Genomic DNA, 53,104 nt, shown 5'->3' on the forward strand with positions numbered 1-53,104 from the left:
ATCGTCGACTGGTATGACTGTCTCAAGGCGCCGAAGAACGCCTTCTGGGTTGAAAGCGGTGACGCCCAGGGGTTCTTCGATCTGTTGACCGAGCGCCTGGCGCGTCTGTAGGAGCAATGCTTGCTCGCGATGGTCGTGAACGATAACGCGCCCTGTCTGAATGATCGCGTCGTTCGTACCTCCATCGCGAGCAAGCATTGCTCCTACGGGAAACGAGTACATCCGCGAAATCAGGCTGCCTTCACGCCTAGAGGCTTCCCCTCGCCATAGAATCTCTCATTGCGAATGCCCGGCACGCGAGTGTTTTTCGAAGATCTGGTCGATGAAAGAGCGTGCCGCTTCGGTGCCCAGATCCTTGACCAGCAGGTCAATGCCGATGATTGCCAGCTCTTCCGGGCTGCCAGGGCTGTAAGAAATATGGCCATCTGGCCACTTGATCTTGATGTCGGCGTCGATGCTCACGGTGGTCATGTCAGGGCTCTGGGTTTTAGGGAAAATTGTGAGTGTCGAGTTAATCACTTTACGGCGCTTTTGGCACTGCGACTTAGGCATGAGCGCAGGGCTATGCGACACTTGGTCTTTGATGGCTATTCAAGGACCGCGCTGTGCAGATCGATTTGAACACTCCTGACGGCTTGACCCTTGAAGCGGTGCGTCAGTTGTTGGCTGCAGCCAGCGACGATGAACACACGCAATTACGGGTGACCAAGGGCGGCATCGCCTATATTTCATCGGGGGTCGTGGGTGGCACCGATATCGACGGCTTGCTGTTTCGCCTGGAAACCTGGGCGAAGGGTTCCGGTTATGTCGGGCGGGTGGCGGCCAGTGACGAAGTCTGGGTCATGCAGATCTACAATGCATTGAAGCAGAACTGGCCAAGACCGGCCTTTGACTACATCGACGTTTACTGAGTACCGTTCATATTCAGTCATGATTGTAGGATGAGGGCAGGGCGCTACTCAGGCAAACTTGCCGTTTGTCCGTTGTGAAGGGCGAGGTGCCAGGGTTCCCCTTGAAACCAAACGCCGGATTGACGGTCGCAAGAATTCAGCTAAATCATCGAAATAAGGAGGCGTCATGCCTTGGAAGCTCGCGTCATTGGGTACTGTGCTGGCTGCTGCCATGCTGGCCGGTTGCAGCACGGCCACCACCGAGCCGACTGACCCAGCCACTACCACTGAGTCAGGTCATAGCCGTTGCGAGGCCAAAGCGGCCGAATTCACCATCGGCAAGCAGGCGTCGCCCCAGCTGCTGGAGCAGGCTCGCACGCGAGCAGGCGCGCAAAACGCACGGTTCCTGCAGCCGAACGACATGGTGACGCTGGAGTACCGCTCGGATCGCCTGAACCTCAACACCGATGCCAATCGGGTCGTCACCCGCGTCAACTGCGGCTGATCGATCAGGCTTTTGTGTCACCCATAAAAAACCCCGTCACATGGACGGGGTTTTTTTAGTGCGCCTGGAAATTACTCTGGGCGAACTTGAGCAGCTTGCATACCCTTTTGGCCTTTCTCAGCCACGAAGGAAACAGTCTGGCCTTCTTTCAGGCTTTTGAAACCGTCGCTTTCGATAGCTTTGAAGTGTACGAACAGGTCGTCACCGCCACCTTGAGGAGTGATGAAGCCGAAGCCTTTTTCATCGTTGAACCATTTAACGGTGCCGGTTTGGCGATTAGACATGGTGTATCTCCAAGAAACATATATTTTCAGTAGTACTGTGCTGCTCAGGCCAACTGGGCACACCCGAGTATCATAGTCGAAATGTTCGCTTTGGGAGCCCCCCACAGCGGTTGTTTGCCCTACAGTCGCACATTCTTTGTCCTCTGTTTGGGCTGTAAGCCCCGTATTTAAAGGCTTTCAGCCCAAAGTAAAGGTGAGAAAAAAACCTGTAAAACCTGGGTAATTTGTAGGAAAAAGCGTTTTTCAGGGGTTTTTCACCCGCCGAAAACGCTTTTACAGCGCGTTCATGGGCTTATTTTTTCGGCGGAGGGGCGGCCTTGCACTTGGCGATCTGGCCCAGGGCCTGTTGTTTCAGGGCATCGCTGGCCTGGTTGTCCATCAAGGACTGAATGTCCTTGGCTGGATACGATTTGATTGCGTCGGCTCCGCAGGCGCAGTGGGATTTTGCCGCGTTGGCGCCGATCTGTGGCGTGGCGGCCTGGGTGCACTGCGCCATGTACTTCTCGCGTTCACCCTTCGGCCATTCGGCGTGGGCGGCCAGCGGAAGCAGCAGGACGATGGGTGCGACTACAGCGAATAACCGATTCAGACGCATGCCGGGATGCTCCTTATGGGGAATGTCTTGTTATCTGAGGGGTAAAACGCGGTTCAAGTTCAGCACTCTGGCACAAAAACGCCAGAATCGCCTCGCCAGAAAGCCTCTACACCGTCACGACCGTTCATCTGTGCTAGCATGCCTGGCTCGGGCGTTCGCGGGCGCCGGTCGACCTTCAGTCCCGGCTGCGGCAGATGCCCGAATAACCCTGATTTGAATCCCAGTCACTCTGGTTCGATTTTCCGGTTGGCCGCAAGGCTCCTGCCGCTGTAAGGCAGGCGTTCGTCATTGAATGGCCTGGATCGGATCTTGTACTGGCTCATCCCAACCCACGTGACCTTTGGTAGGGGTCACCACTAGGAGAGGAGGCGCCATGCCAACTATTACTCTTCCCGACGGCAGTCAACGTTCATTCGATCACCCGGTTTCCGTAGCCGAGGTCGCTGCATCCATTGGTGCCGGCCTGGCCAAGGCCACTGTAGCGGGCAAGGTCGATGGCAAGCTGGTCGACGCCAGCGACACCATCAGCAGCGACGCCACGCTGCAAATCATCACGCCAAAGGATGAAGAGGGGCTGGAGATCATTCGCCACTCTTGCGCCCACCTGGTCGGTCACGCGGTCAAGCAGCTGTACCCGACGGCCAAGATGGTCATCGGTCCGGTCATCGACGAAGGCTTCTATTACGACATCGCCTTCGAGCGTCCTTTCACCCCGGACGACCTGGCCGCCATCGAACAGCGCATGCAGCAGCTGATCGAAAAAGATTACGACGTGATCAAGAAAGTCACTCCGCGCGCCGAAGTGATCGAAGTGTTCAAGGCTCGCGGCGAAGACTACAAGTTGCGCCTGGTCGAGGACATGCCGAACGAGCAGGCCATGGGCCTGTACTATCACGAAGAATACGTCGACATGTGCCGCGGTCCGCACGTGCCGAACACGCGTTTCCTGAAATCCTTCAAGCTGACCAAGTTGTCCGGCGCCTACTGGCGTGGCGATGCCAAAAACGAGCAATTGCAGCGCGTCTACGGCACCGCATGGGCCGACAAGAAACAGCTGGCGGCCTACATCCAGCGCATCGAAGAAGCCGAAAAGCGCGATCACCGCAAGATCGGCAAGCGTCTGGGCCTGTTCCACACCCAGGAAGAGTCGCCGGGCATGGTGTTCTGGCACCCGAACGGCTGGACCCTGTACCAGGTGCTCGAGCAGTACATGCGCAAGGTTCAGCGCGACAACGGTTACCTGGAGATCAAGACGCCTCAGGTCGTTGACCGCAGCCTGTGGGAGAAATCCGGGCATTGGGCCAACTACGCCGACAACATGTTCACCACCCAGTCGGAAAACCGCGACTACGCGATCAAGCCAATGAACTGCCCTTGCCACGTGCAGGTGTTCAACCAGGGCCTGAAAAGCTACCGCGAGCTGCCGATGCGCCTGGCCGAGTTCGGTGCCTGCCACCGTAACGAGCCATCGGGTGCACTGCACGGCATCATGCGCGTGCGCGCGTTCACTCAGGACGACGCCCACATCTTCTGCACCGAAGAGCAGATGCAGGCCGAATCCGCCGCGTTCATCAAGCTGACCATGGGCGTCTACGCAGATTTCGGCTTTAAAGACGTCGAGATGAAGCTGTCCACTCGTCCGGAAAAACGCGTGGGTTCCGACGAGCTGTGGGATCGCGCCGAAGCCGCCTTGGCTGCAGCCCTTGATAGTGCTGGCCTGCCGTACGATCTGCAGCCGGGTGAAGGAGCGTTCTACGGTCCGAAGATCGAATTCTCGCTGAAAGATTGCCTTGGCCGTGTCTGGCAGTGTGGTACCCTGCAGCTCGATTTTAACCTGCCTGTCCGTCTGGGTGCCGAATTCGTCTCCGAAGACAACAGCCGCAAGCATCCGGTGATGTTGCACCGGGCGATCCTGGGCTCCTTCGAACGTTTCGTCGGAATCCTGATCGAGCACTACGAGGGTGCATTCCCTGCGTGGCTGGCTCCGACCCAGGCAGTGATCATGAATATCACTGACAAGCAGGCAGATTTTGCCGCCGAAGTGGAAAAAACTCTCAACGAAAGCGGGTTTCGTGCCAAGTCTGACTTGAGAAATGAAAAGATCGGCTTTAAAATCCGCGAGCATACGTTGCTCAAGGTTCCTTATCTCTTGGTTATCGGAGATCGGGAAGTCGAGATGCAGACTGTCGCTGTGCGTACTCGTGAAGGTGCTGACCTGGGCTCGATGCCCGTCGCCCAGTTCGCTGAGTTTCTCGCGCAAGCGGTTTCCCGGCGTGGTCGCCCAGATTCGGAGTAATTACTATTAAGCGTGAAATGAGACAAGATAAACGAGCTGCACCGAAAGCCCCGATCAACGAGAATATCTCGGCACGCGAGGTTCGGTTAATTGGAGCTGAAGGTGAACAGCTTGGGATTGTGTCAATTGAAGACGCGCTTCTTAAGGCTGAAGAGGCCAAGCTGGATCTGGTGGAGATTTCCGCCGATGCAGTACCCCCTGTTTGCAAACTGATGGACTACGGCAAATCGATCTTCGAGAAGAAGAAGCAGGTTGCCGCGGCCAAGAAAAACCAGAAGCAGATTCAGGTTAAAGAAATCAAGTTTCGTCCAGGGACGGAGGAAGGGGATTACCAGGTAAAACTGCGCAACCTGGTACGTTTCCTGAGTGATGGGGACAGGGCCAAGGTATCCTTGCGATTCCGCGGCCGTGAGATGGCCCACCAGGAGCTGGGGATGGAACTGCTCAAGCGAGTTGAAGGTGACTTGCTGGAGTACGGTTCGGTCGAACAGCATCCTAAGATGGAAGGACGCCAGCTGATCATGGTCATCGCCCCGAAAAAGAAGAAGTAATCAACAGGGCACGGCAGGCCTTCTGATTATGTTTATCAACTGAATGCGGAGTATCCGAACATGCCAAAAATGAAGACCAAAAGTGGTGCTGCTAAGCGGTTTCTGAAAACTGCTAACGGTATCAAGCACAAGCACGCTTTCAAGAGCCACATCCTGACTAAAATGTCGACCAAGCGTAAGCGTCAACTGCGCGGTAGCAGCTTGCTGCATCCGTCTGACGTGGCAAAAGTCGAGCGCATGCTGCGCCTTCGTTAATTTTAGTCAAGAATAGAGGAAGTAACTCATGGCTCGTGTAAAGCGTGGCGTCATTGCCCGTAAACGTCACAAAAAAATTCTGAAACTTGCTAAAGGCTACTACGGCGCTCGCTCGCGCGTATTCCGTGTTGCCAAGCAAGCGGTAATCAAGGCAGGCCAATACGCCTACCGTGACCGTCGTCAGAAAAAACGTCAGTTCCGCGCTCTGTGGATCGCTCGTATCAACGCTGGTGCTCGTATCAACGGTCTGTCCTACAGCCGTTTCATCGCCGGCCTGAAAAAAGCGTCCATCGAGATCGACCGTAAGGTTCTGGCTGATCTGGCAGTGAACGAAAAAGCGGCGTTTGCTGCGATTGTCGAGAAAGCTAAAGCCACCTTGGCTTAAGTACCCCCGACAGTCACCCGGCCTCACCTCTGTGGGGCCAGGTGTTAAACGTCATAAATAGGGGAAGAGCCTTCAAGCTCTTCCCCTATTTTGTATCTGGAGTCTGTACATGGAAAACCTGGATGCGCTCGTCTCTCAAGCACTAGAGGCTGTGCAAAGCGCTGAAGATATCAATGCCCTGGAGCAAATCCGGGTTCACTACCTTGGCAAGAAGGGCGAATTGACTCAGGTGATGAAGACCCTGGGGAATTTGCCGGCAGAAGAGCGTCCGCAAGTCGGCGCCCTGATCAACGTTGCCAAGGAGCGTGTCACAGAGGTTCTCAATGCCCGCAAGGCACTGTTTGAAGAGGCCGACCTGGCCGCCAAACTGTCTGCCGAGTCCATTGACGTGACCCTGCCTGGCCGTGGCCAGACCTCGGGTGGCCTGCATCCGGTTACTCGCACTCTGGAACGTATCGAACAGTTCTTCACCCATATCGGCTACGGCATTGCCGAGGGCCCTGAGGTCGAAGACGACTACCACAACTTCGAAGCGCTCAACATACCAGGCCATCACCCGGCCCGGTCGATGCATGACACCTTCTATTTCAATGCCAACATGTTGCTGCGCACCCATACCTCGCCGGTACAGGTCCGCACCATGGAATCGAAACAACCGCCGATCCGCATCGTCTGCCCAGGCCGTGTGTACCGTAGCGACTCGGATATCACCCACTCGCCGATGTTCCACCAGGTCGAAGGCCTGCTGGTCGATCGCGACATCAATTTCGCCGACCTCAAAGGCACCATCGAAGAATTCCTGCGGGTGTTCTTCGAAAAAGAACTGGCCGTGCGTTTCCGTCCTTCCTACTTCCCGTTCACCGAGCCATCGGCCGAAGTCGACATGGAATGCGTGATGTGCAGCGGTAAAGGCTGCCGCGTCTGCAAGCAGACTGGCTGGCTGGAAGTGATGGGCTGCGGCATGGTTCACCCCAACGTGCTGCGCATGTCCGGGATCGATCCGGAAGAGTTTTCGGGCTTCGCCTTCGGCATGGGCGTCGAGCGTCTGGCCATGCTGCGTTACGGCGTGAACGACTTGCGTCTGTTCTTCGACAACGACTTGCGGTTCCTCGCGCAATTTCGCTAGTCGTAACGAATTCTTAGGAGAGCAGGATGAAATTCAGTGAACAATGGCTGCGTGGCTGGGTAAGCCCGCAGGTAAGTCGCGACGAGCTGGTTGCCCGTCTGTCGATGGCCGGTCTTGAGGTCGATAGCGTTACGCCGGCCGCCGGCGAATTCACCGGCGTGATCGTCGGCGAGGTGCTGAGCACCGAGCAGCACCCGGACGCCGACAAGCTGCGCGTGTGCCAGGTCAGCAATGGCTCGGAGACTTTCCAGGTGGTCTGCGGCGCGCCAAACGTGCGCCCGGGCCTGAAGATCCCGTTCGCCACCCTCGGTGCCGAGCTGCCGGGCGACTTCAAGATCAAGAAAGCCAAGCTGCGTGGCGTCGAGTCCAACGGCATGCTGTGCTCGCAAGCCGAGCTGCAAGTGGGCGAAGGCAACGATGGCCTGATGGAATTGCCGGCTGATGCGCCGGTAGGCCTGGACATTCGTGAATACCTGAGCCTGGACGACGCCAGCATCGAAGTCGACCTGACGCCAAACCGTGGTGACTGCCTGTCCCTGGCGGGCCTGGCCCGTGAAGTCGGTGCGCTGTACGCCACCGAAGTCACCCGCCCGGTCGTTGCTAGCGTGCCAGCCGTGCACGATGAAGTACGCTCGGTGGAAGTGCTGGCGCCAGCCGCCTGCCCGCGTTACCTGGGTCGCGTGATCCGTAACGTCGACCTGTCCAAGGCAACGCCGCTGTGGATGGTCGAGCGTCTGCGTCGTGCCGACGTTCGCAGCATCGACGCCGCTGTCGACATCACCAACTACGTGATGCTGGAACTGGGTCAACCGCTGCACGCCTTCGATCTCGCCGAAATCAATGGCGGCATCCGCGTGCGCATGGCCGAAGAAGGCGAGAAGCTGGTACTGCTCGACGGTCAGGAAGTCAGCCTGCGTAGCGATACGCTGGTGATCGCCGACCACACCCGTGCCCTGGCAATCGCCGGCGTCATGGGCGGCGAGCACAGCGGCGTCAACACCGCGACCACTCGCGATATCTTCCTGGAAAGCGCGTTCTTCGATCAGATCGCTGTCGCTGGCAAGGCCCGTTCCTATGGCCTGCACACCGACGCGTCGCACCGCTACGAGCGTGGCGTGGACTGGCAACTGGCCCGTGAAGCCATGGAGCGCGCCACTGGCCTGCTGCTGGAAATCACCGGTGGCGAAGCCGGCCCGATCATCGAAACCGTCAGCGAACAGCACCTGCCGAAGATTGCCCCGGTCACCCTGCGTGCTCAGCGCATCACCCAGATGCTGGGCATGGAAATGGATTCGGCCGAAGTCGAGCGCCTGCTCAACGCTTTGGGCCTGACCGTTTCTGCCGATGGGGCAGGGCAGTGGCGCGTAGAAGTGCCAAGCCATCGCTTCGATATCAGCCTGGAAGTCGACCTGATCGAAGAGCTGGCTCGCCTGTATGGCTACAACCGCCTGCCGGTTCGTTACCCGCAAGCGCGTCTGGCGCCGCAAGCCAAGGCTGAAGCCCGCAGCGACCTGCCTGAACTGCGTCGTCTGCTGGTCGCCCGTGGTTACCAGGAAGCGATCACCTACAGTTTCATCGATCCGAAACAGTTCGAGCTGTTCAATCCAGGTGTCGAGCCGTTGTTGCTGGCCAACCCGATCTCGAACGACATGGCTGCCATGCGCTCGTCGTTGTGGCCAGGCCTGGTCAAGGCGCTTCAGCACAACCTGAACCGTCAGCAGGATCGCGTTCGTCTGTTCGAAAGCGGCCTGCGCTTCGTCGGCCAGCTGGAAGGCCTGAAGCAAGAGCCGATGCTGGCCGGTCTCGTGTGCGGCAGCCGCCTGCCGGAAGGCTGGGCGCAGGGTCGCGATACGGTCGACTTCTTTGACGTCAAGGCTGACGTGGAAGCGGTGTTGGGCTTTGCCGGTGCGCTGGATGCCTTCAGTTTCGTGCCGGGCAAACACCCCGCGTTGCACCCAGGTCAAACCGCGCGCATCGAGCGTGAAGGTCGTCTGGTCGGTTTTATCGGCGCTATCCACCCTGAGTTGTCGAAAACCCTGGGGCTGGATCGTCCAGTCTTCGTTTTCGAGCTGGTCCTGGCGGAAGTGGCCTCGGGTAAAATGCCTAAATTCCACGAGTTGTCGCGCTTTCCTGAAGTGCGTCGTGACCTTGCACTGATTGCGCACAAAGACGTGGCGGCCGCGGCCGTACTGGACGTAATCCGTGAAAATGCAGGCGAATGGCTGACAGACCTCAGGCTATTTGACGTGTATCAGGGTAAAGGCATTGATCCTGATAGAAAAAGCCTCGCAGTTGGCTTGACCTGGCAGCATCCATCGCGCACTCTTAATGACGATGAGGTGAATTCCACGACGCAAAATATCCTCACCTCGCTCGAACAAAGGTTGGACGCCACGTTAAGGAAGTGACGTATGGGGGCTTTGACGAAAGCTGAGATGGCGGAACGTCTGTATGAAGAGCTGGGCCTGAACAAGCGGGAGGCCAAGGAATTGGTCGAACTGTTTTTCGAGGAAATCAGGCACGCTCTTGAAGACAACGAGCAGGTCAAATTGTCCGGTTTCGGCAATTTCGACCTTCGGGACAAACGCCAGCGGCCTGGCCGCAACCCGAAAACGGGGGAAGAAATCCCGATCACGGCTCGCCGTGTGGTCACCTTTCGTCCAGGGCAGAAGTTGAAGGCCCGAGTTGAGGCTTATGCTGGAACCAAGTCATAACGACGAGCTCCCCGTCATCCCGGGCAAACGCTACTTCACCATTGGTGAAGTCAGTGAGCTGTGTGCGGTAAAACCACACGTGCTGCGTTACTGGGAGCAGGAGTTTCCTCAACTCAACCCCGTCAAACGCCGCGGAAACCGCCGGTATTATCAGCGCCAGGACGTGCTGATGATCCGGCAGATCCGCGCTCTGCTGTACGATCAGGGGTTCACCATCGGCGGCGCACGCTTGCGTCTGTCCGGCGATGAAGCCAAAGATGACACCACCCAGTACAAACAGATGATTCGGCAGATGATTGCCGAGCTCGAAGATGTGCTGGTTGTCCTCAAGAAATAAATTCTCGCTTTTAAATACTTCCAGTTTTCAAAAGCTTGCGCTATATTCTTGAGCGTTCCTCGAGGTGAGGGACGAGTAACACGCCTAGTCGGGGCGTAGCGCAGTCCGGTAGCGCACTAGCATGGGGTGCTAGGGGTCGAGTGTTCGAATCACTCCGTCCCGACCATATTTTTCAATGACTTAGCCCAATCTTTTCAGGTTGGGCTTTTTCATGTGCGTGACTTTTGCGTGACTTCTCGATTTTTCACGCCTGCTTCCTTTTCAAGATTGTCAGGACCGGTCCACGCGAATCGGTTGCTGATACCATGTTCGCAGCTTCAATCAGGTGCCCGAGCTCTGCGCCCGAGTAGTGACTGGTGATGCTGCCGTTCTTGTGGCCCAGAAGCGCCTTCCGGTCTTCCTCGGTGACGCATGCTGCGCGTAGCCGACGGCCAAACGTGTGTTTGAGGTCGTGGATCCTTATGGATGCATAACCTGGGTGAGCGGGGCGAAGGTTTTTCTCCTGCCAGAGTTTCGCCGCTCTCACCCGCGCCTTCTTCCAGGCCGAGTCGTTCATCCGGTGCATCGCGCTGCCGTTATAGGGGAAAACCCATTCCTTGCTCAGGCCGCGTTGTTGCTCGATGATCGACTTGGCCACGCTGTTGAGCACCACCAGCCGCTCATCACCGTTTTTCACCCCAGACCGTTCGTGTCTGCCGCCAAAATCAGCCGGGATCAGAAACACACTAGTCCCGAGCTCCGGTACCGCGATTTCCCAATCCCATCGCAGCTTGCAAACTTCCTGCTCCCGAGTGCCGGTGTTCACCTTGAACAGCGCCATCGTTTGCAGGTGAGCTGGCAATTCCGCAAATAGAATCGACTGCTCCTGCCATGACATCGGATACGGCTTGCGGCTCGACTTCTTCTCTTCCAATTTGGTGAGCATTGGCACGCTGTCCAGCCACGGCCTGCGCTCATCGTCTCGCCACTTCCTGGCACACAACGACAAAACCCGAACCACACGCTCGATCGAGATGTTTACCGTTCTGTTGCTCACACCCTTCTTTACCTTGCCATCCTCAAGTTTCTTGGTCGCCAACCTGTCCTTGATGAAAGGCACCAGGGCTTCGTCATCAATGTGGGTGAGCGGTATATCGCCAATGAACGGGTCCAGTTGAGAAAGGTGGTGTGCCGATAGCTTGATTGAAGGCTGGTCCTTGAACTCCAGCAGGAAGCGAGTTGCCGCCTCACGCCAGATCCTGACCTTCTTTACGCCATACACCTTCTGCTGGCGGATCTGCTCCAGCCTGAAGATCAGGTAGCGTTCCGCTTCTTCCCTGTCACCAGTTCCAGTGCTTTCGTAAAGTCGTTCTCCGTTGATTTTCTTGTCGATATGCCAGATGCCTTTCCTCTCGGAGAGGCCTGTGATGGATTTTCGCGCCATGATTTATCTCCTTTCAGGCGCTCGCTGCGGGGCAATTGTTGCTCCGGGGCGCGTTTTTTATCAATTGCTTTGGCCTCGACATACGCCGTTGCCCAGTCATCAAGCTCCTGCCGGTCGAAGCCGACACCGCGCTCACCGATGGGGAATTCATTGACATAAGGGCGCACGGTTTTGTCGAATTCGGCGCGGCACATGCCCAGGTAGATGGGAGCGGCGCCGGCCCTGATGAAGCGGGGAAGAATGTTTTCGCGCTTGGGCCCGGAGGGCGCCTGCGCTAGTTCTGCAGACATAGATGCTCCGTGCCACGCGTGGCGGCAGAAGGTGGGGAAGATTACCGGCGCCGGGAACCACTCGGTGTGGAAAAAGCTAGGTAGAGGTAGTAACAATCTGCCTCTCCGAAGAAAGGCAAATCGTTCACTTCAGGAAATTAGCCATTGTTACTAACGGGGGTGATTTGTACCCAAAGACCGCCGGAGTACTGAAGTACGACTCGTGAAAGGCTGCCACTCAGTACTTGATCCACCGAATTGCTCAGCCTTAGGTTGCCAACAGCGCGTCTCAGGGTGATAACGTGTGTTGATGATGTGGGTCGTAGTACCAACTCCATGCCCTCAATGCCTCCATTGATCGTGTCGAGCTCATCGGTGGTTCCAGACTCAGGGCTGACTGCATGATATGAGCCTGTGATTGTAATCGCGCCTGATGCGATTGCTAGAGCTGGACGTGGTTCTTTAATTGAAAGGCGCTCGCCTGCAGAAGGTATGCGAATGCCTGATGGCGTGAAAGACAATGCTGGGTTGCTGGCAGACGCGTGTTTAATATCCAGAGTGTCTCCAGAGTTAACGTTCATGCGTACAAGCCAGTCAGCGCTACCGTTGTTAGCGTCTTTGGTGAATTGCACTGAGCAGTTACCAGCGTTTCCGTCAGATCCGAGTACAGTTCCTGAGTATCCTGTTTGTGTTTTACCAAAGACGCCAAAGCGGCCGTTAAGTGGGTCGCCTGATACGATTACGGGAACAGGTATAAGACCTACGAAATTCGGATTAAAAATAGTAGTTACGAAGTTGTTGCGCATTCCATAAAAGCCAACTCCTCGTTTAACGCCTGCAGAGGCAAGGAATGTTGGGGTGTCTGAGTTGGTTATGCCATACGGTGATATCTCACAAACCCCTCCATAAAACTGGACGTTTGAGGCCTTGCCTAGTCTCAGCGGGTGATTAGCTCTCGTGCGCATGACACAGTCATAAAAATAGTGACCGTTGATTTCTGCTGACGATGCTTCAACGTCACCGTCAATATAAAGGCAGGACCATGTATCTGCAGTCGAATAGTAAGAGATTCGCTCAGCCTCGGACATAGAACCTCGACTGTGATGATCAAGGGTGTACATTTTGAAGTTATAACCTGCTGTACCACTTAGGCCATAGCTGGCCGAGGTACTACTCCCTAGAATAGCCAGTCCATGTTTTCCCATTGTTGAACCACCGACGAACTTGTTGTAGTCGGGATCGTCGTTGCCGGCGCTAGAAATAACCGCTGTACCGGCTTTTGAGAAGTAGCCAAATACGACCACACCAGACGACACCTCTTGAGCGCTGTCATCAAATAGGTGACCAACCTCATAATCGGATTTATTTTCAAATCCGGGCTTTGTGGCATTACCATTTGAGTCAAAGCAAACCATGTCTTGAATAATGGCGAGGTCACGTATAGACGCGCCCAGTGAGCCACTTCCGGTATTCACAGAGCGAATACAGTATCTCACTGTTGAAAATTCATCGGATCGTTGCGGAAAACTTGCAGTCAGCGTGCCTTTGTTTTTAAAGGTTAGAACGGTGCCAGGCATTAGATGACGATACCCCTCCCGTAGAAACTGCTTGGCATCCGCGGTGCCGAATCCGAGTTCGGGGGCAACCTCTCCCTTTATCAAGAAGCCCTGCGGCTTATCGAAACCGTTCGAGAATGAGTAAATACCCAGTCCGAATTTCACCCCTTTCGCTCCAGAGGATATTGCCTTTGCTAAAGGAAGAAGGTTGTCTGTTAAATAGTCTCCTTTTCCACCCCAGTTTTCGATTGTTGGTAGGTTTTCAGCCAAGAAGTCTTGAGTTGCCCGAGCGATCGATCCAGGTAGCGATAATTTAGCGCCAACAAGTGTTGCTCCAATGGGACTGGCAAGCTCTTCCTTGTGAGACTCTACTGTTGCATCTGAGTTGGCTTGTAGTGACTGATTCTCGATTTGTTTGTTGTTCATGGTTTTCCTTAAGTAGTGTGATGTCGGAAAAAGACCGGTACATATCTAATTTCGTTTCGAAGGTTCTGGCTGAATTCTACCTGCCATAATCGTTCGAACATTCTGAATGTTTTACCTTCCGTTGGGTTCGCGGTATGTCAGCTGAGTTGCTTTTTATCGTCGGGGTGATACCGCAACACCAGTCGGTAAAAATGTTTCGGGGAAAGTGGGGCGGCGACAGGTGCCATTTTTTTTGGACTAATGAACTGGTGGCAGAGAGGCCCAATAACTTGGAAGGTTTGGTGGGCCGCTCGATCCATCGGATAAGTCAGTGACTTAGTAGCCGGCCATCAGAGTGACCGTAAGTGTCAGGTTAATCCCCATACGGTTCTCCAATACGAGCTGGCCAGAGCCACCAATACCAACAGTGAACTTCCCGTCGGTACCAGAGGTGCCCGTCAGAGTAGTAGTGCTAGTCGCCATGTTGGCTGTGCCGGCGATCATCGTCACATGGTTACCAGAGCTTGCCGCGCGGAAACTGAAGATTCCGTTCACACCCGGGCTGGACGAACCAATGATCAGAACCCCAGAGAAAATAGCAGTTCGGTAGTCGCCGATGACACGAACAAGATCATCACCCAGCGAGAAGTTCTCCACGATAGGATCGCTGAAATGGGTGCCACGCATGGTAGGTGGAATACTCAACAAGGTGACGCTACCTACAGTCTCCAGGCGCGTAGGACGACCAGACACATCGACATCATCTGAAATGCTGATGTTACGGATGGCACCCGTGCCGTTGTTGAGTAGACGAACGCCGTAACCGGTGTTGCCCTGAGCCACAGCGGAGCCCAAAGCAATGTTGCTGATGATCGATGTACCTGACGACTCAGCGTGCAACAAGGATGCGGCAAAACCGTTAGTGACCAAGCCATGAAGAGTGATGTAGGTGCACTGGTACGCACCAGCAGCAACGATCTTAATCAAGGCGTCAAACTGCAGATTGCCGGTCGAGCTGGCCGGGTTGCCGATGATGTTGCCTACGTTGAGGCGTGTGATCGAGCAATTGCGGTTGTCCATGAACACTGCCGTAGACGGCATCGTTGTATGGATGTTGTCGATGTTACCCGCACTGATGTTAGTTTCGTGGCCTACACGAATAACGTGATGTGGGCAGTAGGTCGTACCAATTACGGTCACGTCTATGATGCTGAAACTGCTGGTGCGCGCCCAGATAACACAGGTATCCGCTACGTTCAGTGCTTGGGGGTCTAGACCGTAAGTAGCGCGCAGGTTGCGGATGGTGCACCACGTCTCATCGATGATGATGCCGACGGTAGATGGATACAGCCAAATGCTGTCAATCTCGCAGGTGCCGTGTTTGACGTGGATGTATGGGGCCGTACGTACACCAGTCTGACCAGTTGGAAACTCGAACTGGAAGTTGGTGAATTTGCATGCATTACCTGCAGTTTCAAAGATCGTGTAATCCAGACCCGAAATGTCGAAGATCGTCCGGCGCATACCACGACCGGCAATCTCTACACCACGCGGAACGTAGACTGTCTTGCTCAGGTGATAGGAGCCACATTCCAATTGCAAGATGCCTTCGCGCGTCTGGGCATTCATGGAGTTTAGGGCTCGCTGCATCCTGTCAGTGATGTCGGTGATCTGAGCGTTGGTTGGGAATACTCCAAACCAACCCGCGGTTATCCGCTTGGCGTCTTCCCCCATGGTGCTGACGATGTTGATGATCACGTTGCCGGAACCCTGGAAAATCCACTGGTTCGAACTATGGATTCGGTTGGTGATGGTCAACGTGGACGAGTCGTCCACAGTCAAGCAAGCGCCAGCGTTATAGAACTGCGGTACCGCAATGGTCAGGTTAGCCGTGATACGGAAGTTGCCCGAAGGGATGATGACGTAGCCGAGTGCATTCGCCATATTGGTGATAGCGGGACCGTCGTCTACAAAGCCATTACCAGTATCAGCGCTTCCGAAATCACGAATAGTACGGTGCTCTTCCATGAACGACTGCAGATCGCGTAGGACGGCGCCAGCTGCGTTGGATTGGTAGCCAATATTTGTTGCTAGAAGTTCGTAAGACATGTTCTCTCCAATATTCAAGTCACTGCCAGAAGAATTTCCGGCAGCACCGTTTTCTGCATGAATCGTTAACGGTTCACATCAGGTTGCTGGTGGCTGAATTAGCTTTCTGTGGGCATGAGGATTCCTCGCCCGCCGTTCACCGGCAGGCTGGTAGATGGATTGTGGAAATCAGATGAGGGGTGTTAGGCAGGCTGGGCGGGTGAACTAAGGTTTATTGGTTCACCTCACCAGTTGCGCACACGATTTCTCCCCTGAAGGTAGCTGGCGGGGTGAACCCCCATCACCGCGGCCCCTTGTAGCAGTACACGTAGGCGAACCAAGCGAGGGCGATCATTGCGTCACCGCCTGGCTCAGCGCCAATTCCAGCGCATCAGATACCTGCTCGCTCAAGCTTCCTTGTCCGTCGAACTCGACCTCATTACCGTCGTCGTCGAATGCCGAAACGACACCGCAGCCGCGCTCTACCATGATTTCAATACTCCATGCTCCAGGTAGCTGGCCGGCGGCTCGCTGGAGTTGGTTGTGAAGTTCGGCGTCTTCTCGCAGTTGATCCCGCTCCCTGATCAAGGCCTTGATGGCAGTTGAGATGTTCATGTGCCCTAGTTCGAGCGTGATGGCCTGGGCCTCATCGAAGAGCTTGGCCTTCTGATCTCGATCATCGGCTGCCCGTGCGGCCAGTTCTTTCTCGCGGATCTTGAGGCAGCGCTTGCACGTCACATACCGCCAGTCGTTGGTGAGCTGTTCGTCTTCCATGACGCCATCGGTGCCGCAGTACACGTGCTCGGGAGGATCTTGATCGGCCTCTGTGCCGCCGTTCCATGGGTATAGGTGAACCGCTCGCTTGCTCATGGCGTCACCTCGCGGCGTGCCCACCAGCAAACAGGGCCGTCGTCGGTGTCGTGAATCGCCAGGCAGAACCAATCCTCGCCTTCGGGGCGCTCAGGCTCCCAGTAGCTGTAATCCGGGTCGCCGGATTCGAAGTAGCGATCGGCAACGGCTTCGTCGGCATACTCAAGGCTCACCATCGCCACCTTCAGTCGCTGTTCGGCAATCCACGCTTTGCACTTGTCACTGTCGCCCTCGTCGAAGTCGGGCATATCTGGGTGCTGAAACGAACCCATTTCATCGCGCACGACCGGCGCTGGCTGGATCAATTTGATTTCTTCAGGCATGACTTCGTCCTTGCCGCTATAGCGGCTGACTTTGAAGGGGAGGTTTGATGGCGCGTTTGATAAAACTGGACTAATTGTTTAGCACCCGGCAATCAGAGCCGGACTCTGGAGGTGACTTATGAGTGGTGGAGATAATGGTGGCGGTTCACACCCTTGGCCTTGGGCTTTTCACATGAAAGGTGACGACTACACACCTTGGCCAATGTCTAAATCAGTTGCGCCAACAATCATTGAGGAGTTGATAGGCAGAAAGGTTCGAGTTGTCAGACGCGACGGAAAGGAACCGCAGGGGTACGAGCCCGGTCGGGTTTCATTTCTCGTGAACGATGAAGGAAGAATACTGAATGTTTTTTTTGAGCACGATCTGCCAACAAAGTAGTGATTTGGTCGCAGCTGTATGGTGATCCCTCATCCTTGAGCGGCTCAACGGTTTTGTTTTCTGTGGGCATGGGGATACCTCGCCGAGGTGGCGCGAATGGAGACAGTCAGCTATTGCTTATGATGCCGGTAACTATGCCGGCGCAAGGAGGTGACATATGGGTGGAAGCGGTGGCGGTGATGGAGGAGGAGATTTTCAATGGCCCTGGGGTGATCTCAGGCCTGTTCCCTTTCCTCTTACCAGCGTTCCAGTAATGATCAAGGAGCTGATTGGTAGAAAATGTAGGGTTTTATCGAAAGGCGATATGGTGACTCAGGAAATTGAGCCTGGAAGAGTCAATATTTTCCTGGGTGATAATGGCAGGATTGTGGAGATATACCTTGAGCCAGATTTGGCAGAAAGGTAGCGGTGCCTGAAATTCATCACCCAGCTAAGTTGGGTATTTGAACGTTAGCTGGTTGATGACAGGTTATCCAAAGCAGCTCTTATTCTGGAGCCTATCCACCTTACCACTGGCACTGCTTTACTGTTCCCGATCGCCTTGTAGCGCGGGCCGTCAGCGTCGCGGACGTACCAGGCTTTGCTTTTCTTCGCCTGACGAACATCCATCCCGTCGGCAATGCATTGTTCCGGAGTCTCGTCGGCGTCCAGTTTCCGCCAGCCGTCCCAAGGGATCAGGGTGTAGTCATCGGGCATTCCCTGGAGGCGCTCGCACTCACGGGGAGTGAGGTGCCGAACACCAGCGCTGCTCTGGGTTATCGGTTGGCCGCGTCCAGTGCGGTCCTCGCTGCCGTCGAAGCCGTCGGCCTTCAGCGTGTGGGTAATGTCGCCAGTGATGCACACAGCAACCTGGCCGCCACCGTTAGTGTGGCTACCGGAATGGTTCATTGCACGTAGGGTCGGCGATATTGCTCCAGCATCGGCACCGTGGTCTTTGCAGGTGAAGGCGAGCACGGCGTTTTCCTGTCCGCTGTTTCGTCCCAGCGCAAAAGCTGTGGAACTGCTGACTCCTGGATCCTGCGTGCCGTGCACCACCAGGAGGCCAGATTCCGCATCTTGTTGAGTTGCGCTGCCGGGCGCCTTACCGTTGGCGTTGAGCGTGCCGGCCACGATGAATGCTTCGGAGTCGGCGCGATGGCTGCTCTGTGCCTGAGCTCGAAGGGCCGGGGCCGTGATGGGGATGTCGTCAAGCGAATACCCTCCGGACTTGCGCCCGCCGCCGGCGAGTGTCGGGACGGCGAAGAACGTCTCGCTTTCCATGTCCATGCGGGTGTCTTTCGCCGTGAGGGTGGCAGATCTCTCAACCGACCCACCCAAGCTGTGCCCGCCAAACGCCGGTATCCCGCCGAACATCGAAACCGCCGGGCCTTCATCACCCTCGCAGCTCACGCAGCCGTACGGTCCGAGCTCTTCTCCGAAGATGTGCCCGCATCCGCACTGGAGCGCAGGGCCGAAAGGAGCTGTTCCGGTAGCGTCTTGCCCCTCGCCTCGGCGCGGCGCAGTATCCCTGCGCACGCCTTCTCGCTCAAAAAGTACCTCGGTGGGATCGAATCTGTCTCGAGCACTTGCGACAACGAACACACGGCGGCGTCGTTGGGCCAGGCCGAAATATTGGGCGTCCAGGACCCGCCACGCGATTGTTCTTTTGGGTCCATACACACAACCAGCGTCCGGCCATTTTTTCCCTGAAGGCTGCAGTTCGCAGTCTTCCCCAGCAAGCGCGCCAAGAAAGCATCCGAAGGCGTTCCCTTTGTCGCTGAGGACGCCGGGGACGTTTTCCCAAACGATGACGCAGGGGGGCTTTCGTTGGCTGGCGCGAACATAGTCAGTTGCATCTGCGAGCTCCACGTATTTGATGGTGAGTGCGCCGCGCGGATCGGAGAGACCTTCGCGCATGCCGGCGACACTGAAGGCCTGGCACGGGGTTCCGCCGACCAGTACGTCCGGCGCTGGAATTTTCCCAGCCAGCACCTGGGCCCCGAGTTTGGTCATGTCGCCGAGGTTCGGTGTGTTCGGGTAGTGATGGGCAAGCACCGCGCTGGGGAACGCTTCGATTTCGGCGAACCATGCGGCTTGCATTCCTAGCGGGCGCCAGGCCATAGTCGCCGCCTCGATGCCGCTGCAAACGCTTCCGTATGAGATCACTCGGACCCCCTTAAATATGGAGATGAACATGAGTTTGGTAAGCCTGATGAATGCTTCGGCTTTGAGCTGTTTATTCGCATTTCTTTCAGCTCTCGCTTGGACCCGCTCGGCAACCGTCCGCGTGCCCTACAGCCTGCGGGACCATAAGGGCGAACCAGTTCAGTCCCCGAGCATGGGGCTCGATGAAAGGGGGAGGTTCAATGCGCAAGAAACAATGCGAAAACAAGCAAGTTGGAACCGATATGCTGCTGGATTCGGGGCAGCTGCGGCGATGTGCCAAATGATCGTTACATTTCCGCTATAATCAATCGCCACAGAAGCAGGCGATTGCCTCGTCATGGTCGGCGAACATGTCGAATTGGGTGTCCGAGTAGTCGAGCATCTGCTGTTAGCTGGGGCGGTCGAATCTGAAAAGAGCACCGTTGCCGGTTATGCCGCTGCTCGAAACGGCGGTACGTTCCATGCGAGCCCACCAGTCAGCCTTGCGGACTGGTTCGCCGCGGTCACTGGCGATAATTGAATAAACCTGATTCGCGCCCTTGAGAAAGCACAGGTCACAGTTGCCTTCGAGTGTCCGACCGTTGATGGTCGGCAGCAGCAGATCGAAATGCTGGGCGTCCCAGAAGTCCGTCACGTTTTGCACGCCGACTCCCGCATCAGCCAGCGGCATAGCCATCGTGGCCCATTTGCTTTCGCTGGTGCTCTTCCTGTTCCGGATCTTCACCACCCGGCGTGGCTCGTCGGCGCGGATGCCGGTCATCATGTCCACCGGCGTCTCTTCGGTCGAAAGGCCCAGGCTGCGCAGGTATTTGTGGATGATCCGGATTTTCAGGTCGATGGTGCAGAACCGCGTTACCGGGTTTGGCAGGTACTTGCGTTTGCGAATCAGCGCTTCGAACGGTTCGCCCTGGCGGCTGGCGCTGGCGAAGTCCACAACCTCGAACCCAATCTCGGTATTGCGGTACTCAAGCCAGACGATCGGCACCGACCACCGCTCGGCGCACTCCCGAACGAACTCCAGCGTGGCTGGGTGTTCCTTGCCGGTGTTGGCGACGGTGACGACCAGATCGCTCAAATCATCGTTGTTATCCAGTACCTGACGCAGCATATAAGCGCTGGTGCGACCGCCGGAAAAGCTGACGACCGTCGTCCCGGACAATTTGTAGGGAGACATAGAGGATCCTCGCCGGCTGGCGTGACTCGTTGAAGTGGGGTTGGGTTTATGATTCGATGCCGGTCTTCGCGAATTCTTCAAGCTGTCGCGACTGCTTTTCAGTCATGGCGAAATCAGGTCGCGACATGCTGACGAAACGTGCGGACTCTTCGGCGGGCGCGCCGGCCAGGTTGATCAGGAAGGTCGACACGATCTCTTGCCATTCCTCGAAATCGTGACGCTCGCCCAGCACCTGAAGTGCATCAGCCAGCGCCTTCGACACAATTAGCGTGCGCTTCTCGGCGCCGATCCGGTCGAGCAATGCCTTCTCCTTGGCGCGCTTGTCCCGCTGAATATCCGCGTTGCTCTTGGCCATGGCCTACCTCTTCAATTCCGCTTGCCGGCAAGTCAAGCCAGGTCTGTCGTCGGCGCTGGTGCGCCCGGTTGATTATTCGTTTCATTCGGGCGAGGCGAACTTGAAGCCGTTCTCTCTGGCGATCAGCTCGATTCGCTTCTGCCGGATACGAGTTTGCGTTGCTGCTGCGCTGGACGTGATGCCTGTCGCCGCCAGAGCCTTGAGCATGGGGGCGAGCTTGTCGCGTTCGGCACGCAGGCGTTCGCTGTGGCCGCTGGCGCCGGAGAGGCTGGTCTCGCCACTGACGCCTGATGCGATTAGCTGCACCGTCTTACCAGCGCCGAAAAACTGATCCAGCTGGTGGTTCAGGTTGGTGATGATCGAGTCCCGCGGATCGGGCATTGGTACGCCGATCATTTCCGATTACCTGACAGAGAGAGCTTGATGCCGTCGGCGCGCGCTTCCAGTTGCTGGGCGAAGTTCACGGCTTCTTTCCAAGTCCAGCGGAAGCCCTTCACCTTGCGGGTGGCCAGCTCGATGATGTGATACGCCTTGCCCTTGGTGACGACCTGGTAGCGAATCTTTTGCACGGGCAGCTCCCGGCCGATCATTGAATAGAATTCGGACGTCGCGATAACTGAGCGAAGGCGCAGGGCCTGAAGACCGGCGAAGCGCTGCTGCATGAGTGATTGCATGGCTGGTTCCTCGGTGTGGGTTGCGTGTATTCGTCAGCACTCGGGCCGCCTGCTGGTTGCCGTTGGGCGCAGGGGAGAGTGCTGACGGATAAAGGCAGGGGTAAAAAAGCCCGAGATCACCCGGGCTTTTGTTGGCGTCACGAAGACCTCCCTACGTGAGCGCCTCCCAGGCCCGCTACTGGCGACGGCCTGGGTTTGAATCATCAGCGGTGACCTTGAACTTTGAGGTAGGCCTACTGATTGCTCGGCCGGTGCGCGGTAACACCGTCGGCCCAGATGTCCGCTGCCTGCCAGGTTGAAGGGCGCAGCCTTCAGGCTTACTGCGCCACGCAGGTGAAGCGGTTAATGCTGCATTGGTGCAAACCCTCCGTGCTTGAGATGGAAAAACTATTCCGGTTAGGTGCAATTTGTTTCCGGTCCCGCTGGATGCAGGGGGCCGCTTTGCGCGGTGCAGAATCATCCGCATCCCGCTGCCCACTCAATGAATGGGCAGAAGTGATGCTGCCTATGCCGCTTTGTCGACCACATCGAATTCACTGCCGAGGATTTCTGTCAGGACATTCGATGGTTTGGCGCTGGTGCTGATGTAGATAACGCCATCGACGATGATCTGTTTGTAAGTGCCGAAGAACAGCGCGCCGCTGGAAAGGCCCATGGATTCGAGGAAGCTGTCCATCTCTGCCTTGCCTTTAGGGGACTTCGCCCGGAAATCTTCGCGGAGTGCTTTAAGTTCGGCTGCGAGTTTTTTACGCTCTTCGCCCTTGAAGCCCGCTGGTAAGCTCGCCCTGGGAAATTGGGACGACCCTGTCTTCGGATCTGGTTTGGTCCAAAGAGGCTGCGGCATTGGAGGGCTGAATTTCAAACCGTAGAAGCGGCGCCCGCTGTGAAAGCACGTAGTGAACAGGGCCGTTGCACCTTCGTAGCGCTTGGCGAACTCTTCACCTGCCGCCTGTATCGCATCAGCGTTGTCTCTGTACGCCTGCCAGGCTGCAAGCACGGCAGGACTGCTCGTTTTGTAGTAAGCCATCTTCCTTCCCTCGGTTGTCATCCCGCTGCACCCTGTCGCTAAGGTGCAGAAGTGATGCTTATGCGTGGTGGTCATAGGCTTCAGCGCGCTTTACCGTCCGGACCTGGGCGATACGGCGCTCAGGGACGCGGCGATCACGGCGCATTGAGTCGCCATCGAGCATTGCGTGCATGGCGATCAGCGCTGCCAGAACAAAGCACATCGGCGAAATGATCTGGCGTCGCATCGCCTCGGCCACCAGAGCGGCGCGGCGGGTAACGCCGAGCTTGAACATTGCGTTGGTGAGGCGCTTCGCTACGGTGGCCGGCGAAATGCCTACCTCCCGTGCGATTTCCTTTGCGGTGAGCCCGAGGGCAACCCATAGAAGGAACTGAAGCTCTCGCGGTGCCAGGCCACGACCGAGGTGACCCTTCCATGTGCCATTTACGATTTCTGTTTCCATCGTTTTGACTCCCGGTTGTTTTCCCAATGCACCCGGCCAACCAGGTGCATCAGTGAAACTTTCCGTCCTATTGCCGCCGGAAGGGCGGGGCGCATTGCTTGCCGGGTCATTCACTCGGTCAGGGCTTGTAAGGGCGTTTCACCTCGAGCAACCGTCCAGGTTATTCCTGTCGTGGGCAGGCTTTCGGGCCTGTCTGCTCGCCGGTCGCCGGTAGAGGCAATGCGGTCTGTTGTTCGTTGCGCTGGTTGTTAAAGAGCGGCAGGCCTCTCGGCCCTTCGCAGCTGGCACCTAATTGGGTTCCCGGTTGCGATGGGTAAAATATGAACTACAGGTTCACATTAGGTCAAGTACCAAAAGTACATATTTTTGCGAAAGTACAGATTTATAGGATTCCGCACGAATGCCTGTAGGGGGATTTACCGCGAACTAATGGTTCGCTATCCTCCGCAACGACTGGATGGATATACAGCATAAGGGGAGGTTGTGAGCGTGGCGCATAGCAAAACGAAATCAGCAGCGCGAGTTGAGATGTCCGGAGTAGAGCGCCTAGGCCTACGAGTGTCGTCAATGATCAATCACCCGGTCGCGCAGATTCAGCGCTGGGTGACGATCCACCGCCTGGACACGGATGGGGATCGAGAGTGGGAGGAGGTGATGGGCTTGCTATCCGAGACGGACGGCATAGACATGACATTCAATGACGACGAATCGGTGACGCTGAGGTGGGAGGCGAGCACCGATGAATATCGGCCCGTAGATGCGTTTGAACCTGTTGAGGAGCCGGCTCCTTTCTGAAATGCAACAAAAAGCCCTCTCGATGGCGGGCATCTTTCTCGTTAGCAAGGTCACCATGCAGAGCCGCCGTACGTCGCCAGCGCTGAACCCGGCTGTTGGCTGCTGCCTCTACCGGGATATGCGCGGAAGGCAGCACATAGGCGCAGAAAAAAAGCCCGGTGCGCTGGCGTCAGGGGATATTTAGGAGGGGGTCATGAGGCCAAAAAAGCCTGTGGTAGAGAAGCGCGACCTTGGCGATATTGCTGACAACTTGGAGCACGTCTCGGGCGAGCTGAGCAAGCTGGCAGAACGCATTGATGACGTGGATGTCACTGCCGTTCTTAATCTGATGTTCATGCTGCACAGCGACGCAGACAGCCTCAGGGTCTACGCTGATGAGGTAAAGGTGTATAGGATTTTGGCCGGCGACAGATCAAGTCGGGGAGGGCAGACGCTGGGGCGACTTAAAGGTTTTCATGATAATAGTTAACGCGGGATGCCTCGGGGCAGAAACGAAAAGCCCGGCGCTGGGCCGGGCATTTTACTTGGAGATGGTAGCTCGTGGAGCAGTCAAAGCCTTCTGCTGTGCTTGAATTTGCTCGAGCAACTGCCGGGTTTCTAATGATTGCTGCTTAGCCTCTTGAACAAGCACTGAGGTTTCGCGTCCTGAGTCAATTCCCGTCTTGACGTCCCAGTATAAGAAGTCAGCCGACTCCTAACAGCATTACCTTTACCTCGACGCAGCTATTCTCAATACTGCTACGGCCTCAAGAAGCTTATGCGCCTGAGTCAAGACGATCGACGCCAGATCGTCACTCCCTGCTGCTTTAAGAGCATCCACTACGTCGAGCAACCTCACTATCTCGACCTCAATGGCGCGGACGGATTCGCCTATATGGTATTGAAGTGAGTGCGCCATCTCGATAAATCCTCGACCAAATCACATACATCTCACCGCCGCGCCAGATCAATCAGTTTTCGCCCTGGCGATGATGCCGGTCATCACTTGATCCGTAGAGCACGCCACCCACCAGCAGATTAGTACCCTCAATGGAGAATCCTGCGGCTCTCTCCAATCCTGATCCGGTCCAGCGCCCGGTTTAATGCGTCCAAGGCATCGAGGAGAGCTTTCGCCTCAGCTTCTCGACCATCCCCCCATAGGCGTTCAGCCATTTTGTTCAGGGCCTGGATAGAACGCTCAATTTCAGCGGCGGTCGCTGCTGCTGTGCTGTCCGTCTGTTTCGTCTTCATTGAATAGATGGGTGGCCGTTATACCAAGTGCGCGTTCCACACCAGCAGTACCCGTGCCTGGATATATGTCTCATCGGACCTGATCGTTTGAGGTGGGTGCCTTGTATTATCAGAAATCATGTTGATCTGATCTTCGCCAATCCATTGCAGGCGCTTGATGTAGAGATGGCCTTCCCAAGAAAACATATAGATCCCATCCCCTACGAACTCGCGAATGCTTATGTCGACGAGAAGCGGGTCGCGGTGCTTGATCGTGGGCGCCATCGACTGACCCCAGCCAGTCACCATCTTTAGATGGAAGTGCTCCTTAAACTCAACACCCATCTCGCGCAGATGCTGAGGGCTTACTCTCACATCCTGGAGCATCTCTGGATAGTCGTGTGGGATCTGCCCGCCACCCATAGCAGCGCGGACGTCGTAATGCGCAATCCACACCTCATCACCGGCCACGCCCGGTCGATAGTAGTCGACCTCGATGGCGCCACCGCCATCATCGGCTTCAGCAGCTGCAAGTAACCGTCTACGAGCATCATCCGACAGTCCTTTCCCTTGCATGGAAAGCATGTTCCGGACGATATCTGCTGCCGACTGGGAGTGACTTTCGCTATCGCCACTTTCTACTTCAGCGAGCTTAGAAAACTTGGGCTCGTCACCAGCGCCATGCTGGAGCCATTCGATTTTTACACCTAGCGCACCCGCAATGGCGCTCATCTTGGCAGGCCCCGGCAAGGCCTCACCATTTAGCCACTTGCTCGATGCCTTGGGCGTGACCTTTGCGATTTCTGCCAGTCGAGCGCCTGCGCCCCACTGGTCAATGCCGTGGGCGGATAACGCTTTTTTGAGGCGAGCAACGAACGCTGCGCGAATTTCTTCTATCTGAACCATTGGTTCAGCATCGCATGCCCTTGCATGTACTTTCAGTTCCGACATAATATGTACTGTAAGTTCATAATTGACTCGGAGGCCTTATGCGGCCGCTCAAGAAATCGATCGATGACGCTGGCGGCGTGCCGGTGGTTGCGCTGGCCTGCGGAAAGTCTCCTCGAGCCGTTTACAAGTGGCTTTCCGCTGACTGCCTGCCGCGCACCGAATACACCGGTGAGACGCGCTATGCCGAGCGAATTGCTGCTCTAGCTGCCGCCAATGGAAAGCCGTTCGAGCCGTCTTGGTTGCTCGCGGAAGCCCACCCAAAGAAAGCCGCCGCCTAATCCCGTCACACCGACCCCGGAAGTGAACCAATGGCCTACAAAAACAAGACGCATCGCAACACCCACCAGCTGAAGTCGCGCCTCAATGACGCCGCTTACGCCGCTCTCCAAGTGGAGGCGTTAGCGCGTGAGATTCAGCCGGGCGCCTTGGTTCGCGACCTCACGTTGGCGGCTCTGCGGTTCAAGGAGGATTACGGGTACTTCCCGTTGGTCGATGACGGCGAGTCGGACGAGCTGGATGGCTTTCCAGCGCTGGGCGAACTGGCCCGCGAGCTGAAAATTCAGCCTGGTGCGCTAGTTCGCGACCTCATACGTGCGGCCCTGAAAGCCAGGCGGGAGCAGGACGCGATTTCCCAGGTTAACGACAAGAAACTTAGCGCCTGACTAGGCCATGGAGGAGGCACCAATGCCTGCAATACACGAAGTAGGGCAGTACACGCAGGACGAGAAGGACGAGCTTGAGCGCTGGGCTGACGAGGTCGGTATCGGCATGGATCAACTGGCCGATCGAATCCTGCAGATGACAGAGCGAGCGGTCGAGCGGCGCAGTGCTGCTCGCCTCGCAGCAGATAAAGCCACCTTGCGAAACCGTCTCTCGGCTCACTGCGCACAAGTGGCGCAGGCAGAAAACGTGATTTCGATTTTCCCCGTGAGGTAACGGTCCGGCCCCTTATTAGGGGCCGGCGCAGCGATTGGGCCAAGCGGGGCTGGCACCTAATAAGGGGCCAAGAAGAAAAGAAGGTCATGGGGTTCATCCCTGATCGAGCTGTTGAAGCAAGTATCGCGGGAATAGGGCTGTAGTGGCAGAACGTCGGATTAGCTGTGAATTTAACCAGTATTTCAGAGGTGAACGATGGATCGGGTTACACAAAGCCAGATGGTGATGGTGCTGATGGCAGGACGGTGCTCAACAAGCTCTTCGGAAATTGTGTTGATCGTTCAGGACCGATCCGAGCCGTTTTTCTGGATCGAGCTGGCCACTCAGTTTGGCGGGGAAGGTCGCACTTTGGGTTACGCAAAATTTGACCTTGCCAGCGTAAGTGAGGAGGGCGGGCTTATCGAAGGAAGCTACCAACTATCTCAATTGCTCTCGGCAGATGAGCCAGCCCCTCGTCAATTAGTTTCATTGTCAGGTGTTTTGTGGCCTCGCCGGAGAGCTCTTTCACACCTTCAACAAGTCGGCCCTTCTCTTCGTCAGGAAGATCACTTTCAAGAACTTTCGCAACGATCAACTTCTGAAGGGTGTCCTCATGAAGCTTAAACGTGACGGTACCCAGGATCGCACCAACACCGCCGTCATCTTCGAGGAAGTCGATGCCTTTGGCCGCGATGGTGGCTCCATGAATTTCGATGGTGCCGTCAAGAAATGTTCCTTTGTCCAGTCGGATCAACCCCAGTTCCGCCAAGTAAAAAAGGTTCTTAACGCACATATCCCACTCACCCAAGCCGCGAAGTTCATAGGAAGTATGGGGATAAACGTCGCGCAGGTGCTCGAGAAGAAGCCGTTGAAGATTCCTATCTATTGCCATGTCCGGCCTCCGAGGCCTTTTCGTGTGGAAGCAAAAATTACCACGGATGCGCCGGACACCTACAACGCCTGAATCGCAGGCACAAAAAAGCCGGGCTGCAACCCGGCTCCTTCAACAACTTGTAAAACAATGCGGGGCCATTATGAACACGATCGCTACTCCCGGCAATACCCACCATGTCGCGACACTTTTCGATCATTCGCAAAACGTGTCGCAACACCGCACTACCCATCAATCTGCTGCCATGCACGCTGCGCTACTGGTTCGCTTCCAGTACTCCGGCGAGTCGAAATCCCGATTTCGTCGAGAGTGCCTTGATCACCTGAAGGCGTCCCTTTCCTCGGAACAGAAGACTTCAGCATGAGCAATGTCATTCAACTTCACTCAAGTAACCCGGGGGGCTTTACCCGGATGGAAAACGACCTTTATGGCGCACTGATCCGCGCTGACCTGTCAGGTAGGGAGCTTCGTGTCGCCCTGGCCATCCACCGCCAGACCGCAGGCTACAACGTCGCCAGCGCCCGTATAGCGGCCTCCTACATCGCCGAGATGGCCAACATTCACCGAGAGGACGTTTCACGCATTATCGGTGAGTTGCTGCGCCAGCGTGTGATTTACCGCGAAGGTGGAAGCAAGGCTCCCATAGGAATTTCGCCAGTGAATGCATGGCGGATTGACGCCAAAAACCACCGCAAATCCACCACCCAAAAAGAGCCACAGTGTGGCGTTTCCACCACGTCCTTAGTGGCGTTTCCACCACACAATAAAGACACAAATACAAATACTACCTCTGACGAGGTAGTCGTCGACGCCGAGCGTCAACCGGAAACGGCGGCGGGAAAAATCTCGAGGGCGAAAGCCGACTCATGCCCCCACCGGGCCATTGTCGACCTGTACCACGAAATCCTTTCCGAGTTGCCAGCCGTAACCCTGATCAATAAAACCCGCCAGCAGAACCTGCAGGGCCGGTGGCGCGAGCACGAAGCCCATCGCGACCTGGCGTTCTGGCGCGAGTACTTCGAGTCGGTGAAAGCGTCAAACTTCCTGATGGGCAAGGTTGAGGGCCGTTTCGGTACCAAGCCGTTCCGCGCTTCGTTCGATTGGCTGATCGCCCCTCGAAACTTCGTAAAGGTCGTCGAGGGTAATTACCATGCGTGACCCTCACAGCATCGAGGCTGAACACAGCCTGCTTGGCGCCATGATGCAGCGTCCGGAGTTGATCGATACCCTCTGCGAAGACTTGTCCGCCGAAGCGTTTTACTTCCCGGCCAACGCCGATGTGTACCGCGGCATCATGGCTGTTCGCTCGTCAGGCCAGGCGGTGGATTTCCTAACTGTCGGTAATCACCTCGGTTCGATGGACGACGGCAGTCCGGCATTCGCCTATTGCGCCGAAATCGTCAAAAACACACCGAGTATCGCTAACGCTCGAACCTACGCCCAGATCGTTCGTGAGCGGGCCATTGACCGGGCGCTCTACGACCTTGGCAGCCATGCGATGGAAATTTCCCAAGGCAACGAGGATACGCAGGCGAAGATCGCGGCGGTCCAGGCGGCGGCCATGGCGATTGATTGCGGTTCGGGTGATGACGACATCGTCAAAGTCGGCGACGTGCTCGTCGATCAGCTTGAAGTGTGGCAGGACCGCCATGATCGGCATTCCCGAGGCGAAACCCTCATCGGTCTGTCGACTGGCTTGAAAGATCTGGATGAGAAGCTCGGTGGGTTGCAGCCCGATCACCTGTACATCGTCGCCGGGCGTCCGGCCATGGGCAAGACCACGCTTGCCATGGGCTTTGTCATCGACGCGGCTGTACGCCAGAGCAAGTCGGCACTCGTCATCAGTTTAGAAATGAACAAAGGTCAGTTGCTGGACCGCGCCGTGGCTTCGGAGGGGCGTATTCCACTCAACCTGGTGAAGACTGGCACGGCTTGCCAGAGCCACGGCGCCGAACTGGCGGCGGCGGCTGGGTTGTTGCGCAGCGCCCCGCTGTACATTGCCGACCGCGCCGGCTCGACGATTGGGCGCATTCGCTCCCTGGCCAGACGACACAAGCTTCGGTATGGCCTGGACCTGCTGATGATCGACTACCTACAGCTTGTGGAAGGGGACGGCGGCAACCGTACCGAAGAGGTGAGCAGCATCAGCCGCGGCTGCAAGCTGCTTGCCAAAGAGTTGGGCATCCCTGTTGTGCTGTTGAGTCAACTGTCTCGCAAATGCGAAGAGCGTCCCAACAAGCGCCCGGTGCCCTCCGACTTGCGTGAATCGGGTGCCATCGAACAGGACGCCGACGTGATCATGTTCGTCTACCGAGACGAGGTCTACCACGAAAACACCGAGGCCAAAGGCATTGCCGAAATCATCATCGGCAAGGGTCGCGACATCGAGATGGGCACCGTTCGCACGGCCTTCCTTGGCCAATACAACCGATTCGAAAACCTTGCTGCCGGGTGGAAGCCAGAGCCTGTCGAGCAGCCGGAAAAGGTAGCAAGCCTGGCCAATCGATATGCCAAAAAGGAAAGGTTCTGATGAGCGCATCCGAAAAGCAGATCTCCAGAGCCAATCCCCACCTGGCTCCTACTAACGCCGCCGAGTACCGCTTCGCCGTGCATTGCTGCGCCTACAAGTGGGATCTCACCGATAAACCAGATCGCGCTGTAGCGCTATTCGAACATCGCTCGGCCGCCGAGAAATTCGGCAGCCTGATGTGGCCGAGCACTTTCGAAGTAATCGACATCACCACAGGAGAGAAGGCATGAACGACATGCTGCTTCATCTGTACATCGCTTTCATGACGGTCGTCGCCGTCGGCCTTTGGTGGGGCATCCGCCGACTCGAGCGCCGTGCCCGAATCGCGCGAGGCAATCGCGAATGAAGCCGTTCGCCATAAAGCTGTTCAAACAGAAGCCAGTGCGCGCCAAGTCTATTGACCGCGAAGGGCAGGAACAGGCCGCGCTGATGGCCGAGCTAAGCATCCGTATGCCCGAGGTCGCTGACCTGATCTTTCACGTCCCGAACGGAGGACATCGGGTGAAGGCCGTCGCTGCGAAGTTGAAGGCCCAGGGCGTGAAGGCCGGCATACCTGACCTAGTTCTGCCAATGGCCCGCGGCGGGTTCTTCGGCCTGTACATCGAATTCAAGGCCACGCCACCGAACGACGCCGCGATTTCGTCCAGCCAGCATGAACGGATTCGCAAGCTTAATGCCCAGGGGTATCTGGCGGTGGTGTGCCGCGGGCACTTCGATACGGTGGAGCAGATCCGGGCCTACTTGCGGCTCGCTCCTACAGAGGTAGCCGCATGACAATGACCGTGGCCTTCTCCGATGCCGAGCTCCGCCGCCGCGCTGAAGATCCGGCTGCCGTGTTGATGCGTGACCCGCGACACCCGGGGCTGTACTTCCGCTTCACCGAGGCGCGTCCGCGTGGAACCTGGAGCCTGGTGGTGCGCAAGAAGTGGAACAAGATCGGCGCGTATCCCGACTTGTCGGCCAAGGCGGTGCTGGCCGCGCTGCCAGATCTGCGCATGCGACTCAGCGTTGATCCGGAAGCGGGTGCCGCCGTGTCGCCGTGGAAAACGCTGGGCGAGCTGCTGACGTGGTACGCCGACCGCATGAGCCGCGACCGCAACCTCTCCGACAAGCGCAAGGCCACGGGTAAATCAGCCATCGCTTGCCACCTAATCCCGCGCGTGGGCGATCTGGCGCTGGCCGATGTCCGTCACGGAACCCTCGACACCCAACTGATGTGGCCACTGCAGGAGACCCTGTCGCTGGAGTTTGTCCGGTTGATCTTCGGCCTGCTGGTGGTCGCCTGTCGTCAGGCACACACGCTGGGCCTGATTCCGACCAACCCGATGACGGGTATCAAGTTCAGCGACTTCTCCAAGACCAAGATCAAGGCCAAGCCAGCGCGTCTTCGCGGCGTACAGGTTGAGGGTTTGCTCGCGCAGCTGCATGAGCTGTTCGAGATTGACCCACAGCCTGCCATGCTCGCGTTAATGATGCTCTGCCACGGCACGCGGATCGGCGAGACCCGCAAGGCTCAGTGGTCGCACATCAGTATCGCCGAGCGCACCTGGTATCTGCCGGTGGGCAACACGAAGACCCGCGTCGAACACTCGCTCCCACTGACCGAACAGGTCTGCACCCTTCTAATCCGCTACCGGGCGGCGCAAAAGGCGAGCAATTACGACGGTGATTGCCTGTTCCGCTCCCACAGTGGGAAGGGCATGAGCGAAGGCCAGGCCAGCGCCGTGTTCACCGGGCTGGGGAGAGGTGAGTGGAGCAGTCACGACCTGCGCAAGTTGGCCCGGACTGGATGGGCAGACCTGGGGATCGACTTCCTGATTGGAGAGATGCTGATCAACCACGCCATGGGCCACAACGTGCAGGCCTACATCCATACGACCGTCGAAGAGCGCAAGCGCGCCGCCCTCGAACTGTGGCACGGCCATTTAGACGGCAAGGGTTTTTCCGGTATTCACGGGTTGAAGGACGGTAGAAACGAAAATTCGGGTAATGCGCCGGAAGCCACACAGGACAAGGGCTACAAGGCCAATCAAGAATCAACCATAGGCGAGGTTTAAAAATGATGAAAAAGCAGCATGGCCCCGCCTTCAGCGCTTCGCCGAAGCCGTTGAAATGGTGCGCAGCATGCAAGGGTAAAGCGGTCATCAAAGGCATATTTCATGAGCTGCCTTGCACTGAATGCCACGCCTCCGGTTGGGTTTCGGCGGAGACAGGGGAGGCGCTACCGGTCGAAGTTCTCGTTACCCAGCTCGGGCTCATGCTGAACATCTATCAGCAGCGCATCATTGCCTTTGGTAACCGGGTAAATCAGCCGTCAGACGCTCAGCAGCAATACGAACAGAACAACCGCCGCGGTGCCGGCGGATCGAACTTCACAGGGGATTGAACAATGATTTATCCAGGCATTTTGAATGCAGTTGTTTCGGCCCTCGCAGCTGAAGCCATCGACAACACCAGCAAGCAGGCATGGCAGAAGCTCTACAACTCTGCTGACGAGGAAGAGGGCGGTGATCTGGCAACGTTGGTTCGATCCCGCGGTGCCAGCAACATAGATCGTACTCAGGTCGATTGCTGGGTGTCGGCCCGGTTGCACCATGGGCTTGAGCCGAAGCATTGGGATGCTCTGGTAGCAAAGTACAGCACGCACAAAGGTCGTAAGGTGCAAGCGATCGCAGCGCTGCAGACCGTCATCAACACGCCAGCGCCGAAGTTGTTCCTATATAAGGCGGTCACTGCTTGGGCGATCCCGCAATTGAAGGGCGCTCGCCCAAAGGTTGTGAGTTCGGTATCTGTCGAGATTCCGCTCGATGCTCCAGCATGGCGTCGCGAAGCGATGGTGAAAGCAGCCGTTGCAGCTGGTCAGGCCAAGGCCAAGAAAGACAACTCCCGGTCCGCTGACATGATCGTACTGAAGGACAGCTTCTACGACATGAACACCTGGGAGAGCGATGGCACGCCGGAATCAACCCGCAGACGCTGGCGGCAATCGATTCACCAAGTGGCTGACGATCTGGTTAATGAGGCGCTGGCTCATGCAGGGGATATCCTGGAGCAGGAAGGTTTGCTCATCGAACAGGCGGCGTGATTGCTTGTTGACATCAGTGAGCGGATGAGCGAAATTAATCCCATCCTGTCATTCCTGCGCGTTTAGGAGTGAATCGAAAAGCCTCGCCAGAGAAATCTGCCGGGGCTTCGTCGTCTTCGGCTTAGGAGAATGGCATGTCTAGAGCTCAACGACGACACGACACGCGCCGCATAAAGGCTCGCTTTTACGCGAAGCAGCGCACTCAGGAATGCTGGTCCACTAGCGAGAAAGATGCCGGTCTTTTTGCAAACCACGGAAAGGTCTGCTCCTGCTGGATGTGTGGCAATCCGAGAAAATTGGGTTTGCTCACACTGCAGGAACTGCGAGCTGGCATTTCAACTCAAGAGTGACTGCGGAGCCCGGCTTTTGAGTCGGGCTTTTTGGTTGCCGTGACAGTCACGGACAAGCCTAAACCTATTTCAAGCCTCGGCATTTGCCGGGGCTTTTTCGTTTTCGGCTCCACCACACCCATTGCTCCGAGCTGGGAGTGCTGTTGGGGCCGAACCTATCTCGCTCCCCGCAAGGGAGGACGCTGGATGTCACATATGCCAGAGAAGAACCCAGAAACATGGCTCATCGTCATGGCCTGGCTGAGCCAGCATGCCCCGATGTTCTATGCCGCGGCGCTGTCGTGCTGGATCGCCTTCCTCCGCGTCATCTACGGCGGTGGCGGACGACGACAGGCCCTGCTGGAATCCTGCCTGTGTGGCGCGATCACGGCCGGCGCATTCCCGCTGCTCGAATACTTCAACCTGCCTTCAAGCCTGGCAGCTGCACTCGGCGCCTTCATCGGCACCTTGGGCATGAAGAAGGTTGCCGCGCTGGCCGACCGATTTACCGACATCAAATTGCCCAAGCGGCAGGGGTGACCCATGCAACTGATCGACAACTGGAAACAAGCGCTGAGCATGACCAGTGTTCAGGCGGGCGGCGCTATCGCAGTGCTGGGCGTGGCTGAGCAGCTGATGCCGCAACTTCAGGCTGTGCTGCCACCGGTGGCCTACGGCGTACTGGGTCTGCTGGTGGTGATCGCCCGCGTGGTCCTACAGCCGAAGCTGGTGAAGTGACAGTTGAGCCCAATTACCAATCAGGCCTTAGGATGACCGCAGGAGAGTCGGCTGTGATGGGGTGAGAAAGCACTTCATTCAGTTGACGGCAATGGTTGTCTGCCTGTTCAGCCTGTAAGAAATTTCGATTCACTGCCTCCCCTGTACGGATGTCGACGATTCGGTAGTAGAAACCGTTCGAAACTCCGTGGGCGGGTCGTTTTTGCACGATGAATATTTCCCCCATCATCTGGCCCCCTGTTGGTCATCCATACACCTTAATCCCTGATGTGCATTTATCAAGGAAGGTGGATGAATGGGAATTTCGTACAGCTGGAAGATCGATCAAAGCATTCGTCGCGGCATGTTGCGCGAATCAAAAAATTGTCGCCAAAGGTCAGTCATACATGCCTCGACTCAAAACAATCCCGCCTCGCATGAAACAACTCGAAGGCAGGTCCTTCGCCCTGCCAGTTGGATCGGAAGGTGAAGGCTGGGGGGCAGGGCGAGGAGGTCGTCCTTGGCGCCGTAAGCGCGCCGCAGTTCTTTTGCGTGATGAGTACACATGTCGGGCTTGTGGCTTGGTAACTATTCAGCTGGAGGTGGATCACATCGTGAACCGCGCTCGTGGTGGGTCGGACGATGAAGAGAATCTCCAAGCGCTCTGCATCCCGTGCCACAAGCTGAAAACTGCCGCCGAGGCTGCCGCTGGCGCAGGGCGAACGTGAAGTTGCGATGCCTCCCCTGCAATTGAGAATCGTTGTCGATTTCGCTTGCGGCACGCCAGTGCCCCACCCCCGAGGGTGGGGGCGGGTCAAAACCGTGAGAGGTTTAGCCTCGGCCACCACTCGCCCCCGCACGGACAGATTTTTTCCCCCACACAGGTTTTTTGTTAATGGCGTTAACAACCAAGCAGCGTGCTTTTGTCGACGCTGTGAGGAGAGGTGCGTCCAACAAAGACGCAGCGATAGCCGCAGGATATGCGGCCTCCAGCGCTTCGGTGGCCGGTTCACGATTGGCCAAACACCCGAACGTTCTCGCCGCATTGGCCTCTTCACCCATTAACAAAAATGTTAAAGCCGGCCCCAAGCCGGTCAATGAAAAACCGCCGGCCGAGGACCTAGCCCGGGGTGATGCCGAATCGTCCTTCGACTTTTCCAAGGCGATGACATTCACCGATCCAAAAGCATTCTTGATCGCGACCATGAACGACTACGACGCGGACGCGAAGCTTCGGGTCGACGCAGCGAAAGCGCTCATGCCGTTCATTCATCCGCGTAAAGGTGAAGGCGGCAAAAAAGAAGAAAAGGAAGATGCCGCGAAGAAGGCTGCCAAAGGCAAGTTCGGCGCTGCACCTCCACCCCCAACTCATTTGCGATCGGTGAAATAAGTGAACGAACCCACCTGGGACACAGCGTGCCCAGACTGGGAATCGCGAATCATCCATCGACAATCGCTGGTTCCGTTTCCGCCTCTGTTTCCAGATGAGGCGGCTGCGTGCATGCAGGTCCTGAATGACCTGCGGATTGTCGACGCACCCGGTAGCCCGCTGATTGGCGAATCCTGTGCGCCGTGGATCAGTGACCTGGCCGGCGCTATTTTCGGTGCCTACAACTCCAATACCGGCGAGCGGCTGATTCAGGAGTTCTTTCTCCTTATCAGCAAGAAGAACGCAAAGAGCACCATCGCTGCTGCGATCATGCTCACGGTGCTGATCCGGAACTGGCGCCAGTCAGCCGAGTTCATCATCTTGGCGCCGACGATCGAGGTGGCGAACAACGCCTACGCGCCGGCCCGCGACATGGTCAAACATGACGAAGAGCTGTCGGCACTGCTGCATGTGCAGGATCACGTTCGGACGATCACGCACCGCGAGTCCGGCGCCACGCTGAAGGTAGTAGCCGCTGATCAAAACACTGTCGGTGGGAAGAAGGCCGCTGTCGTCCTGGTCGACGAGCTTCACTTGTTCGGCAAGAACCCGCACGCGGCCAACATGCTGCGTGAAGCCACCGGTGGGCTCGCGTCTAGGCCCGAAGGGTTCGTGATCTATCTCACGACACAGTCTGACCAGCCCCCGGCGGGCGTGTTTCGCGAAAAGCTCCAGTACGCCCGGGGCGTGCGTGACGGCACGATTGTCGATCCGAACTTCCTGCCGGTGATCTACGAGTTTCCGAAAAAGATCCTTGAGGCTGATGATCACCGCAAGTCCGAGAATTTCTACATCACCAACCCGAACATGGGGTACTCGGTTAGCGAGAAATTCCTGATCCGTGAAATGAAAAAGGCGGAGGAGGCCGGTGAGGCTGAAATACTGGGCTTTATGTCCAAGCATCTCAACGTCGAGATCGGACTCGCGTTGCGCTCCGATCGGTGGGCAGGCGCTGATTACTGGGTCGGCGCAGCGGAAAAGAAGCTCACCCTCGATGATGTAATTGCCCGATGCGACGTCATCGACATCGGGATCGATGGTGGTGGCCTGGACGACTTGCTGGGCTTTGCCGCGGTGGGCCGGGACAAACGAACCCGTGACTGGTTGGTTTGGACTCACGCCTGGGCGCATCCCTCGGTGCTCGAGCGAAGAAAGGCAGAAGCCCCTCGTTTTCACGATTTTGAGAAAGACGGCGACCTGACCCTGTCAAAGCGAATCGGCGATGACGTGCTTGAGGTGGCGGACCTGGTTGAACAGGTGGAAGAGTCGGGCTTGCTGGACAAGGTCGGGGTCGACCCTGTGGGTATTGGTGCGATCTATGACGCGATGATTGAGCGCGAAATTCCCCCGGAAAAAATTGTTGCCATCAGCCAGGGCTGGAAGCTCGGCGGGGCGATCAAGACGGCGGAACGCAAGCTCGCCGAAGGCGGGATGAAGCACGGTGGCCAACCCATGATGGCCTGGTGTGTCAGCAATGCGAAAGTCGAGCCGCGCGCGAACTCAATCCTGATCACCAAGCAAGCCAGTGGCTCGGCCAAGATCGATCCCTTGATGGCTCTATTCAACGCGGTGACCTTGATTTCTCTGAACCCCGAAGGCCGGGGTAACGATGACTTCATGGCCGCCATTAGGAACCCGATCATCATATGAACCCATTGCACGTATTCATTCTGCTCGCGCTGTGCGGGTTCGGTTCGGCCGTTGCAGGCGTTTACGTTCTGCAAGGCTTGGGCTGGGCGCTAATCGCCGGAGGCGTTGCGTTACTTCTGATCGCTGGATTTGTGCGCAAGGGGCTGATCAGTGACTAAATCATTATCGGCCGTGCTGGGCCGCGCGGCCCGCAAGCCGAGCGCGTCGCTGGGGCACACCCTGAACGAATGGATCGGTCGGCAGATCGGCTTGGGCGACGGCGGCTTTTGGGGGCAGTTCCTCGGTGGCGAATCCAGCTCGGGCAAGAACGTTACGGTCGACAACGCTATGCAGCTCTCGGCGGTTTGGTCCTGCGTCAGGATCATCTCGACGTCGGTGGCCGGCCTACCGATGGGTGTGTATCGACGCGAAGCTGACGGTGGACGCAAGGATGCCCGGGACTTTGGCCTCTACGACATCGTACATACAAGCCCCAACGAGGACATGACGGCGTTTCAATTCTGGCAGGCGATGGTTGCCGCCATGCTTCTGCGCGGAAATGCATTTGCGGAAATCTTGCGTATTGGTAACCGAGTTGTCGCCTTAGATTTCCTGCTACCGAGCCGTGTCGATTTGGAATTGGATGCGGATGGCAGGATCACCTACTGGTACCGCCCGAAAAAAGGTGCCAGGCGCCAGATCCAGCGTTCAGACATGTTGCATATCCCGGCGTTTAGCCTGGACGGGCGTGTTGGTCTTTCAGCCATCCGCTACGGCGCTGATGTTTTTGGCGCTGCAATGTCCGCGGATGATGCCGCGAATGGAACGTTCAAGAACGGGTTGCTTCCCGCGGTGGCATTTAAGGTTGATCGCGTGCTCAAGCCAGAGCAGCGAGAAGAGTTTCGCGACTATGTAAAGCAGGTGTCGGGGGCTTTGAATGCTGGGCGATCGCCAGTGCTTGAGCAGGGAATCACGCCAGAATCCATTGGGATTAACCCCGTGGATGCTCAGCTGCTCGAGTCCAGGGGGTACAGCGTTGAAGAGGTGTGCCGCTGGTTCGGCGTTCCGCCATGGATGGTTGGAAAAACGGATGCGGGCAGTAACTGGGGTACCGGGCTCGAGCAGCAGATGATTGCCTTCCTGACCTTTAGCATCAGTTCGATTACCAATCAGATTCAGCAGTGCGTTAACAAGCGATTGTTGACTCCGGCAGATCGCGTTTCGTACTACGCCGAATTTTCGCTTGAGGCATTCCTGAAAGCCGACACTGCCGGGCGCTCAGCCTGGTATAGCCAGATGACCCAGAACGGCATCATGACTCGTGACGAGTGCAGGGTAAAAGAGAACCTCCCCCGGCACGGCGGCAATGCAGGCGTGCTAACGGTTCAAACAAACTTGACCCCCATCGACAAGCTGGGCGAATCCACCGATGGCCAGGCCGCGCAGACAGCCTTGAAAAGCTGGCTCGGCCATAAGGAGTAACCATGGCACTGAATATCAATGCTCGCAGTTTCAACTGCGAGCTGAGCCCGCGCGCGCTCGATCTATGGAACCCGGATCTGCGCGCGGCCCTGGAGGCCGGTACAGACACCATTACCATGTACGGCATTATTGGTGAGGACTGGTACGGCGAGGGCGTCACTCTCAAACGCGTCGACGCAGCGCTGCGGGCCATTGGTGATAAGCCGGTCACCGTTTACATCAACTCGCCAGGTGGCGACATGTTCGAAGGCATCGCGATTTACAACCGCCTGATCGAGCATTCGCAAGAGGTCACCATCAAGGTGCTTGGCCTGGCCGCTTCGGCGGCATCCGTTATCGCCATGGCAGGCGCCAAACGTGAAGTTGCCAAGACCGCGTTCCTGATGATCCACAACTGCTGGACGTACTTCGCTGGCAACCGGCACGCCATCCGAGAGCTGGCCGATACCATGGAGGAGTTCGATCGCGCCATGATCAGCTTGTACGCAGACACCAGCGGGCAAAAGGAAGCTGCGGTAGAGAAAATGCTCGACGCCGAGACCTACATGAACGGATCTAATGCCGTCGAGAAGGGGTTCGCTACGGGTCTTATTTCCGCAACCGAGGTTGAGCAAGCGCCAAGCGAAACGGGGGCGCAGGCCCACTCAGCGCGTAAGCTCGACGCCGCACTGGCGAAGTCCGGCATGCCTCGCAGCGAACGGCGAAAACTCATTTCCGAAATCAAGACCAGCACGTCTAGCACTGCTGGCGGCGACACGCTTCGCGCTGTCGTGCCGGGCATGCCCAGCGCTGCCCTTGATGTATCCGCGTTTGAAGAAACCGCAAACCAGGCGTCAGCGCTTCGAAGTTTGTTCCCGAGCCGCTGAGCGGCTGTAACCGCACTCGATTACCTACCGCCCCTGTGGCGGTTTTTTCATTTCTGAAAGGACCAAAAAATGCCAGCTCCGGATTACGCTCAAATCGAAGCCTCCCAGAAGCAAACCCAGGCCGACCTAAAAGCGGTTGGCGATCAAATCAAAACCTATGCCGAGCGCACCGAGAAGGAAATCAAAGCTTCCGGTGAGATGCAGGCGGAAACCCGTGGCAAGGTTGATGAGCTGCTGCTCAAGCAAGGCGAGCTGCAAGCCCGTGTGCAGGAGGCGGAGCAGAAGCTGGTCAATGCTGGCAAGCTGCATGAGCCAGCAGTGCAGCAGTCTGCTGGTCACCTGGTGGCCGCCAAGATGACCGAAGAGGGCGTGACCAGTTCGTTTCGCGGCTCGCGTCGAGTCGAGGTTCCGCGCGCCGCCATCACCACCGCCACCGGCGGCGCCCTGGTCGCCCCTGACCGCGTCGGCGTGATTATTGCCCCTCAGCGCCGCCTGACTATTCGCGACTTGGTCGCGCCGGGTACCACTGGCAGCAACGCTGTTGAATACGTCCGAGAGACCGGCTTTACCAACAACGCCGCGATCGTCGGCGAAGGCTTGGCCAAGCCATACAGCGATCTGACTTTCGCGCTGGATAACGCCAACGTTCGCACCATTGCTCACCTGTTCAAAGGTAGCCGCCAGATTCTGGATGATGCCGCCGCACTGCAAAGCTACATTGACGCACGTGCGCGTTACGGGCTGCTGCTGGCCGAAGAAGCCCAGCTGCTGTATGGCAACGGTACCGGCAACAACCTCAAAGGCATCATTCCTCAAGCTCAAACGTACGCTGCACCGGCCGGAATCACCGTGGCCGCCGAGCAGCGCATCGACCGCATTCGCCTGGCACTACTGCAGGCGACCTTGGCTGAGTTCCCATCGACCGGCGTGGTCCTTAACCCTATCGACTGGGCAGCGATCGAGCTCCTGAAGGACGGCGAAGGTCGTTACATCATCGGCAAGCCTCAGGACGGTACCGCGCCTCGCCTATGGAACCTGCCGGTGGTTGAAACCCAGGCCATTGTCCAAGACCAGTTCCTGGTCGGCGCCTTCAGCCTTGCCTCGCAGATCTTCGACCGTATGGGCATCGAGGTGCTCATCTCGACCGAGAACGACAAGGACTTCGAAAACAACATGGTCACCATCCGTGCAGAAGAACGCTTGGCGTTCACCGTGTACCGACCTGAAGCGTTCGTTACCGGCGACCTGACTGCCGCTTAATCCCCGATAAAAAGGCCACCGCTTGGTGGCCTTGCTCGTTTAGGAGATATCGATATGGCGCGTAATACTCCAAGCTCGCCTGTGGAAAATGACAATGCCACTGATACGTCTGTGGACACGTCTCCCGCGGGCGGAGCGGTTACTGACAACTCGATCATGATTTACCCGCTGCGAAGCTACCTGGACGGCAAAGAAATCCGCCGCCGGGGTGGTGCCGGTTATCTTTCGCCGAAGCATGACGCGACCTCGCTGATCGCTGCTGGCCTCGCGACTGATACAGATCCAAAGGCCTGATATGAACGCCATATCGACCGACGAAGCAATTCAGCATTTGCGGGCGGAGGAAGATGATCGAGCGCATGTGGAGTTGCTTCTGGCGGCGGCCGAAGACAGCGCGGCGCAGTTTCTCAATCGCCGATTCTATGCAAATGCGGCTGCATTGGACGCCGCTGTCCTCAACGGATCTGCCGGTTTGAAACCGATCTTGATCAATCCTTCCATTCGAGCAGCGTGCTTGCTGATTTTGGGAGACCTTTACAGTAATCGCGAAGACGAGTCGGTGGGGGACGAGTTCAGCAGCATGCCTGCCGGTTCGCGGTCACTGCTGACGCCGTATCGGATAGGGTGGGGGATCTAATGGCTCGTGGCGCAAACCAGCTTCGTGAACCGCATACCGGCGAGCTCAACAGGCGTATCACCCTTCGACTCAGATCCGATGTCCCAGCTTCGGATATGGGCCTGGAACCGGTGTTTTCTGAGCCTAGAAAACGCTGGGCGAAGATAGAGCCTGTCGGAACCGCGATATACGCCCATGGAGTTCAGACAGACAACAAGCTCACTCATCGCATCACGCTGCGCTACCACCCTGGTATCACCGATGCTCATGAAATCGTTCACGGTGAGACATTGTACCGAGTGAAACGCATCGCCGACTTGAATGGGGCGCACAGATTTACAGTCCTTGAAGTTGAGGAGTTAGGCCAACTCAAGAGCGGAGGCGACATCTATGTCTAACTCCGCTTCGATTGACGGTTATCTACACGTTGAGGGTTTCGACAGCTTTGAACGAGACGCCTTCGACAAGCGAATGATTCGCGCCGGGATGCGCAAAGTTGGTCTGCTGATCACCCAGCGAGCACAGATGAATCTTGCGCTGGGCAAAGGCCAGGACGGCTATCCGGTAAATCGAACGGGCGCCACGGTTGAATCGGTAAGTTTTAAGGTTTCCCGATCGGGTTTCCTTGTCCGTATCTCCCCGACCAAGACCTCGGCGATGGAAGAGTTTTACCCGGCTTACCTTCACTATGGGGTGAAGAAGGGTCGAAAACTCGGAAAGCTCGCACCTGGTAAGGGCAAGGGCAAATCGAACCGCCGCGCCATTGGCGCAAGGGCTGCCGCGCTTGCTGAGCGTGCCGCCGGCGCATGGCGAATCAAGCCTCGCGACAACTACATGGCCGATGCTTTGCAGGATTCATCATCGCAAGTTCAATCGATACTTTCTGCTGCGTTTGCCGCTGCCCTGCGTTGATCGCTGCCCCCTCCGGACACTTCTATGAAACTGAACCCGATCGTTGCTCACTTGCGAGTGACGTGCCCGTCTTTTGCCGGCCGAGTTTCCGGCGGCATCGACTGGGATGCAGTCGTTGAAAGTGCCCACCTGGCTCTCCCTGCTGCTTACGTCATTGCAACTGCTGACGCTGCGAGCTCGAGCAAAGCGCAGAACATGGTGATCCAGGACATCACTGATCAATTCAATGTGGTGATTGTTCTGGAAGCCTCTGACGAGCGGGGGCAGGCGGACAACGACATTTTGCACGATCTCCGCGCCGAGCTCTGGCGGGCTCTGGTTGGCTGGATACCTTCCGCTGAGTACGACCCCATTGAATATGGTAAGGGCGCGCTTCTGCATATCAGTCGTGCCCGAGTGGTTTACCAGTTCACGTTCTTTTCCGGGTTCCAGCTTGGTCGCAATCGTGACGATGAGCCTGCCGAAACCTGGCAAGAATTCGAGCTCGATGGTCTGCCCGGTTTTACAGGTGTCGATGTCAACGTGGACTTTATCGACCCGGCTGACCCCAACCTGCAGCGCCCTGGCCCCGATGGTCGAGTCGAGGCGACATTCTCCGTTGAACTACCGCAACTTACTGAGGACTCTCCATGAGCCGCATGACTGTGTACCCGGCCGCGGGCCGAGTGGTGCCCGACCCTGAAGCCGGCGGCAACTTGCCCGCGGAGGGACGAGATGTCCCGCGTGACGCGTATTGGCTGCGCCGCCTCCAGGATCAAGACGTCACCCACGACGCGCCGAAAAAGGCCAAGGCCACCCCAAACCTTCCGGCTCCGGCCGCCACTGGGAGCGCTGAAGAATGACCATCAGCTTTAATTCTATCCCCAGCGATCTACGCGTGCCGCTGTTCTACGCCGAGGTCGACAATTCGCAAGCCAACAGCGGCGGTTCGAGCATGCCGCGGCTGATCGTGGCGCAGGTCAATGACGACTCTACCGCCGCGGAAATTGGCCAACTGACTCTGGTATCGAGCCTGGGCCTGGCCAAGAGCATCGGCGGCAATGGTTCGATGCTTGCGCAGATGTATTACACCTGGCGCCGCAGCGATCCGGCCGGCGAGGTCTGGTGCCTGCCGATCAAGGCCACCGGTACCAAGGCGGCCGGCAGCGTGACCATTACCGGTACGGCCACCGCCGGTGGAGAGCTGAATCTGTACATCGGAGGCACCCGGGTACGCGCGACCGTGACCAAGGGTGCCACCCCGACTGCGGCAGCCTCGGTGTTGGCGGCGGCGGTGAATGCCGCCGGACTGGCGGTGACGGCGGTGGCGGCAGCCGGTGTGGTGACGCTAACCTGCAAATGGTCGGGTCTGAGCGGTAACGATCTGGCGTTGCAGCTTAATCGCCTGGGCCGTAACAACGGCGAAGCCACGCCGGCCGGCCTGACCGCAGTCGTCGCGCCGATGATTGGCGGGGTGGGCACGCCTGACGTCGCGGTGGCCTTGGCCAGCCTCGGCGATGAGCCGTTTGAGTTCATCTGTGCGCCGTGGGCCGATGCTACCTCGTTGGATGCCTGGAAGGCGTTCATGGATGACTCCAGTGGGCGCTGGAGCTGGGCTAAGCAGCTTTATGGGCATGTCTACACAGCGCAGCGCGGCACCCTCGGCGAATTGGTCGCCTTGAGCGCGACGCGCAATGATCAGCACGCAACGATTCACGGCTTTGAGGCGGCCTGCCCTGATCCTGTGTGGAACGTGGCTGCGGCCTATGCGGCGCGCACCGCAGTGTTCATCTCGGCGGACCCGGCGCGGCCAACGCAAACCGGCGAACTGGCGGGCATCACCCCGGCCCCGGCCGGTGCGCGTTTCACCCTGACGGAGCGCCAGTCGTTGTTGAATCGTGGCATTGCCACTGCCTACTTCGCCGGCGGCGCGCAGCGCATCGAGCGGGCAATCACCAGCTACCAGTTCAACGCCTTCGGCCAGGCCGATGATTCGTACCTGGACAGCGAGACGCTGCACCAGTCGGCGTTTGTCATCGGTTACCTGAAGTCGCGGGTCACCAGCAAATACGGCCGGCACAAGCTGGCCAATGACGGCACGCGCTTCGGCGCCGGCCAGTCCATAGTCACGCCGAACGTGATTCGCGCGGAAATGATCGCTGGCTACTACGCGCTGGAGCAGTTGGGCATTGTCGAGAACGCCGAGGCCTTCGCAGCCAATTTGATCGTGGAGCGCTCGGCCACCAACCCGAACCGGCTCAACGTGTTGTATCCGCCAGACCTGGTCAATCAGCTGCGGATCTTCGCGCTGCAGTACCAGTTCCGTCTGCAGTACGCGGTGTGATCCATCCAAGGTCTATAGCCCGCCACGTGCGGGCTTTTTTGTAGGAGAGAGGCCATGGGCCAGAAAGTTGCGGGCACCGTTTACATCAAGGCAAACGGCGTTCAGTTCACCGTCACCGGCGGCGTGGAAGTGCTGCTGGGTGACAAAAAACGTGAGTCGGTGGCGCCGGGCTTTTTCAAGGAAGAAGACCTGGTGCCGTTTGTGAAGGCCACCATTGTCGATGCGCCGGATCTGCCGATCAAAGAAATCATGGCCGACACCGATGCGACGATCACCGTCGAGTTCAAGAACGGCCGCGTCTACGTGTTGTCGGGCGCGTATGTGGTGGATGAGCCGACCGCCAAGGGCGATGACGGCACCATCGACATTCAATGGGACGGCAACAAAGGAGGTTTTCAATGAGCGAATTGGAAGAAGGCCAAGTGAAGGAAGCGAAGCCTTATCAACTGGCAGCGCCGATTCAAGCGCATGACCAGGAAGTGCTGGAAGTCACTTTGCGCCGGCCGACGGTGGCCGAGGTGCGTGCGATCAAGGCGCTGCCGTACAAGATCGACAAAAACGAGGAGGTCACCCTCGACATGGAGGTGGCGGCCAAATACATCGCGGTCTGTGCAGGAATTCCGTCGCCGTCGGTGAACCAGCTGGACCTCTACGACTTGAACAACCTGGGCTGGGCTGTGACGGGTTTTTTCATGACTGCGGCATCGAAGACGTCGAAGGCCTGATTGCCGTGGTGTACGACCTGGCTTTCTTCTGGAAGGTCGGGCCCGAGCAGATGATGGCGCTGCCGCTGGATACGTTTGCCGAGTCGTTGGCGAACGCCCAGCGCATTAATCAAATTCCGCAGGGGTAGGGTATGGCCGACAAGTTTCAACTCAAGGCACTGATCACCGGTGTCGACAAGCTGTCGCCGACCCTGGCCGGTATCCGCAAAAACGTCGCCGGCTTTCGCAAGGGGCTGGAGCGTACGGGGCTGGGCAAGATTGGCTTTAGCGACATCGTGACCGGGGGGGCTTTGGCCGCCCCGTTTATTGCCGGCGCGGCGGCGGCGATTCAGTTTGAGACGGCCATGGCGGACGTGAAGAAGGTGGTCAACTTCGACACCCCGGTGCAGTTCAAACAGATGGGTGACGACATTGGCAAGCTGTCCGAGCGTCTGCCCATGGCCGCCAATGATATCGCCAAGATCGTCGCCGCTGGTGGTCAGTCGGGCATTGCCCGTGAGGAACTGCTGGGCTTTGCTGAAGCGGCGGTGAAGATGGGCATTGCCTTCGACCAGACCGCCGATGAGTCGGGTGACATGATGGCGAAGTGGCGCACCTCGTTCAAACTGACCCAGGGCGATGTAGAAACGCTGGCGGACAAGATCAACTACCTGGGCAACACCGGCCCGGCCAACACCAAGCAGATTTCCGACATCGTCACCCGCATCGGCCCGCTGGGCGAAATTGCCGGTCTGGCCTCCGGGCAGATCGCTGCGCTCGGCGCGACCATGGCGGGCGTCGGGGTGGAGCAGGACGTAGCGGCCACCGGCATCAAGAACTTCATGCTGGCCATGACCAAGGGCTCGGCGGCGACCAAGGACCAAGCACTGGCCTTCAAGGCCTTGCGCCTGGATTCCAAGACGTTGGCCAAGGCCATGCAAACCGATGCGCAGGGCGCGGTGCTGGACATCCTCGACCGCATCAAACGCGTCGACAAGGACAAGCAGGCGGGGTTGCTCTCGGAACTGTTTGGCACCGAGTCGATCACCGCGATTGCGCCGCTGTTGACCAACCTGGATCTGCTCAAAGGCAACTTGCAAAAGGTCGCGGATGCGCAGAAATACAGCGGCTCAATGGAAAACGAGTACGCCTCTCGCGCGGCGACCACCGCCAACAACTTGCAGCTGTTGCGCAATGCCGTGGCCAGTGTGGCGCGGGCCGTCGGCAGTTCCTTGTTGCCGGGAATTAATGCGGTGGTCGACGGCCTGCGGCCGATGATGTCCGGAATCGCGGACTTGATTCAGCACAACCCGCAGTTGGTCAAAGGCATCGCCATGGCGGCCGGTGCCTTCACCGCACTGCGCATTGCCGTGTTCGCGGCCACCGTGGCCACCCGGGTTCTGGGTGTGGCATTTGCCACCACCCCGGTGGGCATCATCGCCGTGGCCATTGCCGCCGCGGCCGGCCTGATCGTAGCCAATTGGGAAACGGTTGGGCCGTTCTTCACCGCCTTGTGGGAATTGATCAAGGCGCTGGCCACGCCGTTTATGGACTTCATGAAAACAGTCTTTGACTGGTCGCCGCTGGGCCTGATCGTCAAGCACTGGTCGCCGATCACTACCTTCTTCAAAGGCCTGTGGGAGGGAGTCAAACCGTACCTGCAGCCGATTCTCAGCATGTTTGGGATGGAGGATGGCGGGGGCGGCCTGACCGCCAAAGTCGCCGGTTATGCCGAGGAACAACGTCAGCGCAATGCCGGCGCCGGTGGCGGCACCGGGGCGTTCCTGCAGGCCAATGCGGTGAGCGTGGCGAGGAATCTGCAGAGCGAACGCAGCCTGACCCAGCCCGGCCTCGCGCCGGGGCAGCTGTTGCGTCCGCCAGGGCTGCCGGCGCCGGGCGCCTTGCTGCAGTCGGGGCACGCGAATAACCGCACGCAGTTGGAAGGCGGTCTGGTGATGCGCTTTGAGAACGCTCCGGCCGGCTTTCGGGTCGATCCGGGCACGACCAATCAACCTGGGCTGTCGATCACGCCGAAAGTGGGCTACCGCTCGCTGTCAGGGAGTAAGCCGGAATGAGTGAATGGCGCGACCGTAAACAAGGCGCCTCCTTTCGGGGGGTGCCGTTCCAGGTGGACACCGACAGCGTGCCTGTCGGTCGGCGGACTCAGTTGCATGAGTTCCCGCAGCGCGATCAACCCTTTGTCGAAGACCTGGGGCGGTGCACCCGGCACTACAAGTTCACCGGGTTTGTCGCCGGGGACGATTGCCTGGCGCAGCGCGATCGCCTGCTAACGGCGCTGGACAAGGCCGGCTCGGGAGAGTTGGTGCACCCGTGGTTTGGCCGCCTCACCGTCACCGCTGGCGAGTGTGAGGTGTCGCATGCGCGTAACGAGCAGGGCGTGGTGCGCTTCAGCCTGGAGTTTATCGACGGCATGCTGGCCTTCCCGGTGCAGTCGCCGAACACCCGCCGGCAACTGGCGGGGCAGGCCCCGAGCTTCCTAGCCTCGATCAAGGGCCGCTTCAACGCGGCGATGGCGCCGGTGGACTTGGCGCGGCAGCGGGCCAGCGCGCTGCGCTCGGCGCTGGCGGGGGCGATGGGCTATGCCTTGAAGTTCCTACAGCCGGCGTCCAGCTTGGGTACCGACCTCAACGGCCTGGTGGCCTCGCTGATGAATGGGCCGGGGGCGTTTGCCGACAATCTGCTGGCCGGGATTAGCGGCCTGTCGCGTGCGTTCGGCGGCTACGGCTCCAGCAGTGCGTTCCAGGGCAGTAGCGCCAAGGCGACGCAGGTGGCGGCGTTATCGGCCTCGGCGCCGGCCACCGAAGACATCGAGGTGGCGACGATTCAGGCTGCGGTGATTGCCCTGGTGCAGGACGCGGCGCTGCTGGATCTGCTCCTGGACATGGCCGAGGTGCCGGTGGCGATCCGTCCGGGGGTGAGCGCGCCGGCGGCGCTCGACGTGCAACTCGCGCAACAGGGGCCGACGGTGGCCGCCGGTACCGCGGTAGAAACGGCGGTGCCAGTCGCCGAGGATGTCCTGGTCGTGCGTGACGCGATCAGCGAGGCGTTGTGGTCGGTGGCTGGTGAGAGCCCGCCGGATCATTTCGGCACGCTGAGCGAGGCCCGCCTGGCCGTGGATCGGCACTTGACGGAAGTGGCGCGCAGCGGCGTGGGCCTGCGCCGCTATGCCCCGGCCGAAACCATGTCAGCCCTGGTGCTGGCCCATGCGCTGTATGGCGATGCCTTGCGCAGCGGGGAAATTGTCGAGCGTAACCGTGTGCGTCATCCGGGCTTTGTGCCGGCCACCGATCTGCAAGTAGCGAAGGCCTGACCATGGATCAGCTGAATGACGTCACCTTGAGCGTGGGTGGGCACGACTACGGCGGCTGGAAAAGCGTCAGCATCGGCGCCGGCCTGGAACGCCAGGCGCGCAACTTTTCCCTGGGTATCACCTGGCGCTGGCCGGGCAGCGGTGAGGTGCCGGTGCGGATTCGCCAGGGCGAAGCGGTGGAGGTGCGCATTGGCCAGGAGCTGCTGTTGACCGGTTATGTGGACAGCACGCCGATTCACTACGACAGCGAGTCAGTCAACCTGAGCATCACTGGGCGCTCGCGCACCGCGGACTTGGTGGACTGCGCGGCGGTCAATCAGCCGGGGCAGTGGCGCGGGCAAAACGTGCAACAGATCATCGCGGCGATTGCCGGCGAATACGATATCAAGGTGGTCAATGACGCGGCGCTGACCCTGGGCGTGGACGACCACAGCATCGAGCCGGGCGAAACGGCGTTTGAAAGCATCGACCGGTTGTTGACCCTGTCGCGCCTGTTCAGTACCGACGATGGCCAGGGCCGCCTGGTGATTGCCAAGCCGGGCAGCGCCGGGCGTGCGGTCGACACCCTGGTGCTGGGCAAAAACCTGCTGTCGGGGGACGCCGCTCTGGACTTTTCCGGGGTCTTTTCCGAATACATCAGCAAGGGGCAGCGCAGCGGTACCGACGTCAGTTTTGGCGCGGAGGCCAGCGAGGTCGAGGCGCGGATCGCCGACGCGCGGATCTCCCGCCGGCGGGTCAAGATCATTCAGCAGTCCGGGCAACTGACCGCCAAGCTGGCCCGTGAGCGGGTCGAGTGGGAGCGGGCCAACGCGGTCGCCAAGGCCTTGACCGTCAACTACGTGATTCAAGGCTGGCGGCAAAGCAACGGCGCGCTGTGGCGGCACAACATGCTGGTGCGGGTGGTTGACCACTTGATCGGCCTGGACCGCGACATGCTGATCAGTGAAATCAGCTATGAGCTGAGCGAGCAGGGGACCACGGCAAAAATCAGCGTGGCCCCGCCCGAGGCATTTCTGCCGGAGCCGAACGATGCTTACGAGAAGCGCAAGGTCCAGAAGGGCAAGAAGACCGACAACTTCGAATACCTCATTCCAGCGGACTACAAACCATGAAAAACGGCATTGCGAACATGCTGGCGCGCGGGGCGGTGGCCCTGGGCAACTCGGCCAGCAAGCTGCAAAGCCTGCAGCTGCGGTTGTTGGCCGGCGAGGTCAAAGACAACATGGAGCACCTGGAGCCCTATGGCTTTACCGCCTGCCCGCAGGAGGGCGCCGAGGCGCTGGCGGCGTTCATTGGTGGCGACCGTAGCCACGGCGTGGTGATCGTGGTGGCGGACCGGCGCTTTCGCCTGCAGGGGCTGAAGCCGGGCGAGGTGGCCCTGTACACCGACGAGGGCGATTTCATTCATTTCAAGCGTGACCGGGTGATCGAGGTGGAGACCATGACGTTCAAGGTCAAGGCGCACACCGCGGTGGAATTCGACACGCCGCTGATCACCACCACCGGGCGCATCGAGTCGCAGGGCGATCAGGTCGCCGCCGGCGTCAGCCAGATCGAGCACGCGCACGGCGGTGTGCAACAAGGCACCGATCAAAGCGGGCCGCCGCTCGGGGGTGACGCATGAGCCGCGAGGATTTATTGCGCCGTGCCGTGACCATCAGCCTGTTCACCTGGCGCCGCGCCGGACCGGATGACGCGGTGGACGACAGCGACCGCCGGGGCTGGTGGGGTGACTGCCTGCCCTCGGTGGCCGGTGACCAGATCGGCTCGCGCCTGTGGCTGTTGGCGCGGCGCACGCTGGTCGCGCAGACGCTGCTGGATGCCCAGGCCTACGCCGAAGAAGCACTGGCCTGGCTGCTCGAGGACGGCATTGTCACCGCGGTGGGCGTCACGACCGAGCGCCGTGGCAACGACCGGATGAACTTACGGGTGACGTTGACCGAACAGAGCGGCGCCACCGTGGAACTGGACTTTGAGAACACCTGGGGGCTGATCAATGCCGTATGAGATTCCAACGCTGCCGGCGCTGACCCAGCGTACCGAGGCCGATTTCGAACGCAATGCCCCGGATGCCTTGCGCCGCACCGATGCCAAGGTGGCGGCCCGCGCGCTGAGCGGTACCGCCTTCGAGCTGTACGGCTATCAAGCCTATATTGCCCGGCAGTCCAACCCGGCGACCTGTGACGAAGCCATGCTGTTGCGCTGGGCCGATTGGCGCCTGGAGGACGGGCGCACGCCGGCCGTGGCGGCCAAGGGGCTGGCGGCGGTGACGGGCTCCAGCGGTGCCCTGGTCGACGCCGGCCAGCTCTACCAGCTGCCGGATGGCCGGCGCTACAAGGTCACGGCGGCGGTCACCCTGGTGGGTGGCGCGGCCAACCTGGCGCTGCAAGCCGAGGACGTCGGCGCCCTGGGCAATGTCGCGGCCGGCACCTTGACCGCGGTGACGCCAGTGCTGGGGGTCAACGCCAGTGCGGTGATCGGCGCCGATGGCCTGGTCGGCGGCGCCGAACTGGAGGACCTGGAAGCCTTGCGCGGGCGGGTGCAGGCCGCGTTCAAAAACCCCAGCAAGGTCGGCAACGGCGACGACTTTGTCGAGTGGGCCTTGGAGGTGCCGGGCGTCACCCGGGCCTGGGCCTTGCCGCGCTGGATGGGACCGGGCACGTTTGGCCTGGCCTTTGTCCGCGATGGCGATCTTGACATCATCCCGACGCCGGCGCAGGTCGCCGAGGTCCAGGCGCACCTGGAGCTACGCCGTCCGGTAACGGCCGAGGTCTATGCCCTGGCGCCGGTGGCGCGGGCGATTCACTTCAGCCTGCGTCTGGTGCCGGATGGCCTCGCCCTGCGTGAGGCGGTCACGCAGGCGCTGAGCGGGCTGATCGTCGACGAGGGCGGGCCGGGTCAGACCCTGAAAATCTCCCGGCTGCGGGCGGCGATCAGCAACACCCCTGGGGAAACCGACCACACGTTGAGTGTGCCGGCGGCCGATGTGTCGATGGCGGCCAATGAGGTGGCGGTACCGGGGGTGATGACATGGCTATGACCGAGGCGGACTACGTCGACAAGCTGCGACAAATGCTGCCGCCGGGGCCGGCCTTCGATCTGGAGCTGGAGCCGGATTGGGCGCAGCTGGTGGCGGCGCTGGCGCCGGAACTGGCGCGGATCGATGCCGACGGCGAGGCCTTGTTGCTGGAGTTGAATCCGGCCACGGCCACCGTCCTGTTGCCGGACTGGGAGGCCTACCTCGGCCTGCCCGATATCTGCACCGTGCCGGGCTCGCAAACCCTGGAGGCGCGTCGCCAGGCGGTCCTCGACAAGCTGACCGCGACCGGGGCCCCGCAGCTGAGTTACTACCGCAAGTTGGCCAATCAGGTCGGGCTGTCGACCAACATCGAGGAGTTCCGCCCGGCGCGGGTGGGCCCGACCAATGCCGGCGATTTCCTGTATGGCGATGGCTGGCCCTGGGGCTGGATCGCCTCGGTGCCGCTGGAGGCCTATGGCACGCCCGAGGCGGCGGCGCTGGATTGCCGCCTGCAGCGTGATGCGCCGGAGTACACCGACGTGGTGATGGGCTACGGGCGGTCGCAGCTCGACGGCATTGCGCTCAAGGTGGACGAACTGTTTACCGCCATTCATTACACCCTGCCGACCGCCGTCTCGGGGATCGAGGATCTTTAAACATGCAGAAAATTTCAGCCTGGTCTGATCTGGTCACGCCGGGCGGACAGTTCCGTTATGGCTCGCTGGCCCTCGGGGTGCCCCCGACGCCGCTGTCGGCCGAATGGTTGAACATGCTGCAGGAGGAACTGGCGCATGTCGTGCTGACCTACCTGCCGGCCCTGGACAAAAACGACAACACGCAGCTGCGCAAGGCCATTCAGGCGTTCGGTTCGGCCTATGCGGTGAAGGCGACCACCCTGGCCGGCTACGGCATTCTTGATGCCTACACCAAAAACCAAACCGATTTCCTGCTGTCAGGGAAAGCCAACTGGGGCATCACGTTAGCGGCCTATGGCATCGGCGATGCCTACACCAAAGTGGCCACCGACGGGCTGCTGTCGGCC

Annotated in this window: 68 protein-coding genes, 1 tRNA gene and 1 pseudogene (2 of these 70 only partly in view); 51 read left to right on the plus strand and 19 right to left on the minus strand. The window is 58.4% G+C overall.

Going from position 1 to position 53,104, the window contains the following annotated elements; genetic code table 11:
• On the plus strand, positions 1-111 hold the end of the coding sequence (locus tag ACA054_RS10920; protein ID WP_497690280.1) for a nucleoside hydrolase. Its footprint begins 846 nt before the window's first position; the window shows 111 of its 957 coding nt (coding positions 847-957); its start codon lies beyond the left edge, outside the window; the stop codon is at positions 109-111.
• Positions 112-276: 165 nt separating this feature from the next.
• Here ACA054_RS10920 and ACA054_RS10925 read toward each other — a convergent pair whose 3' ends face one another.
• A complete protein-coding gene (locus ACA054_RS10925) occupies positions 277-471 on the minus strand; it encodes a hypothetical protein (RefSeq protein WP_497639015.1) in 195 nt (64 codons plus the stop codon).
• A 134-nt stretch (positions 472-605) separates the two neighbouring features.
• On the opposite strand from ACA054_RS10925, the gene ACA054_RS10930 reads away from it, so the two are divergent.
• Positions 606-911 (plus strand): hypothetical protein, encoded by a 306-nt coding sequence (locus ACA054_RS10930; RefSeq protein WP_497639909.1) that lies wholly within the window; start codon positions 606-608, stop codon positions 909-911.
• Between the two features lie 166 nt (positions 912-1,077).
• Positions 1,078-1,395: an I78 family peptidase inhibitor gene (locus tag ACA054_RS10935; RefSeq protein ID WP_497639016.1), complete on the plus strand. Its 318-nt coding sequence runs from the start codon at positions 1,078-1,080 to the stop codon at positions 1,393-1,395.
• 71 nt (positions 1,396-1,466) lie between these two features.
• Here the strand turns inward: ACA054_RS10935 and ACA054_RS10940 are convergent, their stop codons facing one another.
• Positions 1,467-1,679 (minus strand): cold-shock protein, encoded by a 213-nt coding sequence (locus tag ACA054_RS10940; RefSeq protein WP_003179963.1) that lies wholly within the window; start codon positions 1,677-1,679, stop codon positions 1,467-1,469.
• Positions 1,680-1,971: 292 nt separating this feature from the next.
• Complete coding sequence (locus ACA054_RS10945) at positions 1,972-2,274, minus strand: hypothetical protein (protein ID WP_497689390.1); 303 nt, start codon at positions 2,272-2,274, stop codon at positions 1,972-1,974.
• Between the two features lie 373 nt (positions 2,275-2,647).
• Here ACA054_RS10945 and thrS point away from each other — a divergent pair, with 373 nt between their 5' ends.
• From thrS to ACA054_RS10990, 9 genes are all read left to right on the plus strand, one after another.
• Positions 2,648-4,570 (plus strand): threonine--tRNA ligase, encoded by a 1,923-nt coding sequence (gene thrS, locus ACA054_RS10950; RefSeq protein WP_497689391.1) that lies wholly within the window; start codon positions 2,648-2,650, stop codon positions 4,568-4,570.
• On the plus strand, positions 4,570-5,121 hold the full coding sequence (infC, locus tag ACA054_RS10955) for a translation initiation factor IF-3 (protein WP_176469887.1): 552 nt from the start codon (positions 4,570-4,572) through the stop codon (positions 5,119-5,121). Before thrS ends, infC begins: the two co-directional genes overlap by 1 nt.
• Before the next feature lie 60 nt (positions 5,122-5,181).
• Positions 5,182-5,376 carry a 50S ribosomal protein L35 gene (gene rpmI / locus ACA054_RS10960; RefSeq protein ID WP_002553160.1) on the plus strand — a complete coding sequence of 65 codons (195 nt, stop codon included), beginning with the start codon at positions 5,182-5,184 and terminating at the stop codon, positions 5,374-5,376.
• Positions 5,377-5,404: 28 nt separating this feature from the next.
• Positions 5,405-5,761, plus strand: coding sequence for a 50S ribosomal protein L20 (rplT, locus tag ACA054_RS10965; protein WP_007905879.1), 357 nt, complete (start codon positions 5,405-5,407; stop codon positions 5,759-5,761).
• A 109-nt stretch (positions 5,762-5,870) separates the two neighbouring features.
• A complete protein-coding gene (pheS, locus tag ACA054_RS10970; protein ID WP_007905876.1) occupies positions 5,871-6,887 on the plus strand; it encodes a phenylalanine--tRNA ligase subunit alpha in 1,017 nt (338 codons plus the stop codon).
• Between the two features lie 26 nt (positions 6,888-6,913).
• A complete protein-coding gene (pheT, locus tag ACA054_RS10975) occupies positions 6,914-9,295 on the plus strand; it encodes a phenylalanine--tRNA ligase subunit beta (RefSeq protein ID WP_497689392.1) in 2,382 nt (793 codons plus the stop codon).
• 3 nt (positions 9,296-9,298) lie between these two features.
• Positions 9,299-9,601 carry an integration host factor subunit alpha gene (gene ihfA, locus ACA054_RS10980; protein ID WP_002553164.1) on the plus strand — a complete coding sequence of 101 codons (303 nt, stop codon included), beginning with the start codon at positions 9,299-9,301 and terminating at the stop codon, positions 9,599-9,601.
• Positions 9,582-9,938: a MerR family transcriptional regulator gene (locus ACA054_RS10985; protein WP_003179985.1), complete on the plus strand. Its 357-nt coding sequence runs from the start codon at positions 9,582-9,584 to the stop codon at positions 9,936-9,938. Before ihfA ends, ACA054_RS10985 begins: the two co-directional genes overlap by 20 nt.
• Before the next feature lie 89 nt (positions 9,939-10,027).
• A tRNA-Pro gene (locus ACA054_RS10990) sits at positions 10,028-10,104 on the plus strand.
• A 78-nt stretch (positions 10,105-10,182) separates the two neighbouring features.
• Here ACA054_RS10990 and ACA054_RS10995 read toward each other — a convergent pair.
• From ACA054_RS10995 to ACA054_RS11020, 6 genes are all read right to left on the minus strand, one after another.
• Positions 10,183-11,346 (minus strand): tyrosine-type recombinase/integrase, encoded by a 1,164-nt coding sequence (locus tag ACA054_RS10995; RefSeq protein WP_497690281.1) that lies wholly within the window; start codon positions 11,344-11,346, stop codon positions 10,183-10,185.
• A complete protein-coding gene (locus ACA054_RS11000; RefSeq protein ID WP_497689393.1) occupies positions 11,232-11,651 on the minus strand; it encodes a hypothetical protein in 420 nt (139 codons plus the stop codon). The genes ACA054_RS10995 and ACA054_RS11000 overlap by 115 nt, the downstream gene beginning before the upstream one ends.
• 137 nt (positions 11,652-11,788) lie before the next feature.
• The gene (locus ACA054_RS11005) at positions 11,789-13,612 is read right to left on the minus strand and encodes a hypothetical protein (RefSeq protein WP_497689394.1); all 1,824 of its coding nucleotides are present in this window, start codon (positions 13,610-13,612) and stop codon (positions 11,789-11,791) included.
• A 315-nt stretch (positions 13,613-13,927) separates the two neighbouring features.
• Positions 13,928-15,700: a hypothetical protein gene (locus ACA054_RS11010; RefSeq protein ID WP_497689395.1), complete on the minus strand. Its 1,773-nt coding sequence runs from the start codon at positions 15,698-15,700 to the stop codon at positions 13,928-13,930.
• Positions 15,701-16,030: 330 nt separating this feature from the next.
• A complete protein-coding gene (locus ACA054_RS11015; protein ID WP_497689396.1) occupies positions 16,031-16,549 on the minus strand; it encodes a hypothetical protein in 519 nt (172 codons plus the stop codon).
• A complete protein-coding gene (locus ACA054_RS11020) occupies positions 16,546-16,872 on the minus strand; it encodes a hypothetical protein (RefSeq protein WP_497689397.1) in 327 nt (108 codons plus the stop codon). The genes ACA054_RS11015 and ACA054_RS11020 overlap by 4 nt, the downstream gene beginning before the upstream one ends.
• Before the next feature lie 536 nt (positions 16,873-17,408).
• Between ACA054_RS11020 and ACA054_RS11025 the strand changes: the two genes are divergently transcribed.
• Positions 17,409-17,657, plus strand: coding sequence for an I78 family peptidase inhibitor (locus tag ACA054_RS11025; RefSeq protein WP_497689398.1), 249 nt, complete (start codon positions 17,409-17,411; stop codon positions 17,655-17,657).
• Positions 17,658-17,701: 44 nt separating this feature from the next.
• Here the strand turns inward: ACA054_RS11025 and ACA054_RS11030 are convergent, their stop codons facing one another.
• The 7 genes and pseudogenes from ACA054_RS11030 to ACA054_RS11060 form a co-directional block, all read right to left on the minus strand.
• Entirely contained in the window at positions 17,702-19,426 is a 1,725-nt protein-coding gene (locus ACA054_RS11030; RefSeq protein WP_497689399.1) for a DNA cytosine methyltransferase, read from the minus strand.
• Positions 19,427-19,700: 274 nt separating this feature from the next.
• A pseudogene (locus tag ACA054_RS11035) lies at positions 19,701-20,570 on the minus strand (adenine nucleotide alpha hydrolase family protein).
• Between the two features lie 46 nt (positions 20,571-20,616).
• Positions 20,617-20,925 carry a hypothetical protein gene (locus tag ACA054_RS11040; RefSeq protein WP_497689400.1) on the minus strand — a complete coding sequence of 103 codons (309 nt, stop codon included), beginning with the start codon at positions 20,923-20,925 and terminating at the stop codon, positions 20,617-20,619.
• Between the two features lie 81 nt (positions 20,926-21,006).
• Positions 21,007-21,321, minus strand: a complete 315-nt coding sequence (locus ACA054_RS11045) for a hypothetical protein (RefSeq protein ID WP_497689401.1) — start codon at positions 21,319-21,321, stop codon at positions 21,007-21,009.
• On the minus strand, positions 21,318-21,599 hold the full coding sequence (locus ACA054_RS11050; RefSeq protein WP_497689402.1) for a hypothetical protein: 282 nt from the start codon (positions 21,597-21,599) through the stop codon (positions 21,318-21,320). Before ACA054_RS11050 ends, ACA054_RS11045 begins: the two co-directional genes overlap by 4 nt.
• A gap of 505 nt (positions 21,600-22,104) precedes the next feature.
• Entirely contained in the window at positions 22,105-22,626 is a 522-nt protein-coding gene (locus tag ACA054_RS11055) for a Mu-Gp12 family protein (protein WP_497689403.1), read from the minus strand.
• A 58-nt stretch (positions 22,627-22,684) separates the two neighbouring features.
• Positions 22,685-23,068, minus strand: coding sequence for a response regulator transcription factor (locus tag ACA054_RS11060; protein ID WP_282485478.1), 384 nt, complete (start codon positions 23,066-23,068; stop codon positions 22,685-22,687).
• Between the two features lie 528 nt (positions 23,069-23,596).
• Between ACA054_RS11060 and ACA054_RS11065 the strand changes: the two genes are divergently transcribed.
• Together ACA054_RS11065 and ACA054_RS11070 are read left to right on the plus strand one after the other, a co-directional pair.
• On the plus strand, positions 23,597-23,863 hold the full coding sequence (locus ACA054_RS11065) for a DUF1654 domain-containing protein (protein ID WP_497689404.1): 267 nt from the start codon (positions 23,597-23,599) through the stop codon (positions 23,861-23,863).
• Between the two features lie 193 nt (positions 23,864-24,056).
• Positions 24,057-24,332, plus strand: a complete 276-nt coding sequence (locus tag ACA054_RS11070) for a hypothetical protein (RefSeq protein ID WP_497689405.1) — start codon at positions 24,057-24,059, stop codon at positions 24,330-24,332.
• A 557-nt stretch (positions 24,333-24,889) separates the two neighbouring features.
• Here ACA054_RS11070 and ACA054_RS11075 read toward each other — a convergent pair.
• Positions 24,890-25,093, minus strand: a complete 204-nt coding sequence (locus tag ACA054_RS11075) for a hypothetical protein (RefSeq protein WP_497689406.1) — start codon at positions 25,091-25,093, stop codon at positions 24,890-24,892.
• An 18-nt stretch (positions 25,094-25,111) separates the two neighbouring features.
• Positions 25,112-26,023 carry a LexA family transcriptional regulator gene (locus tag ACA054_RS11080; RefSeq protein ID WP_497689407.1) on the minus strand — a complete coding sequence of 304 codons (912 nt, stop codon included), beginning with the start codon at positions 26,021-26,023 and terminating at the stop codon, positions 25,112-25,114.
• A gap of 38 nt (positions 26,024-26,061) precedes the next feature.
• Here ACA054_RS11080 and ACA054_RS11085 point away from each other — a divergent pair, with 38 nt between their 5' ends.
• Genes ACA054_RS11085 through ACA054_RS11095 form a run of 3 tightly spaced genes read left to right on the plus strand, consistent with a single transcriptional unit; the run spans position 26,062 to position 26,959 of the window.
• Positions 26,062-26,301 (plus strand): helix-turn-helix domain-containing protein, encoded by a 240-nt coding sequence (locus ACA054_RS11085; RefSeq protein WP_497689408.1) that lies wholly within the window; start codon positions 26,062-26,064, stop codon positions 26,299-26,301.
• A gap of 30 nt (positions 26,302-26,331) precedes the next feature.
• A complete protein-coding gene (locus tag ACA054_RS11090; protein WP_497689409.1) occupies positions 26,332-26,685 on the plus strand; it encodes a hypothetical protein in 354 nt (117 codons plus the stop codon).
• Between the two features lie 22 nt (positions 26,686-26,707).
• Positions 26,708-26,959, plus strand: coding sequence for a hypothetical protein (locus tag ACA054_RS11095; RefSeq protein WP_497689410.1), 252 nt, complete (start codon positions 26,708-26,710; stop codon positions 26,957-26,959).
• A 397-nt stretch (positions 26,960-27,356) separates the two neighbouring features.
• On the opposite strand, the gene ACA054_RS11100 is transcribed toward ACA054_RS11095, so the two are convergent.
• Positions 27,357-27,830: a hypothetical protein gene (locus ACA054_RS11100; protein WP_497689411.1), complete on the minus strand. Its 474-nt coding sequence runs from the start codon at positions 27,828-27,830 to the stop codon at positions 27,357-27,359.
• A gap of 360 nt (positions 27,831-28,190) precedes the next feature.
• On the opposite strand from ACA054_RS11100, the gene ACA054_RS11105 reads away from it, so the two are divergent.
• From ACA054_RS11105 to ACA054_RS11265, 33 genes are all read left to right on the plus strand, one after another.
• Positions 28,191-28,988, plus strand: coding sequence for a replication protein (locus ACA054_RS11105; RefSeq protein WP_497689412.1), 798 nt, complete (start codon positions 28,191-28,193; stop codon positions 28,986-28,988).
• Positions 28,981-30,360 (plus strand): replicative DNA helicase, encoded by a 1,380-nt coding sequence (dnaB, locus tag ACA054_RS11110; protein ID WP_497689413.1) that lies wholly within the window; start codon positions 28,981-28,983, stop codon positions 30,358-30,360. The genes ACA054_RS11105 and dnaB overlap by 8 nt, the downstream gene beginning before the upstream one ends.
• The gene (locus tag ACA054_RS11115) at positions 30,360-30,590 is read left to right on the plus strand and encodes a hypothetical protein (protein WP_497689414.1); all 231 of its coding nucleotides are present in this window, start codon (positions 30,360-30,362) and stop codon (positions 30,588-30,590) included. The genes dnaB and ACA054_RS11115 overlap by 1 nt, the downstream gene beginning before the upstream one ends.
• Before the next feature lie 112 nt (positions 30,591-30,702).
• Positions 30,703-31,134: a VRR-NUC domain-containing protein gene (locus ACA054_RS11120; RefSeq protein WP_497689415.1), complete on the plus strand. Its 432-nt coding sequence runs from the start codon at positions 30,703-30,705 to the stop codon at positions 31,132-31,134.
• A complete protein-coding gene (locus ACA054_RS11125; protein ID WP_497689416.1) occupies positions 31,131-32,417 on the plus strand; it encodes a tyrosine-type recombinase/integrase in 1,287 nt (428 codons plus the stop codon). The genes ACA054_RS11120 and ACA054_RS11125 overlap by 4 nt, the downstream gene beginning before the upstream one ends.
• A gap of 2 nt (positions 32,418-32,419) precedes the next feature.
• Positions 32,420-32,746, plus strand: a complete 327-nt coding sequence (locus ACA054_RS11130; protein WP_497689417.1) for a hypothetical protein — start codon at positions 32,420-32,422, stop codon at positions 32,744-32,746.
• Positions 32,747-32,749: 3 nt separating this feature from the next.
• Positions 32,750-33,445, plus strand: a complete 696-nt coding sequence (locus ACA054_RS11135; RefSeq protein ID WP_497689418.1) for a hypothetical protein — start codon at positions 32,750-32,752, stop codon at positions 33,443-33,445.
• 536 nt (positions 33,446-33,981) lie between these two features.
• Positions 33,982-34,314, plus strand: coding sequence for a phage holin, lambda family (locus tag ACA054_RS11140; protein WP_497689419.1), 333 nt, complete (start codon positions 33,982-33,984; stop codon positions 34,312-34,314).
• 3 nt (positions 34,315-34,317) lie between these two features.
• Positions 34,318-34,512 carry a DUF7940 domain-containing protein gene (locus ACA054_RS11145; RefSeq protein WP_497689420.1) on the plus strand — a complete coding sequence of 65 codons (195 nt, stop codon included), beginning with the start codon at positions 34,318-34,320 and terminating at the stop codon, positions 34,510-34,512.
• 416 nt (positions 34,513-34,928) lie between these two features.
• Entirely contained in the window at positions 34,929-35,219 is a 291-nt protein-coding gene (locus tag ACA054_RS11150) for an HNH endonuclease (protein WP_497690282.1), read from the plus strand.
• A 167-nt stretch (positions 35,220-35,386) separates the two neighbouring features.
• Entirely contained in the window at positions 35,387-35,881 is a 495-nt protein-coding gene (locus ACA054_RS11155) for a terminase small subunit (RefSeq protein WP_274643404.1), read from the plus strand.
• 111 nt (positions 35,882-35,992) lie between these two features.
• Positions 35,993-37,570 (plus strand): terminase large subunit, encoded by a 1,578-nt coding sequence (locus tag ACA054_RS11160; protein ID WP_497689421.1) that lies wholly within the window; start codon positions 35,993-35,995, stop codon positions 37,568-37,570.
• Positions 37,567-37,728 carry a hypothetical protein gene (locus tag ACA054_RS11165; protein ID WP_274643406.1) on the plus strand — a complete coding sequence of 54 codons (162 nt, stop codon included), beginning with the start codon at positions 37,567-37,569 and terminating at the stop codon, positions 37,726-37,728. The genes ACA054_RS11160 and ACA054_RS11165 overlap by 4 nt, the downstream gene beginning before the upstream one ends.
• The gene (locus ACA054_RS11170; RefSeq protein WP_401125972.1) at positions 37,721-39,031 is read left to right on the plus strand and encodes a phage portal protein; all 1,311 of its coding nucleotides are present in this window, start codon (positions 37,721-37,723) and stop codon (positions 39,029-39,031) included. The genes ACA054_RS11165 and ACA054_RS11170 overlap by 8 nt, the downstream gene beginning before the upstream one ends.
• Positions 39,032-39,033: 2 nt before the next feature.
• Positions 39,034-39,897: a head maturation protease, ClpP-related gene (locus ACA054_RS11175; protein ID WP_323606296.1), complete on the plus strand. Its 864-nt coding sequence runs from the start codon at positions 39,034-39,036 to the stop codon at positions 39,895-39,897.
• 69 nt (positions 39,898-39,966) lie between these two features.
• Entirely contained in the window at positions 39,967-41,157 is a 1,191-nt protein-coding gene (locus ACA054_RS11180) for a phage major capsid protein (RefSeq protein ID WP_497689422.1), read from the plus strand.
• Between the two features lie 54 nt (positions 41,158-41,211).
• Positions 41,212-41,451: a hypothetical protein gene (locus ACA054_RS11185; RefSeq protein WP_497689423.1), complete on the plus strand. Its 240-nt coding sequence runs from the start codon at positions 41,212-41,214 to the stop codon at positions 41,449-41,451.
• A gap of 1 nt (position 41,452) precedes the next feature.
• Positions 41,453-41,794: a head-tail connector protein gene (locus ACA054_RS11190; RefSeq protein WP_497689424.1), complete on the plus strand. Its 342-nt coding sequence runs from the start codon at positions 41,453-41,455 to the stop codon at positions 41,792-41,794.
• Complete coding sequence (locus ACA054_RS11195; RefSeq protein ID WP_401125965.1) at positions 41,794-42,171, plus strand: phage head closure protein; 378 nt, start codon at positions 41,794-41,796, stop codon at positions 42,169-42,171. The genes ACA054_RS11190 and ACA054_RS11195 overlap by 1 nt, the downstream gene beginning before the upstream one ends.
• Positions 42,164-42,685: a hypothetical protein gene (locus ACA054_RS11200; protein ID WP_274643413.1), complete on the plus strand. Its 522-nt coding sequence runs from the start codon at positions 42,164-42,166 to the stop codon at positions 42,683-42,685. Before ACA054_RS11195 ends, ACA054_RS11200 begins: the two co-directional genes overlap by 8 nt.
• Positions 42,686-42,709: 24 nt before the next feature.
• A complete protein-coding gene (locus ACA054_RS11205; RefSeq protein WP_497689425.1) occupies positions 42,710-43,318 on the plus strand; it encodes a phage tail terminator protein in 609 nt (202 codons plus the stop codon).
• 5 nt (positions 43,319-43,323) lie between these two features.
• The gene (locus ACA054_RS11210; protein WP_497690283.1) at positions 43,324-43,527 is read left to right on the plus strand and encodes a DUF2635 domain-containing protein; all 204 of its coding nucleotides are present in this window, start codon (positions 43,324-43,326) and stop codon (positions 43,525-43,527) included.
• Complete coding sequence (locus ACA054_RS11215; protein ID WP_497689426.1) at positions 43,524-45,008, plus strand: phage tail sheath subtilisin-like domain-containing protein; 1,485 nt, start codon at positions 43,524-43,526, stop codon at positions 45,006-45,008. The genes ACA054_RS11210 and ACA054_RS11215 overlap by 4 nt, the downstream gene beginning before the upstream one ends.
• 54 nt (positions 45,009-45,062) lie before the next feature.
• Positions 45,063-45,410, plus strand: a complete 348-nt coding sequence (locus ACA054_RS11220) for a phage tail tube protein (RefSeq protein ID WP_274643417.1) — start codon at positions 45,063-45,065, stop codon at positions 45,408-45,410.
• Positions 45,407-45,733: a phage tail assembly protein gene (locus ACA054_RS11225; protein WP_323606286.1), complete on the plus strand. Its 327-nt coding sequence runs from the start codon at positions 45,407-45,409 to the stop codon at positions 45,731-45,733. The genes ACA054_RS11220 and ACA054_RS11225 overlap by 4 nt, the downstream gene beginning before the upstream one ends.
• A 131-nt stretch (positions 45,734-45,864) precedes the next feature.
• Positions 45,865-47,787 carry a phage tail tape measure protein gene (locus ACA054_RS11230; protein WP_497689427.1) on the plus strand — a complete coding sequence of 641 codons (1,923 nt, stop codon included), beginning with the start codon at positions 45,865-45,867 and terminating at the stop codon, positions 47,785-47,787.
• On the plus strand, positions 47,784-49,043 hold the full coding sequence (locus ACA054_RS11235; RefSeq protein WP_497689428.1) for a DNA circularization protein: 1,260 nt from the start codon (positions 47,784-47,786) through the stop codon (positions 49,041-49,043). Before ACA054_RS11230 ends, ACA054_RS11235 begins: the two co-directional genes overlap by 4 nt.
• Positions 49,044-49,045: 2 nt before the next feature.
• The gene (locus ACA054_RS11240) at positions 49,046-50,155 is read left to right on the plus strand and encodes a phage baseplate assembly protein (protein ID WP_497689429.1); all 1,110 of its coding nucleotides are present in this window, start codon (positions 49,046-49,048) and stop codon (positions 50,153-50,155) included.
• Positions 50,152-50,667, plus strand: a complete 516-nt coding sequence (locus ACA054_RS11245) for a phage baseplate assembly protein V (RefSeq protein ID WP_497689430.1) — start codon at positions 50,152-50,154, stop codon at positions 50,665-50,667. Before ACA054_RS11240 ends, ACA054_RS11245 begins: the two co-directional genes overlap by 4 nt.
• Positions 50,664-51,050 (plus strand): phage GP46 family protein, encoded by a 387-nt coding sequence (locus ACA054_RS11250; protein WP_497689431.1) that lies wholly within the window; start codon positions 50,664-50,666, stop codon positions 51,048-51,050. The genes ACA054_RS11245 and ACA054_RS11250 overlap by 4 nt, the downstream gene beginning before the upstream one ends.
• Positions 51,040-52,083, plus strand: coding sequence for a baseplate J/gp47 family protein (locus ACA054_RS11255; protein ID WP_497689432.1), 1,044 nt, complete (start codon positions 51,040-51,042; stop codon positions 52,081-52,083). The genes ACA054_RS11250 and ACA054_RS11255 overlap by 11 nt, the downstream gene beginning before the upstream one ends.
• Entirely contained in the window at positions 52,074-52,718 is a 645-nt protein-coding gene (locus ACA054_RS11260) for a YmfQ family protein (protein ID WP_497689433.1), read from the plus strand. The genes ACA054_RS11255 and ACA054_RS11260 overlap by 10 nt, the downstream gene beginning before the upstream one ends.
• A gap of 2 nt (positions 52,719-52,720) precedes the next feature.
• On the plus strand, positions 52,721-53,104 hold the beginning of the coding sequence (locus ACA054_RS11265; RefSeq protein WP_497689434.1) for a hypothetical protein. 420 nt of this gene lie beyond the right edge of the window; the window shows 384 of its 804 coding nt (coding positions 1-384); the start codon lies at positions 52,721-52,723; its stop codon lies off the right edge, out of view.

It is taken from the genome of Pseudomonas sp. LBUM1653 (assembly GCF_059716115.1).

Excerpts from the sequence above, each read along its gene's own strand:
- ACA054_RS10925 (WP_497639015.1), bottom strand. The coding sequence starts at position 471 with ATGACCACCGTGAGCATCGACGCCGACATCAAGATCAAGTGGCCAGAT.
- ACA054_RS10935 (WP_497639016.1), top strand. The coding sequence starts at position 1,078 with ATGCCTTGGAAGCTCGCGTCATTGGGTACTGTGCTGGCTGCTGCCATG.
- ACA054_RS10940 (WP_003179963.1), bottom strand. The coding sequence starts at position 1,679 with ATGTCTAATCGCCAAACCGGCACCGTTAAATGGTTCAACGATGAAAAA.
- ACA054_RS10945 (WP_497689390.1), bottom strand. The coding sequence starts at position 2,274 with ATGCGTCTGAATCGGTTATTCGCTGTAGTCGCACCCATCGTCCTGCTG.
- thrS (WP_497689391.1), top strand. The coding sequence starts at position 2,648 with ATGCCAACTATTACTCTTCCCGACGGCAGTCAACGTTCATTCGATCAC.
- rpmI (WP_002553160.1), top strand. The coding sequence starts at position 5,182 with ATGCCAAAAATGAAGACCAAAAGTGGTGCTGCTAAGCGGTTTCTGAAA.
- rplT (WP_007905879.1), top strand. The coding sequence starts at position 5,405 with ATGGCTCGTGTAAAGCGTGGCGTCATTGCCCGTAAACGTCACAAAAAA.
- pheS (WP_007905876.1), top strand. The coding sequence starts at position 5,871 with ATGGAAAACCTGGATGCGCTCGTCTCTCAAGCACTAGAGGCTGTGCAA.
- pheT (WP_497689392.1), top strand. The coding sequence starts at position 6,914 with ATGAAATTCAGTGAACAATGGCTGCGTGGCTGGGTAAGCCCGCAGGTA.
- ihfA (WP_002553164.1), top strand. The coding sequence starts at position 9,299 with ATGGGGGCTTTGACGAAAGCTGAGATGGCGGAACGTCTGTATGAAGAG.
- ACA054_RS10985 (WP_003179985.1), top strand. The coding sequence starts at position 9,582 with ATGCTGGAACCAAGTCATAACGACGAGCTCCCCGTCATCCCGGGCAAA.
- ACA054_RS11000 (WP_497689393.1), bottom strand. The coding sequence starts at position 11,651 with ATGTCTGCAGAACTAGCGCAGGCGCCCTCCGGGCCCAAGCGCGAAAAC.
- ACA054_RS11005 (WP_497689394.1), bottom strand. The coding sequence starts at position 13,612 with ATGAACAACAAACAAATCGAGAATCAGTCACTACAAGCCAACTCAGAT.
- ACA054_RS11010 (WP_497689395.1), bottom strand. The coding sequence starts at position 15,700 with ATGTCTTACGAACTTCTAGCAACAAATATTGGCTACCAATCCAACGCA.
- ACA054_RS11015 (WP_497689396.1), bottom strand. The coding sequence starts at position 16,549 with ATGAGCAAGCGAGCGGTTCACCTATACCCATGGAACGGCGGCACAGAG.
- ACA054_RS11020 (WP_497689397.1), bottom strand. The coding sequence starts at position 16,872 with ATGCCTGAAGAAATCAAATTGATCCAGCCAGCGCCGGTCGTGCGCGAT.
- ACA054_RS11025 (WP_497689398.1), top strand. The coding sequence starts at position 17,409 with ATGGGTGGAAGCGGTGGCGGTGATGGAGGAGGAGATTTTCAATGGCCC.
- ACA054_RS11030 (WP_497689399.1), bottom strand. The coding sequence starts at position 19,426 with ATGTTCATCTCCATATTTAAGGGGGTCCGAGTGATCTCATACGGAAGC.
- ACA054_RS11040 (WP_497689400.1), bottom strand. The coding sequence starts at position 20,925 with ATGGCCAAGAGCAACGCGGATATTCAGCGGGACAAGCGCGCCAAGGAG.
- ACA054_RS11045 (WP_497689401.1), bottom strand. The coding sequence starts at position 21,321 with ATGATCGGCGTACCAATGCCCGATCCGCGGGACTCGATCATCACCAAC.
- ACA054_RS11050 (WP_497689402.1), bottom strand. The coding sequence starts at position 21,599 with ATGCAATCACTCATGCAGCAGCGCTTCGCCGGTCTTCAGGCCCTGCGC.
- ACA054_RS11055 (WP_497689403.1), bottom strand. The coding sequence starts at position 22,626 with ATGGCTTACTACAAAACGAGCAGTCCTGCCGTGCTTGCAGCCTGGCAG.
- ACA054_RS11060 (WP_282485478.1), bottom strand. The coding sequence starts at position 23,068 with ATGGAAACAGAAATCGTAAATGGCACATGGAAGGGTCACCTCGGTCGT.
- ACA054_RS11065 (WP_497689404.1), top strand. The coding sequence starts at position 23,597 with ATGTCCGGAGTAGAGCGCCTAGGCCTACGAGTGTCGTCAATGATCAAT.
- ACA054_RS11070 (WP_497689405.1), top strand. The coding sequence starts at position 24,057 with ATGAGGCCAAAAAAGCCTGTGGTAGAGAAGCGCGACCTTGGCGATATT.
- ACA054_RS11075 (WP_497689406.1), bottom strand. The coding sequence starts at position 25,093 with ATGAAGACGAAACAGACGGACAGCACAGCAGCAGCGACCGCCGCTGAA.
- ACA054_RS11080 (WP_497689407.1), bottom strand. The coding sequence starts at position 26,023 with ATGTCGGAACTGAAAGTACATGCAAGGGCATGCGATGCTGAACCAATG.
- ACA054_RS11085 (WP_497689408.1), top strand. The coding sequence starts at position 26,062 with ATGCGGCCGCTCAAGAAATCGATCGATGACGCTGGCGGCGTGCCGGTG.
- ACA054_RS11090 (WP_497689409.1), top strand. The coding sequence starts at position 26,332 with ATGGCCTACAAAAACAAGACGCATCGCAACACCCACCAGCTGAAGTCG.
- ACA054_RS11095 (WP_497689410.1), top strand. The coding sequence starts at position 26,708 with ATGCCTGCAATACACGAAGTAGGGCAGTACACGCAGGACGAGAAGGAC.
- ACA054_RS11100 (WP_497689411.1), bottom strand. The coding sequence starts at position 27,830 with ATGGCAATAGATAGGAATCTTCAACGGCTTCTTCTCGAGCACCTGCGC.
- ACA054_RS11105 (WP_497689412.1), top strand. The coding sequence starts at position 28,191 with ATGAGCAATGTCATTCAACTTCACTCAAGTAACCCGGGGGGCTTTACC.
- dnaB (WP_497689413.1), top strand. The coding sequence starts at position 28,981 with ATGCGTGACCCTCACAGCATCGAGGCTGAACACAGCCTGCTTGGCGCC.
- ACA054_RS11115 (WP_497689414.1), top strand. The coding sequence starts at position 30,360 with ATGAGCGCATCCGAAAAGCAGATCTCCAGAGCCAATCCCCACCTGGCT.
- ACA054_RS11120 (WP_497689415.1), top strand. The coding sequence starts at position 30,703 with ATGAAGCCGTTCGCCATAAAGCTGTTCAAACAGAAGCCAGTGCGCGCC.
- ACA054_RS11125 (WP_497689416.1), top strand. The coding sequence starts at position 31,131 with ATGACAATGACCGTGGCCTTCTCCGATGCCGAGCTCCGCCGCCGCGCT.
- ACA054_RS11130 (WP_497689417.1), top strand. The coding sequence starts at position 32,420 with ATGATGAAAAAGCAGCATGGCCCCGCCTTCAGCGCTTCGCCGAAGCCG.
- ACA054_RS11135 (WP_497689418.1), top strand. The coding sequence starts at position 32,750 with ATGATTTATCCAGGCATTTTGAATGCAGTTGTTTCGGCCCTCGCAGCT.
- ACA054_RS11140 (WP_497689419.1), top strand. The coding sequence starts at position 33,982 with ATGTCACATATGCCAGAGAAGAACCCAGAAACATGGCTCATCGTCATG.
- ACA054_RS11145 (WP_497689420.1), top strand. The coding sequence starts at position 34,318 with ATGCAACTGATCGACAACTGGAAACAAGCGCTGAGCATGACCAGTGTT.
- ACA054_RS11150 (WP_497690282.1), top strand. The coding sequence starts at position 34,929 with ATGAAACAACTCGAAGGCAGGTCCTTCGCCCTGCCAGTTGGATCGGAA.
- ACA054_RS11155 (WP_274643404.1), top strand. The coding sequence starts at position 35,387 with ATGGCGTTAACAACCAAGCAGCGTGCTTTTGTCGACGCTGTGAGGAGA.
- ACA054_RS11160 (WP_497689421.1), top strand. The coding sequence starts at position 35,993 with ATGCAGGTCCTGAATGACCTGCGGATTGTCGACGCACCCGGTAGCCCG.
- ACA054_RS11165 (WP_274643406.1), top strand. The coding sequence starts at position 37,567 with ATGAACCCATTGCACGTATTCATTCTGCTCGCGCTGTGCGGGTTCGGT.
- ACA054_RS11175 (WP_323606296.1), top strand. The coding sequence starts at position 39,034 with ATGGCACTGAATATCAATGCTCGCAGTTTCAACTGCGAGCTGAGCCCG.
- ACA054_RS11180 (WP_497689422.1), top strand. The coding sequence starts at position 39,967 with ATGCCAGCTCCGGATTACGCTCAAATCGAAGCCTCCCAGAAGCAAACC.
- ACA054_RS11185 (WP_497689423.1), top strand. The coding sequence starts at position 41,212 with ATGGCGCGTAATACTCCAAGCTCGCCTGTGGAAAATGACAATGCCACT.
- ACA054_RS11190 (WP_497689424.1), top strand. The coding sequence starts at position 41,453 with ATGAACGCCATATCGACCGACGAAGCAATTCAGCATTTGCGGGCGGAG.
- ACA054_RS11195 (WP_401125965.1), top strand. The coding sequence starts at position 41,794 with ATGGCTCGTGGCGCAAACCAGCTTCGTGAACCGCATACCGGCGAGCTC.
- ACA054_RS11200 (WP_274643413.1), top strand. The coding sequence starts at position 42,164 with ATGTCTAACTCCGCTTCGATTGACGGTTATCTACACGTTGAGGGTTTC.
- ACA054_RS11205 (WP_497689425.1), top strand. The coding sequence starts at position 42,710 with ATGAAACTGAACCCGATCGTTGCTCACTTGCGAGTGACGTGCCCGTCT.
- ACA054_RS11210 (WP_497690283.1), top strand. The coding sequence starts at position 43,324 with ATGACTGTGTACCCGGCCGCGGGCCGAGTGGTGCCCGACCCTGAAGCC.
- ACA054_RS11215 (WP_497689426.1), top strand. The coding sequence starts at position 43,524 with ATGACCATCAGCTTTAATTCTATCCCCAGCGATCTACGCGTGCCGCTG.
- ACA054_RS11220 (WP_274643417.1), top strand. The coding sequence starts at position 45,063 with ATGGGCCAGAAAGTTGCGGGCACCGTTTACATCAAGGCAAACGGCGTT.
- ACA054_RS11225 (WP_323606286.1), top strand. The coding sequence starts at position 45,407 with ATGAGCGAATTGGAAGAAGGCCAAGTGAAGGAAGCGAAGCCTTATCAA.
- ACA054_RS11230 (WP_497689427.1), top strand. The coding sequence starts at position 45,865 with ATGGCCGACAAGTTTCAACTCAAGGCACTGATCACCGGTGTCGACAAG.
- ACA054_RS11235 (WP_497689428.1), top strand. The coding sequence starts at position 47,784 with ATGAGTGAATGGCGCGACCGTAAACAAGGCGCCTCCTTTCGGGGGGTG.
- ACA054_RS11240 (WP_497689429.1), top strand. The coding sequence starts at position 49,046 with ATGGATCAGCTGAATGACGTCACCTTGAGCGTGGGTGGGCACGACTAC.
- ACA054_RS11245 (WP_497689430.1), top strand. The coding sequence starts at position 50,152 with ATGAAAAACGGCATTGCGAACATGCTGGCGCGCGGGGCGGTGGCCCTG.
- ACA054_RS11250 (WP_497689431.1), top strand. The coding sequence starts at position 50,664 with ATGAGCCGCGAGGATTTATTGCGCCGTGCCGTGACCATCAGCCTGTTC.
- ACA054_RS11255 (WP_497689432.1), top strand. The coding sequence starts at position 51,040 with ATGCCGTATGAGATTCCAACGCTGCCGGCGCTGACCCAGCGTACCGAG.
- ACA054_RS11260 (WP_497689433.1), top strand. The coding sequence starts at position 52,074 with ATGGCTATGACCGAGGCGGACTACGTCGACAAGCTGCGACAAATGCTG.